Below are 55,641 nucleotides of genomic sequence, written 5' to 3'. Positions count from 1 at the left end.
TGTTGGTGATCACGCCCGGATCTTTGGACATGCCCTGGAAATACGGCGGATTCTGCACATAGGTCGAGGTCGCCGGCCAGTCGTAGGTCTCGCCGCCGTTCACCTCGACGGCCTGCCACTTCTCGTCGCCCTTGAAGACGTCGGCGTACTTGGACTGGAACGACTCGCGCGTCACGGTCTTCTCGACCAGTTCGGCGATCTCGGCGTTCGACGGCCAGATGTCCTTGAGGTAGACGTCGTTGCCGTCCTTGTCGGTGCCGATGGGATCGGTCGCGATGTTGACGTTCATGTCGCCGACCAGCGCGTAGGCCACCACCAGCGGCGGCGAGGCGAGGTAGTTTGCGCGCACATCCGGAGAGATCCGGCCCTCGAAGTTGCGGTTGCCCGAGAGCACCGCGGTGGCGATCAGGTCGTAGTCGTTGATCGCCTTCGAGATCGGCGCATCCAGCGGACCGGAGTTGCCGATGCAGGTGGTGCAGCCGTAGCCCACGAGGTTGAAGCCGATGGCGTCGAGATCCTTCTGCAGGTCGGCGGCCTCGAGATAGTCCGACACCACCTGCGAGCCCGGCGCCAGCGAGGTCTTCACCCACGGCTTGCGGTTGAGCCCCAGCTCGCGCGCCTTCCGGGCGACGAGGCCGGCGCCGATCATCACGTAGGGGTTCGAGGTGTTGGTGCAGGAGGTGATCGAGGCGATCACGATGGAGCCGTCGTGCAGCTGGTAGGCGCCGTCCTCGGTCTTGTACCAGCCCTTCTTGTGGTGGCCTTTGTCACCGGGCACGTCGACGGGCTCGGGGGCGCCGCCCTCGGCTTCCCAGCGCGCCTCGGAGCTTTCCGACGCATCCTTGCCCGAGCGCAGGCCCTCGACGAACTTGGAGAAGGCCGGGCCCGCGCCGTCGAGCGCGATGTAGTCCTGCGGCCGCTTGGGACCGGAGATCGCCGGCACGATGGTGCCCATGTCGAGCTCGAGCGTGTCGGTGTAGATCGGATCGTAGTCCGCTGTCCGCCACATGCCGTTTTCCTTGGCATAGGCCTCGACCAGCGCGATGCGGTCCTTGTCGCGGCCGGTCTGCTCGAGATACCGGATGGTCTCGGCGTCGATCGGGAAGAAGCCGCAGGTGGCGCCGTATTCGGGCGCCATGTTGGCGATGGTGGCGCGCTGTGCCAGCGGCAGGTTGTCGAGGCCGGAGCCGTAGAATTCCACGAACTTGCCGACCACGCCCTTCTCGCGCAGCATCTCGACGACCTTGAGCACAAGGTCGGTGCCGGTGGTGCCCTCGACCATCTCGCCGGTCAGCTTGAAGCCCACGACCTCGGGGATCAGCATCGAGATCGGCTGGCCCAGCATCGCGGCCTCGGCCTCGATGCCGCCCACGCCCCAGCCCAGCACGGCGGCGCCGTTGACCATGGTGGTGTGGCTGTCGGTGCCCACCAGCGTGTCGGGGTACGCCACTTCTGCGCCGTCCTGGTCAGTGTCGGTCCAGACGGTCTGCGCGAGGTACTCGAGGTTCACCTGGTGGCAGATGCCGGTGCCCGGCGGCACCACGCGGAAGTTGTTGAAGGCCGACTGGCCCCACTTCAGGAACTCGTAGCGTTCGATGTTGCGCTCGTACTCGCGGTCCACGTTCATCTGGAAGGCGCGCGGGTTGCCGAACTCGTCGATCATCACCGAGTGGTCGATCACCAGATCGACCGGGTTCAGCGGGTTGATCTTCTGCGCGTCGCCCCCCAGCGCCTTGATGCCGTCGCGCATGGCGGCGAGGTCGACCACTGCGGGGACGCCGGTGAAATCCTGCATCAGCACGCGGGCGGGGCGGTAGGCGAGCTCGCGGTCGCCCTTGCCGCCGTTCTTGCCCCAGTCCGAAAACGCCTTGACGTCATCGACCGAGACCGTCTTGCCGTCCTCGAAACGCAGCATGTTCTCGAGCACCACCTTTAGGGCGGCGGGAAGGTTCGAGAACGTGCCGAGGCCCGCGGCTTCGGCCGCCGGGATCGAGTAATAGGCATAGGTCTTGCCGTTTACCTCAAGCGTCTTGCGGGTGCTGGACGTGTCCTGTCCGACGATGATTGGCATGATGGGCTCCCTTGCGGCTGGCTGGAGATACGGTGTTCAGTTGCCACATTATCTGTATCGAAAGCAATGTGGTTCAAGGGGGTTTTCCGAATTTGTATACCACGGAATACCGCTGAAGCCGCACAATTTCCGTGCCCGGGCTGTCACCCGGCGGTCACCTTTGCAGCTTCCCGGCATCACCGGGTATCGCAAAACCTTGATTGGTTATTTCAACCCCGCTTGGGTACGCCCGGAGCAGGGGAAGTAAAGGGAATTCGGTCCAGATGAAGCGACTCACCCATTGGTTGGCAGCGGCAAGTCTCGCGATTTCCGCCAGCGTCGCACAGGCAGACGACGCTCCCGTGGTCGTGGAGCTCTTCACCTCGCAGGGCTGCGCCTCCTGTCCTGCCGCCGACGTGGTGCTGGCCGAGCTGGGCCAGATGGAGAACGTCATCCCTCTGGCGCTGCACGTGGATTACTGGGATTACATCGGCTGGAAGGACGACTTCGCCGATCCCGCCTTCACCAAGCGCCAGAAGGGCTATGCCCGCGCCGCCGGGCGCCGCTCGATCTACACGCCGCAGATGATGATCGGCGGCGTCTACGACGTGGTGGGCTCGCGGCCGATGAAGGTGGTGGACGCGATCCACCATCTCGCCGACAAGCCGGCACGGGCGCGGCTGAGCGTGACCCGCGGCGACGACGGGCAGATCGAGATTCACGCCGAGCCGCTGGGCACGCTGCCCGAAACCATCGTGCAGATGGTGCGCTACACGCCGGAATCGCGGGTCAGCATCCTCGAGGGCGAGAACGCCGGGCAGGCGATCACCTACACCCACATCGCCCATGGCTGGCAGGTGCTGGGCGTATGGGACGGGCAGGCGCCGCTCGAGATGGAGGTCTCGGTCGAGGGCGAGGACCCGATCGTGGTCCTGCTCCAGGAAAAGGATTACGGGCCCATATTCGCGGCGGCGCGCTTGCGCTGACGCCTGGCCTGCCGCTTGGGCTTCCAGCGGCGGTGGATCCAGAACCACTGCGTCGGGTCCTCGGCGATGCGCGCCTCGAGCCGCCGCGTCGCCTGGCGCATCATCTCCACCGGCTCGCCATGGGGAATGGGCGCCTCGAACACCGCCTCGAAGGACAGCCCGTCGGCCTTGCGGATGCCGAAGAACGGCACGAAAAGCGCGCCGGTCTTCACCGCGATTTCCGCAGCCGAGGTGAGCGTGGGCGCAGGCTGGCCGAGGAAGTCGATGGCCACCCCGTCGCTCGAGTAGACGTCGAAGAGCAGCACGCCCATGCCGCCCTCGCGGATGTGGCGCAGCAGCCCCATGGTGCCGCGCCGCCCCTGTTCGAAGACCGGATCGCTGAGCGCGTGCATGTTGGCGGCGTAATGCTCGTTGAAGAACGGGTTTGCCATCGGGCGGTAGAGCCCGCCGATGCGCCAGCCCCGGGCCACCAGCGCCGCGCGTGGGGCCTCGAAATTGCCGTAGTGCCCGGTGACGAAGAGCACCGGCCGGCCCTCGGCCCGGGCGCGCTCGATCTCGGGGAGACCATCGCCGGTGACCGGTGCATCGGCCATCCGCTGCAGCAGGCCCGGGACGTCGTAATTCTCGATCATCGTGCGCCCGGCATTGTCCGAGACCGCGTCGGCGATGCGCCGCCGCTCGGCCTCGGGCATCCCGGGCCAGACATGGGCGAGGTTCTCCATGCTGCGACGGCGGTAGCCTGCCAGCGGCGCGATGATCCGGCGCACGGTGCAGCCCATGAGCCGCACGCGGGTCTCATGCGGCAACGCCAGCGCCAGGGCGATCATCCCGCGCAGCGCACGGTCCGCCAGCCAGTCCACCCGGCCGCCCCGTGCCTTCTCCTCGCGCTTGCCCAAATGCCCGTTCCTTCCGTTCCGGCCGCAGAGATAGAGACCGCGACGCCCGCTCGCAAGCACCGGCTGCCCGCGCCGGTCCAACGGCCCCCCACGCGCTCCCCGTCACCGCACCGGACGCCCTCTCACCGGACGCCGCCGAAACCCCGCAGGAGCACCGCCCGAAGACGCCCCGCATCCCACGCTTCAACTTGCCCGGTAAACTCCCGCCGGAGGCATCCGACGCTCGCCAAGAGCACCGGCCAGGGACGCTCCGCGCCCCAAGCTTCATCTTGCCGGATAAACTCCCGCCGGAGGCATCGGTCCCGCTCCGCCCGCGTGGTGCCCGACAGGCAGACAGACGCTCCCGCTACTCCGCCGCCTTCAGTTTCGCCGCCGAAGTCGCGGGCAGGGGCGCGGCATCGGGCATGTCCTCCCAGAGAATCGTCGGCGCCTTCACCCGCCGTGCCGCCCGCGCGAGCGCCCAGTCCTGCGCCGCGCGGCTGCTCGCGCCCAGGGACAGTGCCGCCAGCGCCCGGGCGATCCAGCCGAGGTAGGTGCTGAACCACACCCGCAGGGCCAGCATCGCCGGGGTGAAGACCAGCGTGAGCACGGTCGCGATCGACAGCCCAAAGACCACAGCCGAGGCCAGCGGCTTCCACCACAGCGAGGTCGGGCTGTCGATGGCGTAGCCGCCGCCGAAGAAGTCGAGCGACAGGCCGATCATCATCGGGAACAGCCCCGCGATGGTGGTGATGGTGGTCAGCAGCACCGGCCGGATCCGGTCCTCGGCGGTGCGGATGATGGCCTCGATCCGCGGCATGTAGCGCGAGTAATCCTGATAGGTGTCGATGAGCACGATGTTGTTGTTGACCACGATACCCGCCAGCGCCACCACTCCGGTGCCCGACATGATGATCGAGAAGGTCTGGTCGAGCACGATCATCCCGAGGAACACCCCCGCGGTCGAGAGAACCACCGCGAGCAAAACCAGCACCGAGTTGTAGAAGCTGTTGAACTGCGCCAGCAGGATCACGAACATCAACGCCAGCGCCGCCGAGAAGGCCTGCCCGAGGAAGGCCTGGCTGTCGGCCTCTTCCTCCTGGTCGCCGGTCCATTCCCAGGTGACGCCCTGCGGCAGCGGGTTGGCTTCGAGCCATTCGGTGAGCGCCGCGATCCGCTCGTTCGGCGTCACCGGCACCACGTGCAGCGCGCCGTCCTGCGCCAGCTCCGCCAGATCGGACGCCGGGGCGCCGTCGATCACCGTGTAGCGCTTGCCGCGCAGCGTCAGCGCGCCCTCCGGATCCTCGCGGCCGAAGCCGGTCTGGCCGTCGTCGGTGGTGAATTTCACCAGCCCGTCCTCGACGCCCGCCTTGATGTCGAAGTGGCGCTTCTGGTCGACGCGGTTGATCTCGGCGAGCTTGGCCACGGGCTTGCGCGAGATGAAGTTCGAGAGCGGCACCAGCCCGTCGGCGGTGCGCACCTTGAGGTTGTCGAGCGTCGACAGCACCCGGTCCTTCTCGGGCAGGCGCACGCGGATGTCGATCTCCTCGTCCGAACTGTCCACCCGCATGGTGTCGAGCGTCAGCCCGCGGGTGACGAGCTGCACCATGGCGCCCACGGTGGCGACGTCGGCGCTGTAGCGGCCGGCTTCCTCGACATCGACGTCGATCTGCCAGTCGATGCCGGGCAGGGGACGGGTGTCCTCGATCTGGCGCAGCCCGGGCATGGCGTCGAACTGCGCGCGCGCCGTTTCGGTCGCGGCCAGCAGCGTGTCCCAGTCGTCGGCCTTGAGCCGCAGGTGCACGGGCTTGGCCGAGGCCGGCCCCATCGCAAGATCGATGATCTCGACCTGCATGCCGGGGATGTCGCCCATGGCCTCGGTCAGCTCGGCCAGCACGATGTCGCCGTCAAGCTCGGGGCGGTCGCGGCGCTGGTCCCACGGCACGATCTCGAGCTGGATCTGCCCGATGGTGTCCTTGGGCGGCTCCGAGCCGCCGGTGTTGGACGAAAGCCCGCCGTCGCCGGCAAAGGCGAAGGCGGTCGAGATGCCAGGGTGCGCCAGCACGATGCGCTCGGCCCGGCGCACCAGCGCGTCCTTCTCGGCAAGCGAGAGGTTGCCACGGGCGCGCACGTAGACGATGGCCTGCTCGGGCTCGCTCTCGGTGAAGAACTCGGTGCCGTTGTTGTTCTCGCCGTAGTAGCCGAACACCGAAATCACGAAGAACACCACCGCGCCGATGGTCACCAGCGGCATCACCGGGTTGCCGGTGACAAGCGCGATCAGCCGGCCGAAGAGGGTGCGGCGGTACTGGGCGCGGATGCGGCGGCGGGTGCGCTCGATGCGGGCGGCGTCGAGGGTGATCGAGGCCATGACCGCGAAGAGCAGGAACACCACGATGCCCGGCATCCGTGCCGTGTAGCCAGAGAAGGGCGAGAAGAAGAGGAAGTCGGGGTTCAGCACCATCATGGCGCCGACGAACATGCCGAGCAGCGCCACCGGCACCAGCGCCGCCCGGGCCCACCAGTTGGGCAGCCTGCGGCGCAGCCGGTCGGATTTGCGGTGCAGGATGCGCGAGAACCGCCCCGAGACGCCGCCCATCACCGGCAGGTAGATCAGCGCCACCACCAGCGAGGCCGAGAGCACGAAGATCAGCGTCACCGGCAGCATGCCCATGAACTGCCCCGCCACGCCCGGCCAGAACAGCATCGGCAGGAAGGCGCAGAGCGTGGTGGCAGTGGACGACACCACCGGCCAGAACATGCGCTTGGCGGCCTCGACATAGGCGTGCATCGGGCCGACCCCGTCCGAGATCCGCTTGTCGGCGTATTCCACCACCACGATGGCACCGTCGACCAGCATGCCCACGGCAAGGATCAGGCCGAACATCACGATGTTCGACACGGTGATGCCCATGCCCCAGAGCAGCAGGAAGCACAGCAGGAACGAGGTCGGGATGGCGAAGCCCACCAGCAGCGCGGCGCGGGTGCCGAGCGAGGCCAGCACCACGATCATCACCAGCGCGATGGCGGTCAGCACCGAGCCCTCGAGCTGCTTGACCATCGAATCGACGATCACGCTCTGGTCGTTGCTGGCGGCCACGGTCACCGCCGCGCGCAGCTCGGGCGGCCAGTCGGCCTCGGCCGCGGCCACCACGGCGCGGATCTCGGCCACGGTGTCGATGAGGTTGAAACCCTTGCGCTTGACCACCTGCAGGGCGACGGTGTTCTCGCCCTGGAAGCGGGCGGTGCCCTGGCGGTCCTCGAAGGTCAGGCTGATGGTGGCCAGATCGCCCAGCGTCACCACCCGGTCGCCGTTCACCTTGACGGGCAGGTCGTAGATATCGCGGGGCTCGTCGAAGCTCGACGGGATCTTCACCGAGAACGAGCCGCTGTCGGTCTCGACCTCGCCCGCCGCCACCAGCAGGTTGTTGTTCCGCACGACGTTGATGAGCTCGTTGGCGGTGACGTTGTAGGACTCGAGCCGCAGCGGGTCGATCACCACCTCGACCATCTCGTCGCGGTTGCCGGCGATGCCCGCCTCGAGCACCGAATCCAGCGCCTCGACCCGGTCCTGCAGGTCCTTCACCACCTGCGCCATGGTGCGCTCGGGCACCGGGCCCGTGAGCGACACGATCAGGATCGGAAACTCCGAGAAGTTGATCTCGTTGATCGAATAGTTCTCGGCCCCGTCGGGGAAATTGCCCTCGGCCTTGTTCATGGCGTCGCGCACGTCGGCCATGGTCTCGGTCTTGTTCCAGCCGAACTCGAACTCGAGCGCCACGCCGGCATAGCCCTCGGAGGCCACGCCCGAGAGCGTCTTGAGCCCGTCGAGATCGGCGAGCTCGGTCTCCATCGGCTTGACCAGCAGCTTCTCGGAATCCTCGGCCGAAATGCCGGGGAAGGGCACCGAGATGAAGAGCGCGGGGATCTCGATGTCGGGCTCACCCTCCTTTGGCAGCGTGACATAGGCGTAGCCGCCCGCCACCAGCGACAGGAAGATGAACGCCATCACCATGCGGGCGCGCTGAGCGGCCCAATCGACCAGTCCGGTCACTGGATGATCTCCTCGAAGCTCGGGGCGACGGGGACACCGTCGGTGACGTATTCCTGTCCCAGCGTGATCAGGTCGATCTCGGCCGGCAGGCCGCCGACCCAGATGCCGTCGCGGGTGTCGCGCAGCACGGTGACCGGCAGGAAGCGCGCGGTGCTGTCGGCGTCGACCGTACGCACCCCGAGCCGCCCGTCATCGTCGAGGGTCAGTGAGGACTGCGGCACCAGATGGGCCATGGCGCCCTCGGCCTCGATGGCGATCTCGGCGGTCTGGCCGGCGCGGATGGCAAGGTCGGGGTTGGCCAGCGTGATGTCGACGCGGAAGGTGCGGGTGGTCTCGTCGGCGCGGCGGGCGACGAAGCTCACCTGTCCGGTCACCGTGGCGCCGTCGATCAGCCGGGCGCCCGCGGGCGCGCCTTGCCGCACGCGCGAGACCTCGGCCTCGGGCACGTAGCCGACAATGCGCAGCGGATCGAGCTGCAGCACCGTGGCGCAGGTGGTGCCCACGCTCATCAGCGCGCCAAGCTCGGCGGTGTCGCTGTCGAGCACGCCGGAGAAGGGCGCGATGATGGTCAGGTTGTCGACCTCGGTGCGGGCGCGGGCGACGGCGGCGCGGGCGCTCTCGATCTGTGCCTCAAGGCTGTCGATCCCGGAGGTGGCGGATTTCACCCCGGCCTCGGCGCTGCGCACGGCGGCTTCGGCGGCGCGCTGCGAGGCGCGGGCAGAGGCCAGCGTGGTGCGCGAGCTGTAACCGTTCTCGGACAGGCGCTCGGCTGCGGTGAGGTTGATCTGCGCCTCTTCCAGCTGCGCCTCGGCCTGCGCCAGCGTGGCCTCGGCCTCGGGGATGCGGGCCTCGACCTGCGGGCGCTGCGCCTGCGCCTCGGCCAGCGCTGCCTCGGCCTCGGTCAGCGAGGCCCCGGTGGTGCCGGGCTCGAGCCGGCAGAGCTGATCGCCGGTCTCGATGGCGCGGCCCTTGCGCAGCGGCTCCGAGATCACGCGGCCGCTGGTCTCGGCCAGCACGTCGACCTCGCGCGAGGCCTGCGTCTCGCCCCGCAGCAGCACCGCGTCGTCGATCTCCTGCGCGACGGAGCGCATCGCCATCACCGCCACGGCGCCGCTGCGCGTCTCGGGCGCGGCGGGCTCTTCGGCCTCAGCCTCTGCCCCGGCGGTGTCGGCGGGCTCTTCGGCGGCGGGGGCGGCGCCCGCGGTCGGCGCAATGTCATTGGCCCAGCCCAGCAGGCGGTCGCGCTCCATCACCACGCCATAGAGCACGGCCATAACCACAAGCGCCGTGAGGATCGAGATGATACGCATCGTTCCGGTCTTTCCGTTCCTTGGCCGCGCGCGGCCAGCTTGTGCGACAACGGCCCAAGGCTGGCCGGATGCACCGGAAAGCGTTGCGCCGCGCGGGTGGCGGCGCCACCCTTCTTCCATCGGAGTGTAGACGGCTCGTTACGGATCGCTACTGAACTGTCTGGTTCAGTTTACGCGTGTTGCGTGTTTCGATCAAGCGTCCTCACGCGGGTGCGAGCGCTGGTGGCGGAACGGCGCCAGAGGATGCCTTGGCAGTCCCGGCGCGGGAGGGTAAGAGGGGGCGAACGACGACCAGCGAGGCCCCCGTGAGCGATACCGACAGTTTCATCGACGAAGTGACCGAAGAGGTCCGCCGCGACCGTCTTTTCGCCTTCATGAAACGCTGGGGCTGGGTGGCCGTGCTGCTGGTCCTGGTGCTGGTGGGGGGCGCCGCGTGGCGCGAATACACCTCCGTCCGGGATCAGGCCGCGGCGCAGGCGCTCGGGGACGAGATCCTTGCCGCGCTCGACGCCGACGAGGCCGGAGCCCGCGTTTCGGCGCTGTCCGAAATCTCTGCAGCTGGGCCGGGCGCGCAGGCGCTCATCGACATGCTGACCGCATCCGAGGCCGCCCGGGCGGGTGACGCAGACGCCGCCGAGCAGGCGCTCGAGGCCGTGGCGTCGAACGGCGACGTGCCCGAGATCTACCGCGAGATCGCCAGCTACAAGGCCTTCAGCCGCTCCGACAGCGGGCTCTCGGCCGAGGATCGCCGGGTCGGGCTCGAGGCGCTGGCCGTGCCGGGCAAGCCCTTGCGGCTGCTGGCAGAAGAGCAGCTCGCGCTTCTCGAGATCGAGCAGGGCGACACCGATGCCGCGAACGCACGGTTGCAGCGGATCATCGAGGATTCCGAGGCCACCGCGGGCTTGCGCCAGCGCGCGTCTCAGTTGATTGTAGCCATGGGCGGCAAGCCCGACGCCGGCTGAACGGCGATAATTCGGCAGGACTAAAGCAGGAAAGACGGGGGCAGGGGATTTGCGCATCACCACGATCACGGCTGGGCTCATCGGGCTGACGATGCTCTCGGCCTGCGAGGAGCCCGAGGTCATCCTTCCCGGGGAACGCTTCGGCACGCGGGAAATCCTGCAGGACGGCGAGACCGAGCCGGTCGCGGTCAACACCGCGCGCGCCATCGCGCTGCCGGCCAGCGTGAACAACGCCAACTGGGCGCAGAGCCCGGTGTCGCCCTTCGCGCGGGTGTCGCACCCGGCGCTCGGTGCCAGCCTGCGGCCGATCTTCTCGGTCAACATCGGTGCGGGCGACAGCCGGCGCGAGCGGCTGAACGTCGACCCGGTGGTCTCGGGCGGCCGCATCTTCACGATGGACGCCGAGCACATGGTCAGCGCGGTCAGCACCTCGGGCCAGATGCTGTGGCAGAAGAGCATGGTGCCGGCCCGCGACGCGGCCAAGCAGGCACAGGGCGGCGGGCTCGCGGCGGCGGATGGGCGACTCTATGTCGCGTCCGGCTTCGGCCAGCTCACCGCACTCGACGCCGCCACCGGCGCCGAGATCTGGACCCAGAAGCTCGGCAACACCGCCACCGGCGCGCCTGCCGTCTCGGGCGGGCTGGTCTATGTCACCTCGGGCGACAGTACCGGCTGGGCGATCGAGGCCGGCAACGGCCGCGTGCGCTGGACCTTGGACGCGATCGAGAACATCACCAACGTGGCCGGTGCGCCGACCCCCGCGCTCAGCGACGACGCGGTGATCTTCGCCTTCGGCAACGGCGGTGTGCAGGCGGCCTTCCGTCAGGGCGGGCTGCGGCTCTGGAGCGCCGACGTCGTCGGCCGCCGCATCGGTTCGGCGCTGGCTTCGGTCGGCGATATTACCGGCGGGCCGGTGATTTCGGGCAACCGCGTTTTCGTCGGCAACCACTCCGGTCGGGTCGTGGGCTTCAACCTCGGCAGCGGCGAGCGGCTCTGGACCGCGCGCATGGGCGCGCTCGGGCCGGTCTGGCCCGCGGGCGACTCGATCTTCCTCGTCTCGGACATGAACCAGCTGGTGCGGCTCGACGCCTCCACCGGCGAGCAGATCTGGGCGGTGCAGCTTCCCGGCTACGAGCCGGTGCGGCGCCCGCAGCGCAAGCGCGACAGCGCCTATGCGCATCACGGCCCGGTGCTGGCGGGCGGGCGCGTTGTCGTGGCCTCGTCCGATGGCTACCTGCGCAGCTTCAACCCCGAAACCGGCGCTCTGGTGGCAACCGCCGCCGTGCCGGGCGGCGCCACCACGGCGCCTGCGGTTGCGGGTTCGACGCTTTATGTTGTGTCCAAGGACGGACAGCTCATCGCCTATCGCTGAGCCAGCGGCCCCGGACCCGGATCGACCCTGCGCCGCGTCCTGAACGGCGCGGGCCAGAGTCCCCTTTCGCCAGCGGCGCAAATGCGCTATCGGGGCGGCTTGTGACCTTGAGGTGCATGAAATGACCTTTTCCCTCGCGATCGTGGGCCGTCCGAACGTCGGCAAATCCACGCTCTTCAACCGGCTTGTGGGCCGGCGGCTCGCGCTGGTCGACGACCAGCCCGGGGTGACGCGCGACCTGCGCGAGGGCGAGGGCAAGCTCGGCGACCTGCGCTTCACCGTGATCGACACGGCAGGCCTCGAAGAGGCCACCGACGACAGCCTGCAGGGCCGCATGCGGCGCCTGACCGAGCGCGCCGTCGACATGGCCGACGTCTGCCTCTTCATGATCGACGCCCGCGTCGGCGTGACGCCCACCGACGAGGTCTTCGCCGAGATCCTGCGCAAGCGCTCCAAGCACGTGATCCTCGCCGCCAACAAGGCCGAGGGTGCCGCTGCGGATGCGGGCGTGCTCGAAGCCTACGGGCTGGGGCTCGGCGAGCCGCTGCGCCTGTCGGCGGAGCATGGCGAGGGCATGCCGGAGCTCTACAGCGTGCTGATGCCGCTGTCCGACGGCTTTGCCGAGCGTGCCGCCGAGGAAGCGCCCGAGACCGAGGTCGAGCTGTCCGAGGAGGACGGCGACGACATCGACACGGCGCTGCCCGAGATCACCGACAAGAAGCCGCTGCAGATCGCCGTCGTGGGCCGCCCGAACGCGGGCAAGTCGACGCTGATCAACAAGATCCTCGGCGAGGACCGGCTGCTGACCGGCCCCGAGGCCGGCATCACCCGCGACGCCATCTCGGTCCGGCTGGACTGGGACGGCACGCCGATGCGGATCTTCGACACCGCCGGCATGCGCAAGCGCGCCAAAATCCAGGAAAAGCTCGAGAAACTCTCGGTCTCCGACGGCCTGCGCGCGGTTAAGTTCGCCGAGGTGGTGGTCGTTCTGCTGGACGCGGCGATCCCCTTCGAGCAGCAGGACCTGCGCATCGCAGACCTCGCCGAGCGCGAGGGCCGGGCCGTGGTCGTCGCCGTCAACAAGTGGGACGTCGAAGAGCACAAGCAGGAGAAGCTGCGCGATCTCAAGGAGGCCTTCGACCGGCTGCTGCCGCAGCTTCGCGGTGCGCCGCTGGTGACGGTCTCGGCGAAGACCGGGCGCGGGCTCGACCGGCTCAACGCCGCGATCCTGAAGGCCTGGGAGATCTGGAACCGCCGCGTCTCGACCGGCCAGCTCAACCGCTGGCTCGAGGGCATGGTCTCGTCGCACCCGCCGCCCGCACCGCAGGGCAAGCGCATCAAGCTGCGCTACATGACCCAGGCCAAGACCCGGCCGCCGGGGTTCGTGGTGATGTGCTCGCATCCCGACAAGATGCCCGACAGCTACACGCGCTACCTCGTCAACGGCCTGCGCGAGGCCTTCGACATGCCGGGCACGCCGATCCGGCTCTACATGCGCGGACAGGGCGACCGGAACCCCTACAAGGGCCGCCGCGAGAAGAACGCCGGCGCGCTGAAGAAACACCTCGGCAAGCGCAAGGGCTGAGCCTCGGGCCGGCGGTGCCGTTTTGCAGGCTTCTCCGGCGCATCGGCGACTTGGCTGGCCGACGCTGGACCGGTTCGACTCCGCGCGGGTCCGGGATCGCGGGCAAGGCCACGGGTTTCGGTATAGGTTTCTATGAATCCCGTCGCCCGGGGCGCGGGCGTTTGCCCTGCGTATGTTCGCGGTCTCCAGGCTCTTCCGTAGAGTATTATTTTTATCCAGTGGCTTAGGGGGCGTTTCTCAGGCGAAGCGTCAGATGGCCGCAGGGCAGGGTCGGGCAGGCGCAGGGGCGCTTCCTGAAGTACGCTCGGCCGTTTCACAGCCCCGGCACCGCCCGCGTCGAGCGGGCCGCACCTTGCACTCCGGGAGCGTTTCGCGGGATAGGACGGCGCAACAACCCGACAGACCCTCGAGAGCCGAAAGCCATCATGTCCCAGACCGATCTTCTCAAGACCGATTGCTCGAAATGCGCGGCGCTCTGCTGTCTCGTGCTGACCTTCGACAAGGGCCGGGATTTCGCCTTCGACAAGAACCCCGGTGAGCCCTGCCGGAACCTCGCGGGACACAGCTGCTCGATCCACGACCGGCTGACCGATGAGGGCATGGCGGGCTGCGTCGCCTATGATTGCCTCGGCGCCGGCAACCGCGTCGTGCAGGAGGTCTTCGCCGGCCAGAGCTGGCGCGACGAACCGCGGCTCACGCGGGTGATGATGGAAGCCTTCATGGCCATGTGCGAGGTCCACAAGCGCATCGACCTGCTGCGCGCCGCCGAGACCCTGCCGCTGGAGCCCCGCGACGAGCAGACCCGACGCGATTTCCTCGGCCGGCTCGAGCAGCATCGCTGGAGCGGGCCCGAGCTCAACGATATCGAGGTCGGACTGGCGCTCGAGATCGACATCTTCTTCCACGTGATCCGGCAATATGTTCCGGAAGAGGCTTTCGCCGGCTGGTGAGGTCGGACGGAGTTCCGGGGGACCGGGGCGTCGGGTCCGGGCTGCGTGGTGCGGGTTTCGTGGTGAGGACCGCGTAGGCAGATGGGGGGCGCTGCCCCCTCTTGGCCTGCGGCCAATTCACCCCCGGAGTTTATCTGGCAAGATGAAGGGCGGGGCCTCGTGACGGGGCGGTTGGCGCGTGCGTCTGTCGGGACGGGGTTTGTGGGCGTGCGGCGAAGGGCTCTGCCGGTGGTGCGCTCAGTCGCTCGTGGCGTTGCGGCGGAGCCAGCCGTGGGCGAAGGCGAGCTTGTCGCGGACGCCCTGGGTCAGCACGAAGGGGTAGAGGTCGGGCAGGTCCATGGCGCGGTTGACGTGGTTGATCGCGATGGCAAGGTCGATGGCCATGGTGATCTCGTGCTCGGTGTCGCCCGAAGCATAGGCGTCATGGCCGGACTCGGGGCCGTCGGGCAGCGCCAGTTGCGCGGCGGCGGCGCTGTCCACCAGGTCGATCAGGTGCAGCAGGTGGGCGATGGTCTCGGCCCAGTCCTCGTGTGGGTGCGCGGTGGCATAGCTGGTGATGTGGTCGTTATCCGCCGGTTTCGGCGCCTCGTAATGCCGTTGCAGCGCCGCGCCGTAATCCTCGCGTTCGTCGCCGAAGAGGGCGCGGAAGGCTTCGGCGAAGGCCGGGTCCTCGGAGAGGCGCAGGAACAGGAAATGCGCGGTCTCGTGGCGCATGTGGCCGAGCATGGTGCGGTAGAGCTCGCCCAGCTCTTCCTGCCGTTCGGCCAGCACCGCCTCGCTTGCCTCGGTGACGTTGATGGTGATCAGCCCGTCCGCGTGACCCATCACGATGTCGGCCTCGCCCGAGGCGGTGTTCTCGGAGAGCAGCCGGAACACCGGGCGCGCGCCGGGATCGTCGGGGGTGAACCAGCCCCAGCGGATCAGGTTCGCGAGCATCCAGCGCTTGGCCAGTTCCGAGGTCTCCCACAGCGGCCGGTTGCCGTCCTCGCGCAGGTCGGGGAGGGTCTCGGTCATGGCACAGGAGCGGCAGAGCCCGCCGGTTTCTGCGGTCCAGTTACAGCCGATCACCTCTCGGTTGGCACAGGGTTCAGCCTCGGCCTCGGCCAGCGGCAGCATCACCTGCGCGTCGGGGGCGAAGACGACCTGCTGTCCGCAGGTGCAGCCGGTGTTGTGGAAGTAGAGCGATGCGCCGCAGGCGGGGCAGCGGAAGATCTGCATTCTCGTGGGTCCTCGTCCGTGACACTGCAACCCAAACACCGGCCGGTGGCGGCGGGTTCCATCGGCGGGGCCGGGACCAGTTTGGCGGGAAACGCCGGCGGCGCAAGTCCGGGGTCGCGCAGGCGCTGCGTCTCGGGAGGGGATTACTCGGTGTCGGTGCCGCGCAGGGCGAGGATCGCGAAGATCCCGAGCACCGCCAGCCCGGCCACCGCGATGTTGAACGGCGAGGAGTTGGCGACGATCACACCCACCAGCGCCCAGATCACCGTGATGCCGTAGAGCGGCGCGCGGTGCAGGCGGTACTGGATCACCAGCGCGATGGCGAGGGCGATGGCGAGCCCTACCAGTGCGGCGGGCGTGGCGGGCAGCAGCCCGTAGCCCGCGAGCAGCAGCCCGATGGAGACCGAGGCCGCCGCCGTGAGCCAGCCCGCGTAGACCGCCAGCGGAGAGGTCTGCAGCCAGCGGTCCATGTCGCCCGCGAGAAAGAGCGCGATCAGCGCCGAGACCAGCATCACCCAGATCAGCACCGTGGCCGCGATCGGCGAGAGCTGTGCCACCGGCAGCCAGACCACACCCACGGCGAGGCTCAGCAGCAGTGGCTTGCGGTGAGGTTGCCAGTCCGGGTCCTCGGCGCGGCGGAACAGGCCGAAGCCGGTGCCCGCCACAAGCCAGAGGTAGATCAGCCCCCAGATCGCGAAAGTGTAGCCCGCCGGCTGCACCGGCGGGTTGTCCTGCGGCACGGGGAAGGCGTCAGGCGCGAACCCCGCGAAGCCGGGAAACAGCACCGGCCCGGCAGCGAAAATCACCGCGGCCACGAAGACCAGTGCTGCCCAGAGCTTGTTCATCCTCAGACCAGGTCCCCGTTGGCGGTGAGCGTGGTGCGGCCGCCGAGCCACGGCTGCAGCGCCTCGGGCAGCCTGACCGAGCCGTCCGCCTGCTGACCGTTCTCGAGCACGGCGATCAGGCAACGGCCGACCGCGAGTCCCGAGCCGTTCAGCGTGTGCACGAAGTCGGGCTTGCCGCCTGCCGTGGGCTTGAAGCGCGCGTTCATGCGCCGGGCCTGGAAATCGCCGCAGACCGAGACCGAGGAGATCTCGCGATAGGTGTTCTGGCCGGGCAGCCAGACCTCAAGGTCATGGGTGCGGCGCGCGCCGAAGCCGATGTCGCCGGTGCAGAGTGCCACCGTGCGGTAGGGCAGGCCGAGCTTCTCGAGGATGCCCTGCGCGCAGCCGGTCATCCGGTCGAGCTCGTCGCGGGATTTGTCCGGGTGCGTGATCGAGACCATCTCGACCTTCTCGAACTGGTGCTGTCGCAGCATGCCCGCGGTGTCGCGCCCGGCGCTGCCCGCCTCGGAGCGGAAGCACTGGGTGTGCGCCACATAGCGGCGGGGCAGGGTGTCCTCGTCCACGGTCAGGCCGTTGACGATGTTGGTCAGCGTCACCTCGGCGGTGGGCACCAGCCACCAGCCCTCGCGGGTCTGGTAGCTGTCATCGCCGAATTTCGGCAGCTGCCCGGTGCCGTACATCATCTCTTCGCGCACCAGCACCGGGGTCCAGGTCTCGGTGAGGCCGTTCTCCTCGACATGGGTGTCGAGCATGAACTGCGCCAGTGCCCGGTGGATGCGCGCGACGGCGCCGGAGAGCACCACGAAGCGGGCGCCCGAGAGCTTGGCGGCGGTCTCGAAATCCATGCCCTTGACCACGCCGGGAAGCTCGTAATGCTCCCTGGGCGTGAAATCGAGCGATGCGGGCGTGCCCCAGCGGTGGATCTCGACGTTGTCGGCCTCGTCGGCGCCATCGGGCGTGTCGTCGAAGGGCAGGTTGGGCAGGCCCATGAGCAGCTCGGCGAGCTGCGCGTCGAGCTCCTTGGCCCTGGTCTGCATCTCCGCGACCTCGGCCTTTTTCTCGCCCACCAGCGCGCGCAGGCGCTCGAACTCGGCCTCGTCGCCGCTGGCCTTGGCCTTGCCGACTTCCTTGCTGGCCTTGTTCTGCTCGGCCTGAGCGGTTTCGGCGGCGTGGATCGCGGCGCGGCGCTCTTCGTCCATCGCGAGGATGGCCGGCGATTGCGACGGCATCCCGCGGCGAGACAGCGCCGCGTCGAATGCGGCGGGGTTTTCTCGGATGGCGCGGATGTCGTGCATCGTCCCTAGTCCTTCTTTTCGGGTGCGAGTCGCGGCGGTTATGCCCTCTTTTCACTCGGAGGTGTAGGGGGCGCCCCGCAACAGGCGCTCGCGAAGCCATTCATCGACCGGCACCGCCAGCGTATCGCCCTGCGCGGCGGCAGCCACGACCCCCACGATGCGCCAGCCCGGACCGCCGGCCAGCACCGGCCCGCCGGAGTTGCCGGGCCGGACCGGGCAGGCGATGCGCAGCAGCCGGTGGTCGCGGGCGCCGGCGCAGTCGAAGCGCGCCGACAGCCGGTGCGGGCGGTGGTCGTGGTAGCCCACGAGGGCAAAGGGCGGGGACAGCGCGCTGCCGAGCGTCAGCGGCGTCACGTCGAGCGGCGTGGCCAGCGTCACCAGCGCGAGGTCGTGCTCGATATCGAGCGTCACGCGGGCGTAGGCGCGCGGGTGGATCTCGTAGGAGGCGACGGCGCTCTCGCCGGCGAACTCGCCGCCGAGCCAGCCCGCGACGAAATGCAGGGTCTCGGGGCGCACCGGGTTGCCGTCGGGCCCGGCGAGGCAATGCGCCGCGGTCAGCACGAGGTCGGGAGCGACGAGCGCGCCAGAGCACATGCCGCGACGGTTGTAGCCCTTGGTGTTGAGCCGTCCCACCGCCTGCCACGCGGTGTGATCCTCGAGCGGCAGGGCCGGCAGCTCCTGCGCGGCGGCGGCTCCGGTGCTCAACGCAAGGAGCGCCGCGGCCAGCAGCCGCGGAGGGCGGAGGCGCCGGGGCACGGGCTCACCAGTCGGGGTGATAGTACTTGCCGCCGCCCACGCTGAAATTGATCGGGCCGCACTGCTTGCCGACCGAGACGCCGGTGCCGATCCCGCCGGTACCGACATTGATGTTCACGTCGGCGGTCGGACGACCGGGCGTGCATTGCGCGCACCCCGCAAGGAAGCTGGCGGTGAGGCCTAGAGTGATCAAGAAGCGCATCGGATCCCGTCCCGTCTGGTTCGCATGGGGTAGGCGGTTCGCCCGTGGTTCTGGTCGGGGCATCGGTTGGCGGCCCCGTGCCGCGTCAGCACTGCGGCGACCCCGCCAGCCTAGGCGGAGGCCGGTCCCTGGCGCAATAGCGCAGGCACTCGCGGGCCGCAGGGGCAGGTGAGGCGGCAGGGGCCCCGGCGCTGGCGTCATCGGTGATCCTTGAGGCCGCGCGCTCCTTGTGCTGGTGGCAACGGGACCTCGCGAGGCCGTGCGTTCCCTGTGCTGACGCCATCAGTGACCCTCGGAGTCTAGCGCTCCATGCGGTTCCCGTGCCGTGATCCCTTCGCCGGCGTCGGCGTGCTGGCGCCGGCGTGAACGGGCGCACCCTCGTTCACGCGCCGATCTCCCGCCTCCGCCGCAACCGGAGCGGTTGCTGCCGATGCGTCAAGGCGCGTCTGGGGGCAGGGACGGCGCGGGGACCCCTGATGTGGCGCATTTCCGGGCGCTGGGACGCGGTGTTGACGCCTTGCATCCGCTAACGTTCGCACATAGGTTCCGCGCGACTTCACGGGGGGAGGCCCCCACCCATCACACACGAGGAGCCCGCCCATGGACACAAGCGCGATTGCCCAGTTTATCCCTCTCATCCTGATCTTCGCGATCATGTATTTCCTGCTGATCCGTCCCCAGCAGAAGAAGATGAAGGACCACCAGAAGATGGTTACCGCCCTGCGCCGCGGCGATCAGGTGGTCACCCAGGGGGGCATCATCGGCAAGGTCTCGAAGGTCAAGGAAAACAACGAGGTCGAGATCGAGATTGCTGACGGCGTCCGGGTGCGCGTGGTCCAGAACACCATCGCGCAGGTGCTCTCCAAGACCGAACCGGCCGAAAGCTGAGATCAAGACCCGAAGGGCGCCTAGATGCTGCAGATCGATACCTGGAAACGCGTCCTTATCTGGGCGCTCGTGGTGGCGGGGCTGGTGCTGGCGGCGCCCAACCTCTTCTACTCCCGCGTGGAATCCCACAATGACGCCGTGAAGGCGATCGAGAAGTCGGGGTCCACCGCCGAGCTTGAGGCGCAGGCCGGGCAATGGCCCGAGTGGCTGCCCTCGGATCTCGTCAACCTCGGTCTCGACCTGAGGGGCGGAGCCCACCTTCTGGCCGAGGTCCGCGTGGCGGACGTCTACCAGTCCCGGATGGAGGCGCTCTGGCCCGACGTGCGCGACGCCCTGCGCGGCGCCCGTGACGAGGTCGGCACCATCCGGCTGCAGAGCTCCGAGCCCGGCACGTTGCGGGTGCGGATCTCGAAGCCCGACGGCATGGCCCGCGCGCTCGAGCTGGTGCGGGCGCTGGCGCAGCCGGTGGTCTCGCTCACCGGCGCCGGTGCCACCGACCTCGAGGTCTCGGGCGAGGGCAGCGACATCGTCGTGCAGCTCTCCGAGGCCGAGCGCCAGGCCACCGACGAGCGCACCATGCGCCAGTCGCTCGAGATCATTCGCCGCCGCATCGACGAGGTCGGCACGCGCGAACCCACGATCCAGCGCCAGGGCTCTGACCGGATCCTGATCCAGGTGCCCGGCATCGGTTCGGCGACCGAGCTGAAGGACATCATCGGCACCACCGCGCAGCTGACCTTCCAGCCGGTGGTGAGCCGCACCACCAACCCCAACGAAAACGCAGGATCCGGCAACGAGGTGCTGCCGTCGCTCGACGAGGACGGCGTATACTACGTGCTCGAACAGGCGCCCGTGGTGACCGGCGAGGAACTGGTGGATTCCCAGCCCTCCTTCGACCAGAACGGCCGCCCCGCGGTGACCTTCCGCTTCAACCCGAGTGGCGCGCGCAAGTTCGGGGACTACACCGCCGAGAACATCGGCTCGCCCTTCGCCATCGTGCTCGACGACGAGGTCATCTCGGCCCCGGTCATCCAGAGCCACATCGCCGGCGGCTCGGGCATCATCACCGGCAATTTCAGCGTCGAGGAAAGCACCAACCTCGCGGTGCTGCTGCGCGCAGGCGCGCTGCCCGCCGGGCTCGACTTCCTCGAGGAACGCACCATCGGCCCCGAACTCGGGCAGGACAGCATCGACGCGGGCAAGCTCGCCACCGGCGTGGCCTTCGCCGCGGTGCTGATCTTCATGGCGCTGACCTATGGGCTCTTCGGACTCTTCGCCAACGTGGCGCTGATCCTGAACATCGGGCTCATCATGGGCATCCTCTCGGCCATCGGCGCCACGCTGACGCTGCCCGGCATCGCCGGCATCGTGCTCACCGTCGGTATGGCGGTGGACGCCAACGTGCTGATCTTCGAGCGCATCCGGGAGGAACTGAAATCCGCCCGCGGCCCGGCCCGCGCCATCGAGCTGGGCTACGAGCGGGCGCTGTCGGCAATCATCGACGCCAACCTCACCACCATCATCACCGCGGTGATCCTCTATGTCATCGGCTCGGGGCCGGTGCGGGGCTTCGCCATCACGCTGGGCCTCGGCATCGTCACCTCGGTGTTCACCGCGATCTGGGTGACGCGCCTGCTGATCGTGATCTGGTTCGAACGTCGCCGCCCCCGGACGCTGGAGATCTGACATGCGCCATCTTCGACTGGTCAAGGACGAGACCTCGTTCGACTTCTTCAAGCACTGGAAGCTCTGGCTCGGCATCTCGGGCGTGATGCTGATGCTCGCGATGGTGAGCTTCGGGGTCCGCGGCCTGAACTACGGCATCGACTTCATGGGCGGCACCACGATCCGCACCGAGAGCGCGCAGCCGGTGGACGTGGGCGCCTATCGCCAGGCCATCGACGCGCTGGGGATCGGCGACAGCACCATCTCCGAGGTCTTCGACCCGAGCTTCGGCCCCGAGCAGAACGTCGCCATGGTGCGCATCCAGGCGCAGGACGACGAGGAAGCCGTCACCCCCGAGACCATCGCCGCGGTCGAGGCGGCGCTGCAGCAGGTCGCACCGGACATCCGCTTCGTCTCGGTCGAGAGCGTCGGGCCCAAGGTGTCGGGCGAGCTCATCCAGACCGCCTTCCTCGCCGTGGCGCTCGCCATCGGCGCGGTGCTGGTCTACATCTGGCTGCGCTTCGAATGGCAGTTCGCCGCCGGGGCGGTTCTGGCGCTGGTGCATGACGTGCTGCTGACGATCGGGGTGTTCTCCGAGGTGGGCATCCGCTTCGACCTGTCGATCATCGCGGCGCTGCTGACCATCGTCGGCTACTCGCTGAACGACACGGTGGTGGTCTTCGACCGGGTGCGCGAGAACCTGATCAAGTACAAGAAGCGCCCGCTGAAGGAAGTGCTGAACATCTCGATCAACGAGACGCTGAGCCGGACCATCATGACCTCGCTCACCACGCTGCTGGCGCTTTTCGCGCTGTTCGCACTGGGCGGCGACGTGATCCGCGGCTTCGTCTTCGCGATGATCTGGGGCGTCTTCGTCGGCACTTACTCGTCGATCTTCGTGGCCTCGGCCCTCCTGCTGTGGCTGGGCGTCAAGCGTGACTGGTCGAAGCCGGACGCCGAGGCCGAGGCCAACGGCAAGTCCAAATCGAAGGGCCCGTCCGCAGGCGCGAGTGTCTGACGCCTTCGCCCAGGCCCTGGCAGTCCCCGGGCTCTGGGTGATGCTCGTCACGTGTTTCGTGGCGGGGCTGGTCTACGGCTTCGCCGGCTTCGGCTCGGCGCTGGTCTTCATGCCGGTGGGGGCGATCTTCCTGCCGGTGCAGACCTCGATCGCGGCCTTCAGCCTGTGCTCGCTGGCCTCGGTCTTCACCGTGCTGCCGCGCGCCGTCACCGAGGTGAACCGGCGCAACACGGTGCTCATGGTGGGCGCGGCGCTGCCCGCCGTCGCGGTCGGGCTCTGGGTGCTGAAACAGGCCGACATGACGTGGCTCCGCTGGGCGGTGGTGAGCGTGGCCGCGGTGACGCTGGCGGCGCTGGTGACCGGCTGGCGCTACCGCGCGGTGCCCGGGCCGGGGATGCGCATGGCGGTGGCCGGGGCTACCGGCTTCGTCGGCGGCGCGACCGGCCTTCTGGGACCGGTGCTCATCCTGTTCCAGCTCGCGGGGCAGGACACGGTGGCGCGGTCGCGGGCCACGATCCTCGTCTTCCTGACCCTTACCACGGTGCTGTTGCTGCCGCTCATGGCCCTTCAGGGCCTCCTGACCCAGGCGGCCATTCCTCTTGGACTTCTCATGCTTCTGCCGTATGGTCTGGGCACGAAAGTGGGCCAGGCGCTGTTCAGACCGGCACGGGAGGAGGGATACCGTGTTGTGGCCTACCTTATCATCGCAACGGCAATCGTGCTGGGATTGCCGGTATGGGACTAGGGGACTACCATGCAGATGAAGGAAATCAGCTTCGGGGCAGCGCAGCCCGTGGACGGTTATGGCCCGGGGTTTTTCCGGGTCGGTGGCCGTGCGGTCGAGGGTGCGCTGTGCCTGTCTGTGGAAGGCGCCCTCGCCTGGGGTGGGCTCGAGGACGCGGAAACGCTCGTCCGGCTCGCCGATGATGCCGACGTGATTTTCATCGGGACCGGCACCGCCATGGCGCCGTTGCCGAAGGAGCTCTCGGAGCGACTGGCAGAGGCCGGAGTCGGATTCGAGATCATGAACTCGCCCTCAGCCTGCCGTACCTACAACGTGCTGCTCGGCGAAGGCCGGCGCGTCGCGCTGGCGGTTCTGCCGGTCTGACGCGGCGCCTTCGGGCGGCGGTGGCAGGGTGCGTCGTTCCGGACTGACGAAACGGCGGGGCGACGCTCCGCCGCGCGCTTTTGCCGCTTTTCCCGGACGTGGGGCTGAGGTACTTCCGACCCCATGATGCTGACTGTGCGCGATCTTGCGGTCTCCCGGGGCGGGGTGCCGGTGCTTGAGGGGGTCTCGTTCGACCTCGCGCCCGGCCGTGCGCTGGTGCTGCGCGGCCCCAATGGCTGCGGCAAGACCACGACGCTGCGCACCGTGGCGGGGCTGCAGCCGCCCTTCGAGGGAACCATCGAGGGCGCCGGCGAGCGCATCGCCTATGCCGCCCATTCCGACGGTCTGAAATCCATGCTTTCGGTGACCGAGAACCTGCGCTTCTGGGCGCAGGTCTTCGGCACGACCGACATCGCCCCGGCGCTGCGGGACTTCGATCTAGAGGGGCTGGCGGACCGGCTCGCGGGCAATCTCTCGGCCGGGCAGAAGCGTCGGCTGGGGCTGGCGCGGCTGATGGTCACCGGGCGCCCGGTCTGGGTGCTGGACGAGCCCACGGTGTCGCTCGACACGGCCTCGGTGGCGCTCTTCGCCGCGGCGGTGCGCCGGCATCTCGCCGAGGGCGGCTCGGCGCTGATCGCCACCCACATCGACCTCGGCATCCCCGAGGCGGAGATCTTCGACATGACCCCCTACAAGGCCGCGCCCCGCGCGGCGGTGCAGGACGAGGCCTTCCTGTGATCGCGCTGCTGCTGAGGGACCTGCGGCTGGCGGTGCGCGCCGGGGGCGGCTTCGGCCTCGGGCTGGCGTTCTTCCTGATTGTCACGGTGCTGGTACCCTTCGGCGTCGGGCCCGAGACCGGCCTGCTGTCGCGCATCGCGCCCGGGGTGCTGTGGATCGGCGCGCTCCTGGCTTGTCTGCTGTCGCTCGACCGCATCCTCGCGCTCGACTGGGAGGACGGCTCGCTCGATCTGCTGGCCACCGCGCCGCTGCCGATGGAGGGCATCGTCACCGTCAAGGCGCTGGCGCACTGGCTGACCACGGGCCTGCCGCTGGTGCTGGCGGCGCCGCTGCTGGGCGTGCTGCTGAGCCTGCCGCCGGGGGGCTATCTCTGGGTCATGGTGTCGCTCGCAGTGGGCACGCCGGCGCTGTCGGTCATCGGCACCTTCGGCGCAGCGCTGACCGTGGGGCTGAAGCGCGGCGGGCTGCTGCTGTCGCTGCTGGTGCTGCCGCTTTACGTGCCGACGCTGATCTTCGGCGCCGAAGTGGCCCGGCGCGGGGCCGAAGGGCTGGCGGTCGAGACGCCGCTTCTGATGCTGGGCGGGGTCAGCGCAGGCGTCATCGCGCTGCTGCCCTTCGCGAGTGCCGCGGTGCTGCGCATCAACCTGCGGTGACGGGGGCGGCCTGTGCGCTCCGGGAGCCTCGGGCTGCGGCGCCACGTGCCCTTGCTCATGACGCAAAATTCAGGTGAAACCATCCAGCAGCTGCGCTAGGGGAGAGCCATGTCGATCTGGGAATACGCCAACCCCGTGAAATTCATCCGCACCACGGATGTGGTGCTGCCGTGGATCTCGGTGGCGGCGGTGCTGTGCCTCGCGACCGGACTGGTCTGGGGCTTCTTCTTCACTCCCGACGACTACCGGCAGGGCTCAACCGTCAAGATTTTCTACCTGCACGTGCCCGCCGCGATGATGGCCATCAACGCATGGGCGATGATGCTGGTGGCGTCGCTGGTCTGGATCGTACGCCGCCACCACGTCTCGGCGCTGGCCGCCCGCGCCGCAGCACCGGTGGGCGCCACCTTCACGGTGATCGCGCTTGCGACCGGGGCGCTCTGGGGGCAGCCGATGTGGGGCACCTGGTGGGCGTGGGATCCGCGCCTGACCTCGTTCCTGGTGCTGTTTCTCTTCTACCTCGGCTACATGGCGCTCTGGTCCGCGATCGAGAACGACGACACCGCCGCCGACCTGACCTCGATCCTCTGCCTCGTGGGATCGGTCTTCGCGATCCTGTCGCGCTACGCGGTGCTGTTCTGGAACCAGGGCCTCCATCAGGGCGCGTCGCTGTCGCTCGACAAGCAGGAGAACGTGTCAGACATCTTCTGGTACCCGGCGCTGGTCTGCATCGCGGGCTTCGTGCTGCTCTTCGTGGCGCTGGTCTTCCTGCGCACCCAGACCGAAATCCGCGCCCGCCGCTCGCGTGCGCTGCTGGCACGGGAGCGCCAGGCATGATGCCCGACCTCGGAAAATACGCCTTTGCCGTGCTCGCCTCCTACGGAGTCGGGCTCGGGCTGATCGTCATCCTCGTGGTGGCAAGCGTGCTGCGGGCCCGCAAGGTCCGGGCAGAGCTGGAACAGATCGAACAGCGGAGCAAACGACATGGCTGAGAGCAACGACGCACCGGCGCGGAAGATCTCACCGCTCATGATCCTGCCGCCGCTGATCTTCGCGGCCTTCGCGATCATGGCCTATTTGGGCATGCAGCGTGGCGACACCCACACGCTGCCCTCGACCTTCATCGGCCAGCAGGCGCCGGGGCTGCCGGCCGAGACGCTCGAGGGCTTTGGGGGCGTGACCGACGCCGACCTGCGCGACGGGCAGGTGACGGTGGTGAACTTCTGGGCCTCGTGGTGCCCGCCCTGCCGCGCCGAACACCCCCGGCTGCTGGAGCTGCAGCAGGAGGGCGTGCGCATCGTCGGCGTCAACTTCAAGGACAAGGCCGGGGCTGCGGGCAGCTACCTCACCGAGGAGAAGTCGCCCTTCATCGGCGTGCCCTTCGATCCGCAGGGCCGCGCCGCCATCGACTGGGGCGTGACCGGCCCGCCCGAGACCTTCATCGTGGCAGGCGACGGCACGGTGCTGCACAAGCACGTGGGGCCGCTCGCAGGGACGCTCTACACCGACGTGTTCCTGCCGGCACTGCACGAGGCGCTGGGGCGCTGAGACCCGCCGGGCGGAAGGCTACAGTCAAAGGAAAAGGGCGCGTGGGGAACGCGCCCTTCTTGTTTCCGGACTGGCGTCTTGAAATGCGTGCCGGTCCTTGCCGTGGGCCCGTGACGCGGCGGGCCGCCGCGGCTGCGGGCGAACGGGACGACCCCGTGTGCCCGAGCGGAACGGGCTCAGAGATCGCAGGTGTCGCTGGACTGCTGCGTGCAGACAGGGGCCGGGGGAGTGCTGGTCTGGCTTTGGGCTGCAAACGCGCCTGATATCGCCAGCACGGCCAAGGCCGCCGCCTGTATGATGGTAATGAGTTTCATTCAACTGCCTCGCAATGGTTCATCGAGGAACCGTCTTGTTTTTGCTCGGACCGACTCGCAGCCCGGCAGAAAATCTAGTCCCGCCTGCGTTCTTTTCAATCCGGTACGACGCGGGCAGCGCCGGGTGCGGCCGAGTTTGGGCGATAGCGCGCCGAAAGCGGCGCGCAAATCGGCACGGATTGTCAGAATTCGTGAACAGACGGCACCGTGAGGCGCGAAATCGCCGCTGACAGGGCCTGTAAGCGGGCAGGGCGCGCGTAGGTTTCTCGCGGCGAGGGGGGGCGCGAAGAGCGATCTGGTCAGGGCTCCGTGCGCGCAGGAGAGGCGCTCTCTGGCGATGCGCCAGAGGACAGGGTTGAGAGAAGCCCGTGCATTGGCGCAGGCCCCGTTCCGGTCGCTGTCTTTGACGGCCTGGTTCCGCGCGTCAGCCTGATGTGATGCCCGTGTCGGTCTTCGCCTCAGCGGACGACGATCTCGTCGGCGCGCATCAGGCCGAGCACGTCGCGGGCCTGCTGGTCGAGAAGGTCGAGGTCGAGGTAATCGTCCGAAAGCCGCAGCGTCAGGTTCTCCATCCGCGCTACGTCCTTCTCGAGCTGGACGAGCTCTTCGGCGAGATGCTCGCCCTCGATCTCGATTTCCGCCCGGCGGAACAGCCCGAAATCGCCCTGCACCGCGGCAAAGACGAAATAGGCCGAAAGGCTCAGGGTGATGGCCGCGTAGATCACGATGCCGAATGGGGGATTGCGCCGTGCGCTCATGAAGGTGCGCTCTTGCCTTGCCTCGAACCCGCATCTCTGGCGGATGCGTGAGGGCGACTATGCCACAGGTGATTCGCCTTGGGAATCCCCTGCATCGCGCGCCGTGCAAAAAATTTCGTGAGGCGCCAAGGGGCTGGCCGGCGACGGGACCGGCGAAAGGCAGGCCGGGACCCGTGGCCCCGGCCCGCGATCCGTCAGCCGAGCGCCGCGACGCCGGGCAGGACCTTGCCTTCCATCCACTCGAGGAAGGCGCCGCCGGCGGTCGAGATGTAGGTGAAGTCCTCAGCGGCGCCGGCCTTGTTCAGCGCCGCAACCGTGTCGCCGCCGCCGGCGACCGAGACCAGCTTGCCGTTGGCGGTGGCCTTGGCGGCATGGGCCGCGGCGGCGTTGGTGGCCTTGTCGAAGGGCGCGATCTCGAAGGCGCCGAGCGGGCCGTTCCAGATCAGCGTCTCGGCGCGGTCGATGGCCTGCTCGACATGGGCCACGCTCTCGGGGCCGGCGTCGAGGATCATGGCGTCGGCCGGGCAGGATTCGGCCGGCACGACCTCGGAGGGGGCGTTCTCGCGGAACTCTCGGGCGACGACCACGTCACGCGGCAGCAGGATCTCACAGCCGGTGGTTGCGGCCTTCTCGGCGATCTCCTTGGCGGTGCCGGTCATCTCGTGCTCGCAGAGCGACTTGCCGACATCGACGCCTTGGGCGGCGAGGAAGGTGTTGGCCATGCCGCCGCCGATCACGAGGATGTCGACCTTCTCGACGAGGTTGCCGAGCAGCTCGAGCTTGGTCGACACCTTGGCGCCGCCGACCACGGCCAGGACCGGGCGCTTGGGCTGGCCGAGGGCCGCGTCCAGCGCCTCGAGCTCGGCCTGCATCAGCCGGCCGGCACAGGAGGGCAGCAGGTGCGCCAGTCCCTCGGTCGAGGCATGGGCGCGGTGCGCGGCCGAGAAGGCGTCGTTGCAGTAGACGTCACCGAGTGCGGCGTAGGTCTTGGCCAGCGCGGAGTCGTTCTTTTCCTCGCCGGGCTCGAAACGGGTGTTCTCGAGCAGCACCACCTGACCGGGGTCGCAGGCGTCGATCACCGCCTCGGCCTCGTCCAGCGTTGTGAAATGCACCTTGGTGCCGAAGGCGGCCTCGAGCGCGGGCACCAGCATCTTCAGCGACATCTCGGGCACGACCTTGCCCTTGGGCCGGCCGAAGTGGGCGAGAAGGACCGGCTTGCCGCCGCGCGACAGGATGTCCTGCACGGTGGGGCCGACGCGCTCGATGCGGGTGGCATCCGTCACCTCGCCGTTTTCGACGGGCACGTTGATGTCGACACGGGTGAGCACGCGCTTACCGTTGAGGTCCATGTCGTCGAGGGTCTTCCAGGCCATTTTGTCCTCCTGTCTCTTCCTGCGCCAAGGTCTGCCCCGAAGGACCGGCCGCGTCAATGCGCGCTGCGCTTGGCAAAGTGGCGGGGGGGGATTAAGTCAGGGGCAACGTATTTCGAATGCATCAGGAGTGTAAGATGGCTGAAATCAAGGATCCGGAGAATACCATCATCATGGAGCTCAAGGACGGGACCGTCGTCATCGAGCTGCTGCCGGACGTCGCACCCAAGCACGTGGAGCGCATGAAGGAGCTGGCGCGCGCCGGCTCTTATGACAACGTCGCCTTCCATCGCGTCATCGACGGCTTCATGGCGCAGACCGGCGACGTGCAGCACGGCAACATGGAAGAGGGCTTCAACCTCGGCCGCGCCGGCACCGGCGGCTCGGACCTGCCCGACCTTCCGGCGGAATTCTCCAAGCTGCCGCACGACCGCGGCACGCTGGGCGCTGCCCGCTCGATGAACCCGAACTCGGCGAACTCGCAGTTCTTCATCAACTTCAAGGACAACCATTTCCTCAACGGCCAGTACACCGTCTACGGCCGGGTGATCGAGGGCATGGCCCACGTGGACGCGATCGTGCGCGGCGAGCCGCCCGCGAGCCCGGACCGCATGGTCAGCGTGAAGGTGGCCGCGGATGCGTAACCTTGTCGCAGCCGCGCTGTGCGTCCTGGCGGCGCCGCTGTCCGCGGCTGGTCTCGACGTCACGGTGAAGGGCGAGGGGGCCAACGGCACCTTTCACATCGAGCTGTTCGACGACGTGGCCCCGGGGCACGTGAAGCAGATCACCGCGCTGGCGGAGCAGGGCGCCTATGACGGCATTGTGTTCCACCGGGTGATCGACGGCTTCATGGCCCAGACCGGGGACGTGGAGTTCGGCAAGATCGGCTCTGACATGCGCATGGCGGGCATGGGCGGGTCGGACCTGCCGGACCTCAAGGCGGAGTTCTCGGACAAGAGCTTCGACCGCGGCGTCGTCGGCATGGCGCGCTCGCAGAACCCGAACTCGGCCAACTCGCAGTTCTTCATCATGTTCTCGCCAGCACCGCATCTGGACGGCCAGTACACGGTGGTGGGCGAGGTGACGCGCGGCATGGACGTTGTCGATGCCATCAAGCGCGGCACCGGTCGCAATGGCGCGGTGATCGGGCTGCCCGACCAGATGGTGTCGGTCAAGGTCACCGACTGAGGCCGTCCCCTGCCGGTGCGCGCCCTGCCGGGCGCGCGCTGGTTCGAGCCTCCCGCCGCCTTCGGCGCGGGATGCCGTTTCAGGAGGGCGTTGCCCTCCTCTTGCCCCGGCGGTGCCGGGGCAATTCACCTCCCCACCGGGAAATCTGGCAGGACGGGGCGCGCAGGTTCAGGCCGCGAGCGCCGTGGGCAGGTGGCGTGCGAAGGGGGCGAGCGTGCCCATGTGCAGCCATGTGCCGCCGAGCCGGTGCGGCGCGGCCCCGGTGCCGAGCTTGAAGCGGGTGAGGCCGGGCGCGTCGTCGGAATTCAGGATGCCGAGGTCGAGCCGGTCGTGGTGCTGGCGGGCGAGCCAGCGCATCGCCTCCCACAAGAGTGCGTTCATGGCGTTGAGCCGGCGGCCCTCGGGCAGGGTGACGCCCATCTGCCAGGTCGCGACGCGGCCGTGGCGAAGGACCGCGATGGCGGCCACCGGATCGCCGCCGTGGCGGGCTTCCCAGATCACCGCCTTGCCCGGGTTGCAGCGCGCGTAGGCCGCGACGAGCCCCGCGGGCAGGGCGCGGTAGCGGCGCTGACGGGCCTGCCGGGCCTCGGCATCGAGCAGCCAGTGGTCGCAGCCCAGCGTGTGGCGGGTGATCCGAAGCGGCGCCTCGGAGCTGCGGTTGAGGCGGTTGCGCCACTTCTGCTGCATGGCGGCGCGCATGCACGCCTCGTCACCCAGCAGCAGGATCGCCACCGTGGCAGGCGTCACCAACGGCCAGAAGCCCGCAGCGCGCAGGGCGACCGCGTCGGGGCCGTCGGCATTGAGCAGGAGCGGGGTGACACGGCGGTTGCGGCAGAGCGGCAGCCAGTCTTCGGGCAGGGCCGGCGTGCGGGTCACCGGGCCGCGGGACAGCAGGTCGACTTGGCCAATGAGGGGCAGGCGGCGGGACTGGATTTGCCAGCGCATCTCGGGCGCGAGGGAGGGGCCGGTGAAGCCGCAGCGCACCGGCACCCCAAGGGCGGAGAGGGTCGCCGCGAACTCGGGCGATTGCGGCAGGGGGAGCGGGAGCGATTCCATGATCCAGATTAAGGATTGCGAAAGTGAATCCGTGGTTAACTCTGCGCATGGCACAGATTCATCCCCCACGTCGTCAAGACGCCCTGCGCCGAGAGGCGCCCCGTTCCATCGCCGCAGTCGCTCCGCGGCCGAAACCCACCGCCGCGGCGGCGCTCCTGCTCGCCACGGCGCTGTCGCTGCCCTTCGCCGGTCTCGCGCTGCTGCAACTGCTGTTCTGAGCGATCGGCTGGGCCGGAGGGCTTTGGGAGCACCTCTGTTGGCGTTGCCCCTGCGGGTCGGTGGACCCGTTGAAATGGATCGGTCAGCGCCGGCGGATCGGCGTGGTGCAACGTTCGGGGCTGAGCGTGGTCTGTTGCGGCGCATCGGTTGTGTATTGCCGGCCTCGCTGCGCCCGACCGGTCGGAGTGTGCCGCGCACGATCCCCGACGCCGCCGTGATCGCTGCAAATGCGCCGCACGAGGCATGTCGTCGGAGGCGCAAGCAACACCTCCGCCGTCCGAAGCGCCCCGGAGACCCGGGGTGCCCGCCTTCAGACCATCAGGCCAGCTTCACCAGCGCGTGGCGCTTCTTGCCCGCCGAGAGCTTGACGTAATCCGTGAGGTCATCCGCCTTGATGAACGGGAAAGCGGCTTTGACCGGCACATCGTTCACCAGGGCGCCGTTCTCGGAAATCAGCCGCTTTGCGTCCTTCCCGGATTTCGCCAGCTTCGCACCGACGAAGATATTCGCCGCGGCGCAATACATGCCGGGCTCCTGCGCCTCGACCACGTCCGCCGGAAGCAGGGGGATGTCGCTGAGATCGAACCGGGGCAGGTCGTCACCGATGCCGCCCTTCTCGAAGACCTCGCGGGCGGTGGCCTCGGCTGCCGCCGCCGCATCGGCGCCGTGGCAGAGCGTCGTCACCTCGTTGGCGAGGATGATCTTCGCCGCGTTGATCTCGGATCCGCCAAGCGCCCCCAGCCGTTCGCATTCCTCGAGCGGCAGCTCGGTGTAGAGCTTCAGGAACCGGCCCACGTCGGCGTCGGTGGTGTTGCGCCAGAACTGCCAGAAATCGTAGGGGCTCAGCATGTCGGCGTTGAGCCACATGGCGCCGCCCTGGCTCTTGCCCATCTTGCGGCCATCCGAGGTGGTCAGCAGCGGCGATGTCAGGCCGTAGATCTCGTGATCGAGCACCCGGCGCGTGAGGTCGATGCCGTTGATGATGTTGCCCCACTGGTCCGAGCCGCCCATCTGCAGCAGGCAGCCGTAGCGGCGGTTCAGCTCGAGGAAGTCGTAGGCCTGCAGGATCATGTAGTTGAACTCGAGGAACGACAGCGACTGCTCACGGTCGAGGCGCGATTTCACGCTCTCGAAGGACAGCATCCGGTTCACCGAGAAATGCCGGCCGATGTAGCGCAGGAACTCGAGGTAGTTGAGCCCGTCGAGCCATTCCGCGTTGTTGAGCATCAGCGCCGGTGCCTCGGCCCGGTCGTAGTCGAGGTACTTGGCGAAGACCTGCTGCATGCCCCGAATGTTGGCGTCGATCTGCTCGGGTCCAAGCAGCGGGCGCTCGTCCGAGCGGAACGAGGGGTCGCCCACCTTGGTGGTGCCGCCGCCCATGAGCGTGATCGGCTGGTGGCCGGTCTTCTGCAGCCAGCGCAGCATCATGATGTTCAGCAGGTGGCCCACATGCAGCGACTTCGCCGTTGCGTCATAGCCGATATAGGCGGTGACCACGCCCTTGCTCAGCGCCTCGTCGAGGCCCTGGTAATCGGTGCAGTCGGCAAGATAGCCGCGCTCGATCATGACGCGCATGAAGTCCGATTTGGGATGGTAGGTCATCGCTCTTGCCTCTTATAGTCCGCAGGTTCCTATAAGCGCGGGGCGAGCAGAGGTGAAGGACAAGTTGAAGGGTGCGCCGCTGTGGGCGCTCGGGGCGATGTCGGGAACATCGCTCGACGGGGTCGACGCGGCAATGGTGCAGACCGACGGGCAGCGGATCCTGGCCTTCGGCGAAAGCGGCTACCGGCCCTACACGGCACCGGAGCGGACGGCGCTGAAGGCGGCGCTGGGGCGCTGGCCGGGCGAGGACACGAGGGCCGCACTCGAGGTGGTGCAGGGCGCACATGCAGAGCTGCTCGCGGGCTTTCCGCAGGCGGAGCTGGTCGGGTTCCACGGCCAGACGCTGGCGCATGAGCCGCGCGGCCGGGGCACGCACCAGCTGGGCGACGGCGACGCGCTGGCCAGAGCGCTCTGCCGCGACGTGGTCTGGGATTTCCGCTCGGCAGACGTGGCGCTCGGCGGTGAGGGCGCGCCGCTGGCGCCGTTCTTCCACTTCGCCTGCGCGAAATGGATCGGCGCCACGGCGCCCGTGGCCTTCCTGAACCTCGGCGGCGTCGGCAACCTGACCTGGATCGACCCTTCGAAATCCGCGCCCGAAGACGAAGGCGCGCTGCTCGCCTTCGACACCGGCCCCGCCAACGCCCCGCTCAACGACCTCGTGGCCGAGCGGCTGGGGCTCGACTGCGACCGCGACGGCGCGCTGGCAGCAAAGGGCGCGGTGGTCGACGGTGCGCTCGAACTCTTCCTCGAAGAGACCTACTTCCGCAAGATGCCTCCCAAGTCTCTGGACCGGGACGATTTCTCGCTGATGATGGAGCTGGTGCGCGAGCTCTCCGACGCGGATGCCGCCGCGACCATGACCGCCATGGCCGCCACCGCGGTGATGCTGGGCATGGAGCATTGCCCAGGCCCGCCCGAGCGGGTGCTGGTCACCGGTGGCGGGCGCCACAACCCGGTGATGATGGCAATGCTGGCGGCGGGGCTCGATTGCGAGGTCGCGCCGGTCGAGTCCGTGGGGCTCGATGGCGACATGCTCGAGGCGCAGGCCTTCGCCTATCTCGCGGTGCGGGTGCTGCGCGGCCTGCCGACCTCGGCGCCGGGCACCACCGGCGTCGCGGCGGCGGTGAGCGGCGGGCAGATCTCTCGGGTCTGAACCGCCGCACGTGATCGCCCCCGGTGCCCGCGCCCGGAGCGCCTCCTGCACATCTGCGCCCGACACCCCGCGAAACATCGGAAGACCGGCACCACGCCCCGTCTTCCAATGGCCAAAAATATCCCGGGGGAGGCCGCGTCAGCGGACGGGGGCAGCGCCCCCAACGGCGGTTGCCACTTGACGCCGCACGCCGCGCAAAATAGCGCATCGGCCATGGCACAGGCACCCCTTCTCCAGCTCACCGACATCTCGCTCACATTCGGGGGCGATCCCGTCTTCTCCGGCCTCTCGCTCAACGTTCAGCCCGGCGACCGCGTCGCGCTGGTGGGGCGCAACGGCTCGGGCAAATCGACGCTCATGAAGGTGATGGCGGGGCTGGTCGAGCCCGACACCGGCGCCCGCGTCGTGCCCTCGGGCACCTCGGTCGGCTACATGGAGCAGGAGCCCGACCTGACCGGCTTCGCCACGCTCGGCGACTACGCCGCCGAGGGCCTCGGTCCGGCCGAGATGTATCTCGTCGAGGCGGCCGGGCAGGGGCTCGGCTTCGACCCCGAGCGCGCGGTCGAGACCGCCTCGGGCGGCGAGCGCCGGCGCGCGGCGCTGGCCCGGCTGATGGCGCAGGATCCGGACGTGATGCTGCTCGACGAGCCGACCAACCACCTCGACATCGCCGCCATCCAGTGGCTCGAAACCGAACTCAAGGGCACCCGCAAGGCCTTCGTGCTGATCAGCCACGACCGCCGCTTCCTCGAGGAGCTCACCCGCGCCACGCTCTGGATCGACCGCGGCGCCGTGCGCCGGCAGGAACAGGGCTTCAGGGGCTTCGAGGACTGGCGCGACAAGATCTGGGCCGAGGAAGACGACGCCCGCCACAAGCTCGACCGCAAGATCAAGTCCGAGGCCAAGTGGGCGGTCGAGGGCATCTCGGCCCGCCGCACCCGCAACCAGGGCCGGCTCCGCGCGCTGAGGGCACTGCGGCAGGAACGCTCCGGCATGATCCGCCGGCAGGGCGCCGCCGCGATGGAGCTCGCCTCGGCGCCGACCTCGGGCAAGAAGGTCATCGAGGCGGTGAAGCTCTCCAAGAGCTTCGGCGACAAGCAGATCCTGCGCGACTTCAGCCTGACCGTGCAGCGCGGCGACCGGGTGGCGCTGGTGGGGCCGAACGGCACCGGCAAGACCACCCTCATCCGCATGCTGCTGGGGGAGATCGCCCCCGACGAGGGCACCGTGAAGCTCGGCACCAACCTGCAGGTCTCGGTCTTCGACCAGACCCGCGCCCAGCTCGATCCGGACATGAGCCTCTGGGAAAGCCTCACCGGCGACAAGGAGATGCGCGTCTCGGGCAAGGCCGACCAGGTGCTGGTCCGCGGCGAGCCCAAGCACGTGGTGGGCTACCTCAAGGAATTCCTCTTCGACGAGCGGCAGGCCCGTGCGCCGGTGCGCTCGCTCTCGGGCGGCGAGAAGGCGCGGCTGCTGCTGGCCAAACTGATGGCGCGGGAATCGAACCTGCTGGTGCTCGACGAACCGACCAACGATCTCGACGTCGAGACGCTCGACCTGCTGCAGGACCTGCTGGGCGAATACGACGGCACCGTGCTGATCGTCAGCCACGACCGCGACTTCCTCGACCGCATCGCCACCACCACCGTGGCGATGGAGGGTGACGGCCGCGCGCTGGTCTATGCCGGCGGCTGGAGCGACTACCAGGCGCAGCGCGCCGAGACCCAGCCCGCTGCGGCGCCCGAAGCGAAGTCCGCGAAACCCGCGCGCGAGGCCCCGAAACCCGAGGCGGCCGCCGCCAAACCCCGGGACGGGCTCAGCTTCACCGAGAAGCACCGGCTTGAGGAACTGCCGGGCGTCATCGAGCGGCTCGAGGCCGAGATCGGCAAGCTCGAGCAGCTGCTCGCGGACCCCGAGCTTTTCACCCGCGAGCCGGTGAAGTTCCGCAAGGCCACCGAGGCGCTGACCGAGCGGCAGGAGAAGCTCTCCGCCGCCGAGGAGGAATGGCTGGTGCTCGAAGAGAAGGCCGGGGGCTGACCCCGGGTCACCCTGCGGCGCGGGATCACTCTGCGTCGAGCTTCATGCCCTTTTCGGCAAGGCTCATGAACCCCACGGTGAGCAGGATCCGCACCACGTGGTGCAGGCTCACCAGCGCCGGGTTCATCGCGAGCCCGAGCGCGATCACCGACATCTCGGTGACGCCGCCCGGCGCGTAGGAGATCAGCAGGTGCAGGAACGGCAGCCCCGTGACCTGCGCCAGCGCCAGCGCGAAGCCCGCGCCCAGCAGCAGCATCCAGCCCCCCGACACCAGGCTCATGCCGAGCGAGCGGCGCAGCATCGCCGCCGACATGCCGGTGAAGCGCAGCCCCAGCGAGACGCCCACCACGACCTGCGCCACGGCGATCAGCCAGAACGGCAGGTGCAGGTCCACCGCGCCGGTCAGGGTGATCGCCGCCGAGAGCAGGAGCGGCCCGGTGATCTGCCCGGCGGGCAGGCGGATCAGCCCGGCGATCCCGAGACCGGCCAGCGCCGCCAGAACGATGAGCCCGAGCCCCAGCAGCGGCACCGGGGCTGCCGCGCCCGTGGTGATCCCGGCGGCGCTGCCGACCGGGTGGCCGAGCCAGAGCGACAGAGCCGTCGGCAGCACGGTGATCACGATGATGATGCGCAGGAACTGCTGGGCGGTGAGCAGCGCAAGGTCGGCACCGGCGCGCTCGCCCATCACGAGGCTCTCCATCAGCCCGCCGGGGGTGCCGGCGAAATAGGCGGTGGCCTTGCTATAGCCGCCGAGCCTGCGGAAGATCTGGTAGTTGCCCGCATGGGCCAGCGCCACGAACACCGACAGTGCCGCGAGCGAGATCGCCACGCCGCCAAGCTCGTTGATCATGTCGGGCCGCACTTGCGTGCCGATCATCACCCCGATGAGCCCGATGAAGAGCGTGCGGAACTTCAGCGGAAAGCGGTAGTCGCGCAGCGTGCCGTGCTGAAACAGCGCCACGGCCGCCGCCGCGCTGGCGAGGCTGCCGAGCATGAAGGGCATCGGCAGGTGCAGCGCCTGCGCGAGCAGCCCGCCAATCCCGCCGAGCACGAGCAGCGCCGTGGTGAGCCAGATCATCCGAAGGGTGAGGGTCGTTCCATACATGCGCGCGAGACAACATCAACCGCAGGGAATGTGCAACGGGCTCCCGTTGTTGCGCTTTTCGTCGGCGGCTTGGCGTCCTAGATAGGGCACATGCAGCGCGCGCTCTTCATTGGCTCCGAGATCTACCGTGGCTCGCGCTACGGCATTCGTCACCCGCTCTCGATCGAGCGCGTGCCCGCCGCCATCGACCTTGCCCGTGCGCTCGGCCTGCTGCCCTCGGCGCTCTACCGCACCAGCCCGCGCGCCCGTGCGGCGGCGCTGACCGCCTTTCACACGCCCGCCTATGTGGCGGCGCTCGAGGCGGCGGAGCGCGAGGGCGCGGTCTCGCCCGAGATCCGCGAGAGGCACGGGCTGGGGACGCTGTCTAACCCGGTCTTCCCCGAGATGTTCCGCCGCCCCGCCACCGCCGTGGGCGGCGGGCTGCTCGCGGCCGAGCTGGTGATGTCGGGGCAGGCGCGGGCGGTGCACAATCTCGGCGGGGGCACGCACCACGCCTTCGCCGACCGCGCCAGCGGCTTCTGCTTCCTGAACGAGCCGGTGCTGACCATCCTGCATCTGCTGCGGCTCGGCGCGCGCCGCGTCGTCTATGTCGACATCGACGCCCATCATGGCGACGGTGTCGAATACGCCTTCCACGGCTCCGAGCAGGTACGCACGATTTCGGTGCACGAGGACCGCCGCTGGCCCTTCACCGGTGCGGTTGCGGACGACGGCGATGGCGCGGCCTTCAACCTGCCGGTGCCGCGCGGCTTCAACGACAGCGAATTTGCGCTGGTGCTCGAGCGGCTGATCCTGCCTGCGGTCGGGCGTTTCGAGCCGGACGTAGTCTTCCTGCAATGCGGCTCGGACGCGCTGACCGAGGACCCGCTGTCGCGCCTCGCGCTGTCGAACAACAGCCATTTCCGCGCGGTCTCGGCGCTCTTCGACCTCGCGCCCCGGCTCATCGTTTCGGGCGGAGGCGGCTACAACCCGTGGACCGTGGCGCGCTGCTGGGCGGGGGTCTGGGGCACGCTCTCGGGGCAGGAGCTGCCCGACCAGCTGACCGAGGGCGCCGCGCGCCATCTGGCGGGGCTCACCTGGGCCCGCAAGGGGCGGCCGTCGCCCGAGCTCTTGACCTCTCTGCGCGACGCCCCGCGCGAGGGCCCGGTGCGGGACGAGATCCGCGGCGCCATCGGCATTCTGCGCCAGCGCCTCTGAGGCGACTTCGGGACCCCCCGAAATGCCTCAGAGGTATTTCGAGGCTTCCCGAAGCGCGAAGGGCTTCAGCCCCGCGCCATGGCTGTCGAGAAAGGCGCGGGCGCGGGCCGCGTCATGCTTTGAAAGGTCGCGGATCCACCAGCCGACGGCCTTCTGGATAAACCACTCTCTGTCCGGGACATAGCCCGCCGCCCAGCCGAGCACCCGGTCGCGGATCGCGAGATCGGCCTCGGAGGGGAAGTTCATCTTGGCCCAGGGCAGGGTGATGACCAGCGCCGCCCGCCGGGTCCAGAGATGCGGGCTCTCGGTCCAGCCCGCCACCTGCTCGATCCGCGCAGGGTCCGCCACGAGGCGCCGTTGCCCGGCGAGGCAGGCATGGTCGGCGATGGCCCAGCTGTCGAACTCGGGCACCCACGACGCGATCAGCGCCCAGACCCCGTCGTCGGGCCGGATCCGCGCCTGCGTCAGAAGCTTGGCGGCGGCGAGGCGTGCTTCGAAGACGTCGCTCTCCCACAGGCCCCGCGCCAGCTCGACCCGAGCATCCACCGGCAGCGCCTGCCGCCAGTCCCGCGCGAGGTCGTTCAGCACCGGGTTGGGCACGCCGAGATAGCGCCGCGCCACCTTGTGGTAGGCGCGCATCTCCTCGGCGCGGCCGGGTTCCGCATGGGACGCGATCTCGTCCAGCGCGGCCTTGGGCGTCACGCGCGGGCCCTTTCCTGCGTCGCCCAAGACGCGCGGCCCCTCACGGGCCAGAGCGCAGAGGTCATTCCACCGTCACCGATTTCGCGAGGTTGCGCGGCTGGTCGACGTCGGTGCCCTTGGCGACGGCGGCATGGTAGGCGATGAGCTGCGCCGGCAGCGCGTAGAGCAGCGGCGCCAGCCGTTCGTCCACCGCAGGCAGGGTGATGACCTGCGCCACGCCCTCGCCGGCCTCGGCGGCACCCGCCGCGTCGGTCACCAGACAGACCTTGCCGCCGCGCGCCATCACCTCCTGCATGTTCGACACGGTCTTGTCGAAGAGCGAGTCATGCGGCGCCATGACGATCACCGGCACGGTCTTGTCGATCAGGGCGATGGGCCCGTGCTTGAGCTCGCCGGACGCATAAGCTTCGGCATGGATATAGCTGATTTCTTTGAGTTTAAGCGCGCCTTCCAGCGCGAGAGGATACATCATGCCGCGGCCGAGGAACAACACGTCGCGGGCCTCGGAGATGCGCAGCGCCGCGCGCTCGATGGCCGGATCCCGGTCAAGCGCGGCATTGAAGAGCCCTGGCAACCCGCGCAGCTGCGACAGCAGCTCCTTGCGGTCGGCAGGCGCCATCTCTCCGCGCTGCGAGGCGGCCTCGATGGCCAGCAGCAGCAGCACGTTGAGCTGGCAGGTAAAGGCCTTGGTGGAGGCGACGCCCACCTCGACCCCGGCGTGGATCGGCAGGGCGAGGTCGCTCTCGCGGGCGATGGAGCTGGTGTCGACGTTGACCACCGAGACGATGCTGTCGGCCTTGTCGCGGCAGTAGCGCAGGGCCGCGAGCGTGTCTGCGGTCTCGCCGGACTGGCTCACGAAGATCGCCGTGGTGCCGGGCACCACCGGCGGCTCGCGGTAGCGGAACTCGGAGGCGATATCGACCTCCACGGGCAGACGGGCGAGCTTCTCGAACCAGTATTTCGCCGTGAGACAGGCGTAGAACGCGGTTCCGCAGGCGACCATGGTCAGCCGGTCGATCTTGGTGAAATCAATGCCTTGCGAGGGGAACCTGATGTTATCCCCGTCGAGATAGGCGGACAGGGCATCGGCCAGAACCGTGGGCTGCTCGGCGATTTCCTTGGCCATGAAGTGCTTGTAGCCGGCCTTGTCGATGCGCGCCGCGTCCATGCGGATCTTGCGGGCATCTCGGTTCACCCGGCGGTTCTCCATGTCGAAGATCTCGGCGCCCTTGCGGGTAATGACCGCCCAGTCGCCTTCCTCGAGATAGGTGATGGTGTCGGTCATAGGCGCCAGCGCGATGGCGTCCGAGCCCACGAACATCTCGCCGTCCCCGTGGCCGATGGCCAGCGGCGAGCCCTTGCGGGCGGCGATGATCAGGTCCTCTTCGCCGTCGAAGAGGAAGGCCAGCGCGAAGGCACCCTCGAGCCGGGCCAGCGTGGCGCGCGCGGCCTCGACCGGGGTCTTGCCCTCTTCGAGATAGAGCCGGGCCAACATCGACACGGTCTCGCTGTCGGTGTCGGTCTCGGGCTGGTGGCCCTTCTTGGCGAGCTCGCAGCGCAGCTCGCGAAAGTTCTCGATGATGCCATTGTGCACCACCGCCACGGGCCCCGAGCGGTGCGGGTGGGCGTTCTTCTCGTTGGGCTCGCCATGGGTCGCCCAGCGGGTGTGGCCGATGCCCGACTTGCCGGGGAGCGGCTCGTGCACGAGCCGGTCCGAGAGGTTCACCAGCTTGCCCACGGCGCGGCGCCGGTCGAGCTTGCCGCCGTTGATCGTGGCGATCCCGGCGCTGTCATAGCCACGGTACTCGAGCCGCCGCAGCGCCTCGACCAGAATGGGGGACGCCTCGTGGTTGCCCAGCACGCCTACAATTCCGCACATGCCTGTCAGTCCTTCTTCTGGGTGGCTTTCTTCGCCCGCAGCATCTCGAAGAGCTTGGTGGCGAAGCCTGGCTTGTCGACCTGTTTGGCCCGACCCAGCGCCAGCGCGCCGGGGGCGACATCGGAGGTGATGACCGAGCCCGAGCCGGTCATGGCGCCGTCGCCGATGGTCACCGGGGCCACCAGCATCGTGTCGGAGCCGATGAAGGCATTCTTCCCGATGGTGGTGCGGTGCTTGAACACGCCATCGTAGTTACAGGTGATGGTGCCCGCGCCGATGTTGGTGCCCTCGCCGATGTCGGCATCGCCGAGATAGGTCAGGTGGTTGGCCTTGGCGCCTTCGCCGAGATAGGCGTTCTTGATCTCGACGAAATTGCCGACATGGGTGTCCTCGGCCAGCTCGGCGCCGGGCCGCAGCCGGGCGAAGGGGCCGACGATGGCGCCGCGGCTGACGTGGCAGCCCTCGAGATGGCTGAAGGCGCGGATGCGGGCGCCGCTCTCGATGGTGACGCCGGATCCGAAGATGACGTTGGGCTCGACCTCGGCGTCGCGGCCGATCACCGTGTCCCAGGCGAGGTAGACCGTCTCGGGGGCGTGGAAGGTCACGCCGTCCTCCATCATCCGCGCCCGTGCGGAGCGCTGGAACGAGGCCTCGGCGCCCGCAAGCTCGGCGCGCGAGTTGACGCCCAGGGTCTCGGCCTCGGCGCAATGCACCACGCCCGCAGACAGCCCGCGCTCGCGGGCGATGGCGACGATGTCGGGGAGGTAGTATTCGCCCGCCGCGTTGTCGTTGCCCACCGCCTCGATCAGCGAGAAGAGCGTGCGCGCGTCGGCGGCCACCACCCCGGAGTTGCAGAGCGTGATGGCCCGCTCCTCGTCGGTGGCATCCTTGAACTCGACGATGCGCAGGAGCGCGTCGCCCTCGGTCACCAGCCGGCCGTAGCGGCCCGGATCGGCGGCCTCGAAGCCCAGCACCACCACGTCATGGCTGGCGCGCGCCCGGGCCATGGCCTCGAGCGTGTCCTGGCTGATGAAGGGCGTGTCGCCGTAGAGCACGATGGCGTCGCCGTCGAACTCCGCCAGCTCGGGCGCCGCCTGCGCCACCGCGTGGGCGGTGCCGAGCTGTTCGCCCTGCAGCACGACGCGGGCCTCGGGGTCGTAATCCTGCGCCGAGGCGGTGACCATTTCGGCCTCATGCCCGGCGACGACGACGACGCGCGCCGGTTCCAGCGCCTGTCCCGCGCGCATGGCGTGCCAGAGCATCGGGGCGTGGGCGATGCGGTGCAGGACCTTGGGAAGGTCGGACTCCATGCGGGTGCCCTTTCCCGCTGCAAGGATGATGAGGGCGATGCTCATGCCGGTTTCTCGTTTGTTTTCTGCCTTGGCCCGTTTTATCCGGTCAGGGAAAAGGGGCAAGGTCGCAGGCTTCACGTTGGATTTCGCCGTGTGACAGGAAAACGGGCAAGACAAAAGGGGCAGGGCATGAAGACGGTGATCTTCGATCTCGACGGAACGCTGGCGGACACCAGCGCAGATCTCATCGCATCGGCGAACTGGTGCTTCGAGCGCATGGGGCTGGCCGAGCGGCTGGATCCGGTGACCGACGCCGCCACGGCGTTTCGCGGGGCGCGGGCGATGCTGACGCTGGGCATGCAGCGGGCGGGTGCCTTCGACGCAGAGCGGGTCGAGGAATGGTATCCGCGGCTGCTCACCGCCTATGGCGACGCGATCTGCGAGGAGACGGCGCTCTATCCCGGCGCGGTCGAGGCGATTGAGGCGCTGCGCGGGCAGGGCATCCGTGTCGGCATCTGCACCAACAAGCCCGAAGGGCTGGCCGAAGAGCTGCTGCGCCGGCTGGGCGTGCGCGACATGTTCGCGGCCCTGGTGGGCGCCGACACGCTGCCCGTGCGCAAGCCCGACGCGCGGCCCTATGTCGAGACCGTGGCCCGTGTCGGCGGCGCGCTGCGGCAGAGCCTGCTGGTGGGCGACACCGACACCGACCGCAAGACCGCAGCGGCGGCGGGGGTGCCCTGCATCCTCGTCACCTTCGGACCGACCGGCGAGGCGGTGCGCGCGCTGGCCCCCGAGGGGCTCATCGGCCATTTCGACGGGCTCGGGCCCGAGGTCGCGCGGTTGCTCGGCTGAGCACCCGTCGGGCAGGCGTCGCGCGCTGACCCTGCCTGCCCGACTCTGCCTGCCCGAGTGCGCTTGCCTGCCCCCTCGGGGCATTGACGCCGCCCGCGGCGCGGCGCAAGAAAGACCCATGACAGAGCGGTTCACCGGCAATTTCACCCAGCAGGAGCCTATCCCCGACGCGGGGATCGAGGCCGCACTTTCGGTTCTGCGTCACGGGCGGCTGCACCGCTACAACGTGGCGGCCGGAGAGCTGTCGGAGACGGCGCTTCTCGAGCAGGAATTCGCCGCCGCCACCGGCGCACGCTTCGCGCTGGCGGTGGCCTCGGGCGGCTATGCGCTTGGCTGCGCGCTGCGGGCAGTGGGCGTGGGGCCCGGCGACCGGGTGCTGACCAACGCCTTCACGCTGGCGCCCGTGCCCGGCGCCATCGCCTCGGTGGGGGCGGTGCCGGTCTTCGTCGAGGTCACCGAGTCGCTGGTCATCGACCTCGACGATCTCGCGGCCAAGCTCGACGGCGCCAAGGCGCTGATGCTGAGCCACATGCGCGGCCACCTCTGCGACATGGACCGGCTGATGGCGCTTTGCGATGCGGGGGGGGTCGTGGTGATCGAGGATTGCGCCCACACCATGGGCGCCGCCTGGGACGGCGTGCCCTCGGGGCGGCACGGCGCGGTGGGGTGCTACTCGACGCAGACCTACAAGCACATGAACTCGGGCGAGGGCGGTCTCCTCGTCACCGATGACGAGGAGATCGCGGCGCGTGCGGTGATCCTCTCGGGCTCCTACATGCTTTACGAACGCCATCTCGCGGCGCCTGGTCCCGAGGTCTTTGAGCGGGTGAAATACCACACGCCCAACGTCTCGGGCCGCATGGACAACCTGCGCGCGGCGATCCTGCGCCCGCAGCTTGCGCTGCTCGACGACCAGGTGCGCCGCTGGAATGAGCGCTACCGCGTGGTCGAGGACGGGCTGCGCGACACGCCCGGGCTGACCGTGGTCGAGCGTCACGAGAAGGAGACCTACGTGGGCTCCTCGCTGCAGTTCCTGCTGCTCGACTGGGCGCCAGACCTGGTGCAGGAGGCGCTTGCCCGCTGCGCCGACCGTGGCGTCGAGCTCAAGTGGTTCGGCGGCGCCGAGCCGGTGGCCTTCACCTCGCGCTACGATTCCTGGCGCTACGCCGAAAGCGTGCCGATGCCGGCGTCGGACCGGATCCTTGCGGGCATCGTCGACATGCGCCTGCCGCTGACCTTCAGCCTCGAGGACTGCGCCCAGATCGCGCGTATCGTGCGGGCCGAGGTCTCGGCGGTGTGGCAGCAGGGCTGACGCCCCCCCCGACCTTGACACGGCTGGAAGCGCGCGCGCCGCGTGATAGGTTACGCGGGACAGGGCCGGCAGGCCGGCCCGCCTTGGCATCTTTGCAAATGGGCCAGATCCCGGCGCCGCGCCGGCCGGGCCCGGGGGGAGACCGCACCATGACTGCCAGCTTCGACACGATCCCGGAAACCGCCCTCGCATGGCATCGCGAGGGCAAGGGGGCGGTGCTCGCCACCGTCATCCAGACCTGGGGCTCGGCGCCCCGGCGGGTGGGCGCTCAGCTTGCAATTTCGGGTCAGGCCGAAATCGAGGGCTCGGTCTCGGGCGGCTGCGTCGAGGGCGCGGTGATCGTCGAGGCCCTGGAGGCGCTCGAGAGCGGCGAGGCCCGCGAGCTCGAGTTCGGGGTGTCGGACAACGACGCTTTTGCCGTGGGGCTGGCCTGCGGCGGCACCATCCGCGTGCTGGTCGAGCCGGTGGGCAAGGTGCTGCCCGAAGAGCTGCTGACGGCGCTCTGCGAGGCGCGCGCGGCGCGGCGCCCGGTGGCCTATGTGGCGGATCTCGATACCGGAGCGCGACGGCTGGACGAAAGCGGCCACGAGATGCGCTTCCGCATGGACCGCTCGGGCTTCGAGGAGGACGGGCGCACCTTCGTGGCCATCCACAACCCGCCGCTGCGCTTGGTGATCGTGGGCGCCGTGCACATCGCGCAGGCGCTGGTTCCTATGGCGAAGATCGCCGGCTACGATCCGGCCATCGTCGACCCGCGCGAGACCTTTGGCGCCAGCGCGCGCTTTCCCGGCGAGACGCTGCTCAACGACTGGCCCGACGAGGCGGTGGCGAAGCTCGGCCTTGACGGCCGCACTGCGCTGGTGCTGCTGACCCACGACCCCAAACTCGACGACCCGGCGCTGGAGCTGGCGCTGCGCTCGGGCTGCTTCTACATCGGGGCGCTGGGATCGACGCGCACGCAGGCCAAGCGGGTGGAGCGGATGACGGCGGCGGGCTTCTCCGAGGCCGAGATCGGGCGCATCCACGGGCCGATCGGGCTCGACATCGGCGCCTCGGGGCCGGCCGAGATCGCGGTGTCGATCCTCGCCGAGATGACCCGGGTGCTGAGGACCGGCGCGTGAGATTCGGATCCGTCCCGCTGGCCGAGGCCGAGGGCGGTGTGCTGGCGCATTCCGTCGCGCTGCCCGGAACCCGGCTGCGCAAGGGGCGGGTGATCTCGGCCGGGGACATCGCGGCACTGGCCGCGGCGGGCCATGACGCGCTGGTGGTGGCCAGACTCGACCCCGGCGACGTGGGCGAGGATGCGGCCGCGGCTCAACTCGCGGCGGCGCTGGTGCCCGATCCCGCGGCTGCAAGGCTGAAGATCGGCCGCGCGACGACGGGACGGGTGAATCTGCACGTGGCGCAGATCGGGGTGCTCGAGGTCGACGCCGCGCGCATCGACGCGGTGAACGCGGTGCACCCGATGATCACTGTGGCGACGGTGCGGCAATGGCAGAGCCTGCCCGAGAAGGGCATGGCGGCGACGATCAAGATCATCTCCTACGCGGTGCCGGGCGACGCCCTGGCCGAGGCCTGCGCCGAGGCGGGCCAGGCCATGCGCCTGCATCCGCTGCGGCACCGCAGCGCGCAGCTCATCGAGACCGTGATCGGCAACGAGCCTCCGCCGCCGAAGGGCCGGCGATCGATCCGCAACCGGCTCACCCGTATGGGGGCAGAGCTCGGTCCGGCAGTGACGGTCCCGCACGAGACCGCGCCGCTGGCTGCGGCCATCGCCGCGAGCGAGGCGGAGGTGATCCTGATCCTGACGGGCTCGGCCACGTCGGACCTGCACGACACCGCGCCCGAGGCGCTGCGGGCAGCGGGCGGCACGGTGCACCATTTCGGCATGCCGGTGGATCCGGGCAACCTGCTGTTCTTCGGCCAGCTCGGGGAGAAACCGGTCATCGGCCTGCCGGGCTGCGCCCGCTCGCCCGCGCTGAACGGGGCCGACTGGGTGCTGGAGCGTATCCTCTGCGGTGTCGAGGTGACGCCTCGGGACGTGATGGGGATGGGTGTGGGTGGTCTGCTGAAGGAGCCCCCCTCGCGCCCACGCCCGCGCGAGGGCTGAGCTGACGGCAAGGGCCGTTGGCCGTGCGGGGGATATGTCGGCGGGGATTGTGGGTCGTGTGAGTGCTGAGTTGCCGGAGCGGGTTTGTCGCCGGTGCGAGGGCTGGCCTGCGGGTGCGGGCCTGTTGCCCGTCCCGGGACCGATCCGTCAGGACGCGTGGTCATCCGGGCGAGGCGCGATCTGGCGGAGCGGGCTGTCGCCCGCGCAGGTCTTGTCGCCCTTCTGCCTGCGGCATCGGGCTCCGCGGCCGTGGCCTGCGTGACGCGACAGGCCAGTGTTCTGGAGGTGGAGAGGCCGGTCTTTCGGGAGGTCCCGGAGAGGCGAAGGTTTCGGTGCCCCTGGATCCTTTTCGATGCCCCGGGATATTCGGTGAGACTGGCTCGGGGTATCGGGGCCGTGTTGCCTCCGTGCATTGGGAGACCCGGGCCCGGGTAGGCCGTCCCGCAAAAGCACCCCCATAAAAGACGAAACCCGCCGGCGGAGCGGCGGGTCGGTCGGTGGCGATACGGAGATCGCCGCAAGGCGTGCCAAAGCGGTGCTTACTTGAGGACCGGTCCGATCATCATGATCATCTGGCGGCCTTCCATCTTGGGCATGTTCTCGACCTTGCCCAATTCCTTGACGTCCTCGGCCACCCGTTCCAGCAGCTCGCGGCCGAGGTTCTGGTGCGCCATCTCGCGGCCACGGAAGCGCAGGGTGATCTTCACCTTGTCGCCGTTCTCGAGGAATTTCAGGACGTTGCGCATCTTCACGTCGTAGTCGTGAGTATCGGTCCCCGGACGGAACTTGATCTCCTTGACCTCGATGATCTTCTGCTTCTTGCGCGCCTCGGATTCACGCTTCTGCTGTTCGTACTTGAACTTGCCGAAGTCCATGATCTTGCAGACCGGCGGATTGGCGTTGGGCGAGATCTCGACGAGGTCGAGACCGGCTTGCTCGGCCAGCTCCATTGCGCGGCGCGGCGGTTGCACGCCCAGGTTTTCACCCTCGGCGCCGATGAGCCGGATTTCGGGGGCCCGGATACGGTCGTTGACGCGGGGGCCGGTGTCGCGCGTTGGCGGCGCGTTGTGAGGTCTGCGGGCTATGGTATCGGTCCTTTTACCGTGAAGACTTTGGAGGCGCAAAATAGTCCCGGGACGGCAGTGTTTCAAGCGCCAAATCCGTGGATCATCTCCTGAACGCCGAACACCCCCCTGCAGGTTCCGGCATCGTACCCCGTGCGGGCGTCCCGAGGCGGGGTCAGCCTTGCTTCGGGGCGGATCCTCCGGGAAGGCGGGGGGTGGGCGTCAGCGCCGTCGCGCGCGAGGCGCGAATCGCGGAACGGGCGCTCGCGCGCCCGCCGCGGAAGGTCGGGTCAGTCGAGGAAGGCTTTCTCGACCACGTAGTGCTTGGGGTCGGAGTTGGCGCCTTCTTCGAGGCCGTATTCCTCGAGCATCGCCTTGAGCTCGAGGTTGAAGGCGAGGTTGCCGCAGATCATCGCGCGGTCGATCTCGGGGGTCAGGGGCGCGACCCCGAGATCGGCGAAGGCCTCGCCCGAGCGCATCAGGTCGGTGATGCGGCCCATCTTGGCGCTCTGTTCGCGCGTGGTGGTGGGGTAGTACTTGATCTTCTTCCAGAAGCCCTCGCCGATCACCTCGTTCAGAAGCTCGTCGGTCTTCAGGCTCTCGATCAGCTCGGCGCCGTAGGTCAGCTCGCCCGCCTCGCGGCAGGTGTGGGTGATGATGACCTCGTCGTAATCCTCGTAGGTCTGCGGCTCGCGCAGCAGCGACGCGAAGGGCGCGAAGCCGGTGCCGGTGGCGAAGAACCAGATCCGCTTGCCGGGCAGCAGCGCGTCATGCACCAGCGTGCCGACGGGCTTGGGTCGCAGAATGATCTCGTCGCCGGGCTGGATGTGCTGCAGCTTCGAGGTCAGCGGGCCGTCCTGCACCTTGATCGAGTAGAACTCCATCTCCTCGTCCCAGGCGGGGGAGGCGATGGAATAGGCGCGCAGCAGCGGCTTTTGCTTGCCGGTCTTGGGGTCGGGATCCCCCATGAGGCCGATCATGACGAACTCACCCGAGCGGAACCGCAGCGACGCCGGGCGCGTCACGCGGAACGAGAACAGGCGGTCGGTCCAGTGCTTCACCTCGGTGACGGTCTGGGCGTCGGGCAGCACCATCTTCTTGGGCGCAGAGGCTTCGGTTGCGGATGCTTCGGTCACGGGGCTCATCTCGGTCATGGAATTTTCACTACGAAATTCGTTTGTAGACAAACGAAAGTCGAGTCCTTTTTAGAGCGTCATAGGTGTAAATGGAAGATGACTTAACCGCGCAGGCGGTTCTGGTAGTCGTGCTGCTGCCAATTTGAGCGGAACAGCCAGTCGGTTTCCGGCTGGCGGGCGGCGAGCTCGTCCGAGATCTCGACCTCGTCGAACCCCGAGCGGCGTGCCATGGCGTACTGGTCCGAGATCACGTGCCCCTTGGCACGCAGCCGGCCGCGGTAGCCGCGCAGGCGCAGCAGGCGGGCGAGCGTGAAGCCGCGCCCGTCCGCGAAGGAGGGGAAGTCGATGCGGACCATCTCGATGCCGTCCGCCGCCGCAAGGCTGGCGGGATCGGTGTCGGAGGGCAGGTCGAGCACGCTCTCGTGCTCGAAGCCGCGGGTCCAGTCGTCGGGGCCGAAGCCCGTGTCGGTCACGATGACAGTCATTGGCCTTGTCCTTGTCTCACCATGCGGCCATTCGCGAAATGGATGCCGCATTCAATCTTCTCTTCGCCGCGCCAGCGTCCGGAGCGGGGGTCTTCGCCCTCGGCCACCGGAGAGGTGCAGGGCGCGCAGCCGATCGAGGGGTAGCCCCGTGCCACCAGCGGGTGCTTGGGCAGGCGGTTCTCGACCATGTAGGCGCGCACGTCCTCTGGGGCCCAGTGCGCCAGCGGGTTCACCTTGATGCGGCCGGTCTCTTCCTCGAGCTCGAAGAACTCGAGCGTCGCGCGGGTGGAGCTCTGGAAGCGCTTGCGCCCGGTGATCCAACCGTCGAAGCCGGCCAGCGCCTGCTCGAGCGGGATGGTCTTGCGCAGCGCGCAGCAGGCGTCGGTGCTGGCCTGCCGCAGGTCGTCGTTCGGGTCGCGGTCGCGCAGCAGCGCCTCGTCGGTGCGGATCACCCGCACGTCCGACAGGTGCAGCCGCTCGGCCACGTCCTGCTGGTAGGCCAGCGTCTCGGCAAAGAGCAGGCGCGTGTCGATGAACAGCACCGGCGTCTTGCGGTCGATCAGCGCCACCAGATGCAGCAACGCAACAGACTCGGCCCCGAAGGACGAGACCATGGCGATTTCGCCCGCGTCCGGATCGCGCAGCGCGCCCTCGAGCACCGAGACCGCGCCGTGGTGACGGTAGCGCGCGTTCAGCGCGTCCACCCGGCGGCGCAGGTCGGCAAGCTCGTCCGAGCTGCGCGCCGGGGAGACCCCGGCGGGGGTGCTTGGAGACAGATGAAAGGTCATCCGCCTCAGGCCGCCCTTGCCTTCTTGGCCGTTTCCTCGCCGTAGAGCGCCAGCTTGAACGGCGCCATGCCGAGACGGCGGTAGGTCTCGAGGAAGCTCTCCTCGCGGCCGCTGCGGTGCTCGAGATAGGCCTCCACGATGCGCTCGATGGCGGGCACGATGTCGTCCGCCGAGAAGCCCGGCCCGGTGCGCTCGCCAAGGGCTGCGGTCTCGGTGGCATCGCCGCCGAGGGTGATCTGGTAGTTTTCGACACCGGCGCGGTCGAGCCCGAGGATACCGATGTGACCCACGTGGTGGTGGCCGCAGGCGTTGATGCAGCCCGAGATCTTGATCTTCAGCTCGCCAATGTCGTTCTCGATCTTGAGTTCGTCGAAGCGGGTGGCGATCTCCTGCGCGATCGGGATCGAGCGGGCGGTGGCCAGCGCGCAATAATCCATGCCGGGGCAGGCGATGATGTCGCTGATGCGCCCGATGTTGGCGGTGGCAAGACCGTTCGCCTTGAGGATCTTGTGGATCGCCGGCAGGTCGGACTTGTGCACGTGCGGCAGCACCACGTTCTGCTCGTGGCTGATGCGCAGCTCGTCATGACCGTAGCGGCGGGCGATATCGGCCATCACGCGCATCTGGTCGGCGCTGGCGTCACCGGGGGTCTCGCCATGGGCCTTGAGGCTGATCTGCGCGATGGCGTAGCCGTCGATGCGGTGCGCCGAGAGGTTGGTGTCGGCCCAGGCGCGGAACACCGGGTCGGTGGCGTAGGCGGCGTCGTAGACCTCGGTCGGTGCGTTGCGGAAGGCGGGCGGCGCGAACTGCGCGGCGATCTCCTCGAAGAGCGCGACGTCGTGGCCGCCGAAGGCCGCCCTGGTCTCGGCGAAGCGGCTCTCTACCAGCGCGCGGATCTCGTCCAGCCCGTGCTCGTGCACGGTGATCTTGATGCGGGCCTTGTACTTGTTGTCGCGACGGCCGAGCAGGTTCCACACCGAGACCACGGCCTCGACGTAGGGCAGCAGATCCGCCTGCGGAACGAAGTCCGCAAGCTCCTTGCCGATCATCGGGGTGCGGCCGAGACCGCCGCCCACCAGCACGCGGTAGCCGATCTGGCCGTCGCGCTCGACGACCTGGATGCCGATGTCATGCGCCTTGATCACTGCGCGGTCGTTGGCCGAGCCGGTGACGGCGATCTTGAACTTGCGCGGCAGGAACTGGAACTCGGGGTGATCTGTCGACCACTGGCGCAACAGCTCGGCCACCGGGCGCGGGTCGGCGATCTCGTCCGCGGCGCCGCCGGCGAAGTGGTCGGCGGTCACGTTGCGAATGGTGTTGCCCGAGGTCTGGATGGCGTGCAGCCCGACCTCGGCCAGCGCGTCGAGCATGTCCGGAACGTCGCCGAGCTTGGGCCAGTTGTACTGGATGTTCTGACGGGTGGTGAAGTGGCCGTAGCCCTTGTCCCACGTCTCGGCCAGCAGCGCGAGCTGGTCCATCTGCGCGCTGTTTAGCGTGCCGTAGGGGATCGCGACGCGCAGCATGTAGGCGTGCAGCTGCAGGTAGAGACCGTTCATCAGCCGCAGCGGCTTGAACTCGTCCTCGGTCAGCGCACCGGAGATGCGGCGCCGCACCTGTTGACGGAACTGGCGGTTGCGCTCGGCAACGAAGGCTGTGTCGAAGTCTGTGTAGCGGTACATCTGTCTGTCTCCCGCAGGGTGTCTCGGACCCCGCAAATCTCGTCGCGTTGGGTGGCGGTTCGGGCCTCAGCCCTCGGCCTGCTTGCCGTGTGCGTAGTTCGAGGGGCCGGTGGCGCGGAACGCCTCGCGGAAGTGGGTCGGCTGCGGGCCGTCGAGGCCGTCTGCGACCTCGGCGAGGTAGACACCGACCGCTTCCGCGGAGCGGGCCGACGCGTCTAGCAGACGCAGCTGCGCCACGGCCTCGTCGGTCAGCACTTCGGCCTCGGTGAGCGAGCGCACCCAGCGGTCATCGGCGGCAAGGTAGATCACGTCGCCCTCGATCAGGGCATTGGCGGTGACGACCTTGGGGGAAAAGGGCTTGGACATCAGGAGACCTCCTGTCTGGTCAATTTGGCGGAGGCCACCGCGGCGGCGTCGCGCGGGGCGAGCCCCAGCAGCAGCACGGCGGGGCCGTCGAGCTCGGCCGCGTCAAGATCGGCGGCCAGCGTGGCAAGGGTTGCGGGCAGGCGACGCTCGTCGGCGCGCGAGACGTTCTCGACCACGGTCACCGGGGTCGCGGGATCGGCGCCGTGCATCATCAGCCGGCCCTGCAGGAAGCGCGCGGCGCGCTTGCCCATGTAGATCGCGGCAACGGCGCCGGGCCGGGCGAGGCTGCGCCAGTCCTGCTCGGCGAAGCCACGCACGTCGTGGCCGGTGAGCAGCCTCAGGTCGCTGTTGCGGCCGCGGCGGGTCATCGAGACGCCCATGCCTGCGGCCGCGGCGGTGGCGGCGGTGAGGCCCGGGGTCACGAAATGCGGCACGCCGGCCGCCTCGAGCGCTTCGGTCTCCTCGTCGAGCCGGCCGAAGATGCCGGGATCCCCGGCCTTCAGTCGCACCACGCGGGCGCCGGCCCGGGCGAATTCGATGAGGCGGGTGTTGATCTCTTCCTGGCGCACCGAGGGGCCGAAGCCCTTCTTGCCCACGGAGACCAGCTCTGCCTCCGGCGCAGCCAGCGCAAGGATCTCCGCTGGCACGAGCTGGTCGTGCAGGATGACCTCGGCGGCCTCGATCAGGCGCAGCGCGCGGATCGTCAGCAGCTCGGGATCGCCGGGGCCTGCGCCGACAAAGGCCACGTGGCCTTGGGGAAGAAGGGTCTTGCTGGGTGCCATGAAGCGGATCCGGGTTGGTGCCTGAAGTTCTGCCAAATATAGGACATTGTTCCGGTTTCGCGCTAGATAGGGGTGTTCACTAAGAACTTTTTCTCGCATCTCTGCCATGATATGAAAATGTGTCCCACAATGGTGCAGAAAGAGGAAAACCCATGCAGCTCGATGCGACCGACCGGAAAATCCTCCGCGAACTGCAGGAAGACGCGGGCCGCTCACTGGACGAGATCGCCCGGGCGGTGGGCTCGTCCAAGACGCCGGTGTGGAACCGGATTCGGAAGCTGCGCGAGGCTGGCGTCATCGGTCCGCAGGTGGTCGTGGCCGATCCCGACAAGCTGGGCTTCGAGGCCTGTTTCTTCGTGCTGATCCGCACCTCCGAGCACGATGCCGACTGGCAGGGCCGCTTCCTGCACGCGGTTCGCTCGCGCCCCGAGGTGATGGAGGCGCACCGGCTGGCGGGCGACATCGACTACATTCTCAAGGTCCGGGTGCAGAACGCGCGCGCCTATGACGTGTTCTACCAGGCGCTCATTTCCGAGGTGAAGGTTCACAACGTGACGGCGCTGCTGTCGATGGAAGAGATCAAGAACACCACCGCGCTCCCGCTCTGAGCGCTTACGCGGGCGCGACGTTCAGGTCTCGACCGTGAGCCGCTCGAGCCCGTGGAAATGGTAAAGGTCGGCGTAGCGCGGGGTCTCGGCCAAGCGGAGCGTCGGACAGCGCTCGAAAAGAATGGGCAGGGCGGTCTGCAGCTCGAGCCGGGCCAGCGGCGCACCCACGCAGAAATGCGGCCCGCCGCCGAAGGCATGGTGGGCCGGAGCCTCGCGCGCGGGGTCGAACCGCGCGGGGTCGGCATAGACCTCCGGGTCGCGCCCCGCCGCGCCGAGCAGCAGTGCCACGCGCTCGCCACGCTGGAAGACATGGCCGAAGACCTCCGCCTCCTCATAGGCATAGCGGGTGAAGAGATGCAGCGGCGGGTCGTGGCGCAGGAGCTCCTCGGCGACCGGTGCCGCATTGTCCGCGGTGATGCCGTGGCCGGTCTCGAGCAGCGTCTTGATGCCGTTGCCGAAGGTGTGCACCGTCGCCTCGTGACCGGCGTTCAGCAGCAGGATGCAGGTCGCGATGAGCTCGTCGGTGGAAAGCCGGTCGCCCGACTCTTCGGCGGCGATCAGCTGCGACAGCAGGTCGTCGCGCGGCGCCTTGCGACGGTCGCCGATGTAGTCGCGGAGGAAAGACGAGAACTCGGCCGCGGCCGCGGCGGCGGCGTCCTCGATGGCCCGGGTGCGGCGCGCCTGGTACATCGCGACCATGGCGTTCGACCAGTCGAGAAGCTGCGGCGCGAGGCTGTCCGGCACCCCGAGCAGCCGCGCGATGACGATCACCGGGATCGGCTGGCAGAAGGCGGGGAGCAGGTCGAACGGCCCCTCCGGAAAGGCGTCGATGAGCCCATGCGCCAGCGTCGCGATCTCGGGGCCGAGACCGGCGATGCGCCGCGAGGTGAAGGCGCGCAGCACCAGACCGCGCAGGCGGGTATGGCGCGGCGGCTCCAGCTCGAGCATGGAATGCGCCTCGATGGCATAGAAGGGCGCGAGGTGTTCGGGCACCGGCTGCGCCATCTCGGCCGGGATCTCGCGCCCGAAGCGGCGGTCGCGCAGCAGCGCCTGCACGGCGCGGTGCGAACTGGCGCAGATCAGCCCGTAGTCGTTCCAGTGGGCAAGATCGCCAGCGGCCCTGAGCCGGTCGTAGAACGGGTAGGGGTCCTGCACGAAAGCGGGGTCGGTCGGGGACTGGCTGAGGCGCATCATGGCGGCGACCCTGCCTCTGAGCCGCTTCCCGTGCAAGGCGCGGATTGTTATGTCTCTGTCATGAAGCCCGGATTTTCCGCCCACCGCGCCCTGATCGTGGCGCTCGCGCTGCTCGTCACCGCCGTGTTGTCGGCGGTGGTCTGGCGCTCGGCCTATCTGCAGGCGCTCGATCCGGTGGCGGCGCGCGGCGAGAGCGACCTCGAGCTCGCCTCTGACCGCCTCGTCACCCAGCTTCAGCGGTTCCGGGAATTCGCGGTGCTGACCGCCGATCACCCGGCGCTGGTGGCACTGCATTACGGTGGCTCGCGGGCGGCGGCCGAGAAGATGCTGCTGCGCGCCGCCGACCGATCCGGCGCGGCACTCGCGGTCTATGCCGATGCCGAGGGCCGGGTCATGGCGCAATCGGCGCCGGGCCTGCCCGAACGTTTGCTCGCGGGCGACCCGTTCCGGCGCGCGCTCCACGGGGCGCTCGGCATCGCGCACGGTGCGGGTCCCGAGGACATCGAGCGCGCCTTCTGGTTCGCCGCGCCCTCCTTCGGCCCCGACGGGACCGTGCGTGGGGCGCTGATCGTGGCGGTGGACCTCGCGCGGCTGGAACAGGTCTGGCGCGGCTCGCTGCCGGCGGTGTTCTTCACCGATGCGGCGGGCGAGGTCATCGCCACCAACCGCTCGGAACTGCTGCACTGGCGGCGCGAGGGTGACAAGGTGGTCACCAGCGACGGCACCGAGAAGCCGCTGCTGCTGCGCTATCCCGGCGGACACACGGTCTGGGTGCAGCGCTTCTCGTCCTATGTCCCGCACCGCGCCCTGCGGCTGCAGGCGGATCTGCCGGTGATCGGCATGACTGGGGTGCTGCTGGTGGACGTGGCCCCAGCGATCCGGCTGGCGGGGCTCCAGGCGGCGGTGGTGGCGGCGATGATGCTGTTCTTCGGCTCGCTGCTGTGGCTGGCGCTTGAACGGCGCCGGGCGCTGGCCGAGGCCAACGCCGTGCTCGAGGAACGCGTCTCGGCCCGCACCCGGGCGTTGCAGCAGAGCAACCTCGCGCTGCGCCGCGAGGTCTCGGAGCGTGAAGAGGCCGAGGCGGCGCTCAAGCGCGCGCAGGCGGAGCTGGTGCAGGCCTCCAAGCTCTCGGCGCTCGGTAAGATGAGCGCGGGCATCAGCCACGAGCTGAACCAGCCGCTGATGGCGATCCGCAGCTTTGCCGAGAATGGTACCGCCTTCCTCGAGCGCGGGCGGCAGGACCGGGCGGCCGAGAACCTCGGGCGGATCTCGGACATGGCGAACCGCATGGGGCGCATCATCAAGAACCTGCGCG

General features: G+C 68.9%; 53 protein-coding genes (2 of these 53 only partly in view). 27 read left to right on the top strand and 26 right to left on the bottom strand.

What is annotated here, in order from left to right; all coding sequences use genetic code 11:
• Positions 1-2,071, bottom strand: the 5' portion of a protein-coding gene (acnA, locus tag BLQ77_RS16080) for an aconitate hydratase AcnA (protein ID WP_089961037.1). It extends 701 nt beyond the left edge of the window; 2,071 of the gene's 2,772 nt are visible here — the first part of the coding sequence; it begins with the start codon at positions 2,069-2,071; its stop codon lies beyond the left edge, outside the window.
• Between the two features lie 263 nt (positions 2,072-2,334).
• Between acnA and BLQ77_RS16075 the strand changes: the two genes are divergently transcribed.
• Positions 2,335-3,036, top strand: coding sequence for a DUF1223 domain-containing protein (locus tag BLQ77_RS16075; protein ID WP_089961035.1), 702 nt, complete (start codon positions 2,335-2,337; stop codon positions 3,034-3,036).
• Here the strand turns inward: BLQ77_RS16075 and BLQ77_RS16070 are convergent.
• The 3 genes from BLQ77_RS16070 to BLQ77_RS16060 all read right to left on the bottom strand — a co-directional run bounded on the left by BLQ77_RS16070 (position 3,000) and on the right by BLQ77_RS16060 (position 9,275).
• Complete coding sequence (locus BLQ77_RS16070; protein ID WP_089961032.1) at positions 3,000-3,932, bottom strand: lysophospholipid acyltransferase family protein; 933 nt, start codon at positions 3,930-3,932, stop codon at positions 3,000-3,002. The genes BLQ77_RS16075 and BLQ77_RS16070 overlap by 37 nt on opposite strands.
• 346 nt (positions 3,933-4,278) lie before the next feature.
• Positions 4,279-7,965: an efflux RND transporter permease subunit gene (locus BLQ77_RS16065; protein ID WP_089961031.1), complete on the bottom strand. Its 3,687-nt coding sequence runs from the start codon at positions 7,963-7,965 to the stop codon at positions 4,279-4,281.
• Complete coding sequence (locus tag BLQ77_RS16060; RefSeq protein WP_089961028.1) at positions 7,962-9,275, bottom strand: efflux RND transporter periplasmic adaptor subunit; 1,314 nt, start codon at positions 9,273-9,275, stop codon at positions 7,962-7,964. The genes BLQ77_RS16065 and BLQ77_RS16060 overlap by 4 nt, the downstream gene beginning before the upstream one ends.
• A gap of 305 nt (positions 9,276-9,580) precedes the next feature.
• Here BLQ77_RS16060 and BLQ77_RS16055 point away from each other — a divergent pair, with 305 nt between their 5' ends.
• The 4 genes from BLQ77_RS16055 (at position 9,581) to BLQ77_RS16040 (ending at position 14,144) form a co-directional block, all read left to right on the top strand.
• The gene (locus BLQ77_RS16055; RefSeq protein ID WP_089961023.1) at positions 9,581-10,237 is read left to right on the top strand and encodes a tetratricopeptide repeat protein; all 657 of its coding nucleotides are present in this window, start codon (positions 9,581-9,583) and stop codon (positions 10,235-10,237) included.
• 49 nt (positions 10,238-10,286) lie between these two features.
• Positions 10,287-11,609: a BamB-related PQQ repeat family beta-propellar protein gene (locus BLQ77_RS16050; protein ID WP_089961021.1), complete on the top strand. Its 1,323-nt coding sequence runs from the start codon at positions 10,287-10,289 to the stop codon at positions 11,607-11,609.
• A 121-nt stretch (positions 11,610-11,730) separates the two neighbouring features.
• Positions 11,731-13,194, top strand: a complete 1,464-nt coding sequence (gene der / locus BLQ77_RS16045) for a ribosome biogenesis GTPase Der (RefSeq protein WP_089961018.1) — start codon at positions 11,731-11,733, stop codon at positions 13,192-13,194.
• A 425-nt stretch (positions 13,195-13,619) separates the two neighbouring features.
• Complete coding sequence (locus BLQ77_RS16040; RefSeq protein WP_089961017.1) at positions 13,620-14,144, top strand: hypothetical protein; 525 nt, start codon at positions 13,620-13,622, stop codon at positions 14,142-14,144.
• 237 nt (positions 14,145-14,381) lie between these two features.
• Here BLQ77_RS16040 and BLQ77_RS16035 read toward each other — a convergent pair whose 3' ends face one another.
• The 5 genes from BLQ77_RS16035 to BLQ77_RS16015 all read right to left on the bottom strand — a co-directional run bounded on the left by BLQ77_RS16035 (position 14,382) and on the right by BLQ77_RS16015 (position 18,460).
• Positions 14,382-15,362, bottom strand: a complete 981-nt coding sequence (locus BLQ77_RS16035; RefSeq protein ID WP_089961015.1) for a zinc-binding metallopeptidase family protein — start codon at positions 15,360-15,362, stop codon at positions 14,382-14,384.
• Between the two features lie 143 nt (positions 15,363-15,505).
• Positions 15,506-16,207 carry a TspO-related membrane protein gene (locus tag BLQ77_RS16030; protein WP_089961011.1) on the bottom strand — a complete coding sequence of 234 codons (702 nt, stop codon included), beginning with the start codon at positions 16,205-16,207 and terminating at the stop codon, positions 15,506-15,508.
• Between the two features lie 2 nt (positions 16,208-16,209).
• Complete coding sequence (gene serS / locus BLQ77_RS16025; protein WP_089961009.1) at positions 16,210-17,502, bottom strand: serine--tRNA ligase; 1,293 nt, start codon at positions 17,500-17,502, stop codon at positions 16,210-16,212.
• Between the two features lie 51 nt (positions 17,503-17,553).
• Entirely contained in the window at positions 17,554-18,258 is a 705-nt protein-coding gene (locus BLQ77_RS16020) for a trypsin-like serine peptidase (protein ID WP_089961007.1), read from the bottom strand.
• A 4-nt stretch (positions 18,259-18,262) separates the two neighbouring features.
• Entirely contained in the window at positions 18,263-18,460 is a 198-nt protein-coding gene (locus tag BLQ77_RS16015) for a hypothetical protein (RefSeq protein ID WP_040383966.1), read from the bottom strand.
• Between the two features lie 600 nt (positions 18,461-19,060).
• On the opposite strand from BLQ77_RS16015, the gene yajC reads away from it, so the two are divergent.
• The 10 genes from yajC to BLQ77_RS15965 all read left to right on the top strand — a co-directional run bounded on the left by yajC (position 19,061) and on the right by BLQ77_RS15965 (position 26,078).
• Complete coding sequence (gene yajC / locus BLQ77_RS16010) at positions 19,061-19,348, top strand: preprotein translocase subunit YajC (RefSeq protein WP_008885212.1); 288 nt, start codon at positions 19,061-19,063, stop codon at positions 19,346-19,348.
• Between the two features lie 24 nt (positions 19,349-19,372).
• A complete protein-coding gene (gene secD, locus BLQ77_RS16005) occupies positions 19,373-21,034 on the top strand; it encodes a protein translocase subunit SecD (RefSeq protein WP_008884280.1) in 1,662 nt (553 codons plus the stop codon).
• A 1-nt stretch (position 21,035) separates the two neighbouring features.
• Positions 21,036-22,031 (top strand): protein translocase subunit SecF, encoded by a 996-nt coding sequence (gene secF, locus BLQ77_RS16000; RefSeq protein ID WP_008883663.1) that lies wholly within the window; start codon positions 21,036-21,038, stop codon positions 22,029-22,031.
• Positions 22,024-22,776, top strand: a complete 753-nt coding sequence (locus tag BLQ77_RS15995; protein ID WP_242661741.1) for a sulfite exporter TauE/SafE family protein — start codon at positions 22,024-22,026, stop codon at positions 22,774-22,776. The genes secF and BLQ77_RS15995 overlap by 8 nt, the downstream gene beginning before the upstream one ends.
• 9 nt (positions 22,777-22,785) lie before the next feature.
• Positions 22,786-23,139, top strand: a complete 354-nt coding sequence (locus BLQ77_RS15990; protein WP_089961006.1) for an Mth938-like domain-containing protein — start codon at positions 22,786-22,788, stop codon at positions 23,137-23,139.
• Between the two features lie 123 nt (positions 23,140-23,262).
• Complete coding sequence (gene ccmA / locus BLQ77_RS15985; protein ID WP_008885398.1) at positions 23,263-23,877, top strand: heme ABC exporter ATP-binding protein CcmA; 615 nt, start codon at positions 23,263-23,265, stop codon at positions 23,875-23,877.
• Positions 23,874-24,530: a heme exporter protein CcmB gene (ccmB, locus tag BLQ77_RS15980; RefSeq protein ID WP_008885957.1), complete on the top strand. Its 657-nt coding sequence runs from the start codon at positions 23,874-23,876 to the stop codon at positions 24,528-24,530. Before ccmA ends, ccmB begins: the two co-directional genes overlap by 4 nt.
• A 108-nt stretch (positions 24,531-24,638) precedes the next feature.
• Positions 24,639-25,367, top strand: coding sequence for a heme ABC transporter permease (locus BLQ77_RS15975; RefSeq protein WP_008884204.1), 729 nt, complete (start codon positions 24,639-24,641; stop codon positions 25,365-25,367).
• Complete coding sequence (ccmD, locus tag BLQ77_RS15970) at positions 25,364-25,522, top strand: heme exporter protein CcmD (protein WP_008884827.1); 159 nt, start codon at positions 25,364-25,366, stop codon at positions 25,520-25,522. Before BLQ77_RS15975 ends, ccmD begins: the two co-directional genes overlap by 4 nt.
• Before the next feature lie 37 nt (positions 25,523-25,559).
• On the top strand, positions 25,560-26,078 hold the full coding sequence (locus BLQ77_RS15965) for a DsbE family thiol:disulfide interchange protein (protein ID WP_089961264.1): 519 nt from the start codon (positions 25,560-25,562) through the stop codon (positions 26,076-26,078).
• A gap of 176 nt (positions 26,079-26,254) precedes the next feature.
• Here BLQ77_RS15965 and BLQ77_RS28795 read toward each other — a convergent pair whose 3' ends face one another.
• The 3 genes from BLQ77_RS28795 to BLQ77_RS15955 form a co-directional block, all read right to left on the bottom strand.
• A complete protein-coding gene (locus BLQ77_RS28795) occupies positions 26,255-26,392 on the bottom strand; it encodes a hypothetical protein (protein ID WP_165617135.1) in 138 nt (45 codons plus the stop codon).
• A 458-nt stretch (positions 26,393-26,850) separates the two neighbouring features.
• Positions 26,851-27,150 (bottom strand): FtsB family cell division protein, encoded by a 300-nt coding sequence (locus tag BLQ77_RS15960; protein WP_008884956.1) that lies wholly within the window; start codon positions 27,148-27,150, stop codon positions 26,851-26,853.
• A gap of 194 nt (positions 27,151-27,344) precedes the next feature.
• Positions 27,345-28,523: a phosphoglycerate kinase gene (locus BLQ77_RS15955; protein WP_089961003.1), complete on the bottom strand. Its 1,179-nt coding sequence runs from the start codon at positions 28,521-28,523 to the stop codon at positions 27,345-27,347.
• Between the two features lie 134 nt (positions 28,524-28,657).
• On the opposite strand from BLQ77_RS15955, the gene BLQ77_RS15950 reads away from it, so the two are divergent.
• Entirely contained in the window at positions 28,658-29,164 is a 507-nt protein-coding gene (locus BLQ77_RS15950) for a peptidylprolyl isomerase (protein WP_008884874.1), read from the top strand.
• Positions 29,157-29,708, top strand: a complete 552-nt coding sequence (locus BLQ77_RS15945; RefSeq protein WP_089961002.1) for a peptidylprolyl isomerase — start codon at positions 29,157-29,159, stop codon at positions 29,706-29,708. The genes BLQ77_RS15950 and BLQ77_RS15945 overlap by 8 nt, the downstream gene beginning before the upstream one ends.
• A gap of 168 nt (positions 29,709-29,876) precedes the next feature.
• Here BLQ77_RS15945 and BLQ77_RS15940 read toward each other — a convergent pair whose 3' ends face one another.
• Positions 29,877-30,764: a GNAT family N-acetyltransferase gene (locus tag BLQ77_RS15940; protein ID WP_242661739.1), complete on the bottom strand. Its 888-nt coding sequence runs from the start codon at positions 30,762-30,764 to the stop codon at positions 29,877-29,879.
• Between the two features lie 47 nt (positions 30,765-30,811).
• On the opposite strand from BLQ77_RS15940, the gene BLQ77_RS28790 reads away from it, so the two are divergent.
• Entirely contained in the window at positions 30,812-30,982 is a 171-nt protein-coding gene (locus tag BLQ77_RS28790) for a hypothetical protein (protein WP_165617134.1), read from the top strand.
• A 319-nt stretch (positions 30,983-31,301) separates the two neighbouring features.
• Here the strand turns inward: BLQ77_RS28790 and tyrS are convergent, their stop codons facing one another.
• Positions 31,302-32,585 (bottom strand): tyrosine--tRNA ligase, encoded by a 1,284-nt coding sequence (gene tyrS, locus BLQ77_RS15935; protein ID WP_089960999.1) that lies wholly within the window; start codon positions 32,583-32,585, stop codon positions 31,302-31,304.
• A gap of 97 nt (positions 32,586-32,682) precedes the next feature.
• Here tyrS and BLQ77_RS15930 point away from each other — a divergent pair, with 97 nt between their 5' ends.
• Both BLQ77_RS15930 and BLQ77_RS15925 read left to right on the top strand, forming a co-directional pair.
• Positions 32,683-33,738 carry an anhydro-N-acetylmuramic acid kinase gene (locus tag BLQ77_RS15930; protein ID WP_242661750.1) on the top strand — a complete coding sequence of 352 codons (1,056 nt, stop codon included), beginning with the start codon at positions 32,683-32,685 and terminating at the stop codon, positions 33,736-33,738.
• A 213-nt stretch (positions 33,739-33,951) separates the two neighbouring features.
• The gene (locus tag BLQ77_RS15925) at positions 33,952-35,775 is read left to right on the top strand and encodes an ABC-F family ATP-binding cassette domain-containing protein (RefSeq protein WP_089960994.1); all 1,824 of its coding nucleotides are present in this window, start codon (positions 33,952-33,954) and stop codon (positions 35,773-35,775) included.
• Between the two features lie 25 nt (positions 35,776-35,800).
• Here the strand turns inward: BLQ77_RS15925 and BLQ77_RS15920 are convergent, their stop codons facing one another.
• Complete coding sequence (locus tag BLQ77_RS15920; RefSeq protein ID WP_242661738.1) at positions 35,801-36,880, bottom strand: AbrB family protein; 1,080 nt, start codon at positions 36,878-36,880, stop codon at positions 35,801-35,803.
• Positions 36,881-36,970: 90 nt separating this feature from the next.
• Here BLQ77_RS15920 and BLQ77_RS15915 point away from each other — a divergent pair, with 90 nt between their 5' ends.
• Positions 36,971-38,077: an acetoin utilization protein AcuC gene (locus BLQ77_RS15915; protein WP_089960988.1), complete on the top strand. Its 1,107-nt coding sequence runs from the start codon at positions 36,971-36,973 to the stop codon at positions 38,075-38,077.
• Positions 38,078-38,104: 27 nt separating this feature from the next.
• Here the strand turns inward: BLQ77_RS15915 and BLQ77_RS15910 are convergent, their stop codons facing one another.
• From BLQ77_RS15910 to glmU, 3 genes are all read right to left on the bottom strand, one after another.
• The gene (locus BLQ77_RS15910; RefSeq protein WP_089960985.1) at positions 38,105-38,779 is read right to left on the bottom strand and encodes a DNA alkylation repair protein; all 675 of its coding nucleotides are present in this window, start codon (positions 38,777-38,779) and stop codon (positions 38,105-38,107) included.
• Between the two features lie 61 nt (positions 38,780-38,840).
• The gene (glmS, locus tag BLQ77_RS15905) at positions 38,841-40,658 is read right to left on the bottom strand and encodes a glutamine--fructose-6-phosphate transaminase (isomerizing) (protein ID WP_089960983.1); all 1,818 of its coding nucleotides are present in this window, start codon (positions 40,656-40,658) and stop codon (positions 38,841-38,843) included.
• 5 nt (positions 40,659-40,663) lie between these two features.
• Positions 40,664-42,013, bottom strand: coding sequence for a bifunctional UDP-N-acetylglucosamine diphosphorylase/glucosamine-1-phosphate N-acetyltransferase GlmU (glmU, locus tag BLQ77_RS15900; RefSeq protein WP_089960981.1), 1,350 nt, complete (start codon positions 42,011-42,013; stop codon positions 40,664-40,666).
• Positions 42,014-42,139: 126 nt separating this feature from the next.
• Here glmU and BLQ77_RS15895 point away from each other — a divergent pair, with 126 nt between their 5' ends.
• From BLQ77_RS15895 to BLQ77_RS15880, 4 genes are all read left to right on the top strand, one after another.
• Positions 42,140-42,802, top strand: coding sequence for an HAD-IA family hydrolase (locus BLQ77_RS15895; protein ID WP_089960979.1), 663 nt, complete (start codon positions 42,140-42,142; stop codon positions 42,800-42,802).
• A 118-nt stretch (positions 42,803-42,920) separates the two neighbouring features.
• Positions 42,921-44,114 carry a DegT/DnrJ/EryC1/StrS family aminotransferase gene (locus BLQ77_RS15890; RefSeq protein WP_089960976.1) on the top strand — a complete coding sequence of 398 codons (1,194 nt, stop codon included), beginning with the start codon at positions 42,921-42,923 and terminating at the stop codon, positions 44,112-44,114.
• Between the two features lie 149 nt (positions 44,115-44,263).
• Complete coding sequence (locus tag BLQ77_RS15885; RefSeq protein WP_089961256.1) at positions 44,264-45,235, top strand: XdhC family protein; 972 nt, start codon at positions 44,264-44,266, stop codon at positions 45,233-45,235.
• Entirely contained in the window at positions 45,232-46,224 is a 993-nt protein-coding gene (locus tag BLQ77_RS15880) for a molybdopterin-binding protein (protein WP_089960973.1), read from the top strand. Before BLQ77_RS15885 ends, BLQ77_RS15880 begins: the two co-directional genes overlap by 4 nt.
• A 539-nt stretch (positions 46,225-46,763) precedes the next feature.
• Here the strand turns inward: BLQ77_RS15880 and infC are convergent.
• From infC to cobA, 7 genes are all read right to left on the bottom strand, one after another.
• Positions 46,764-47,348: a translation initiation factor IF-3 gene (infC, locus tag BLQ77_RS15875; RefSeq protein ID WP_446000278.1), complete on the bottom strand. Its 585-nt coding sequence runs from the start codon at positions 47,346-47,348 to the stop codon at positions 46,764-46,766.
• A 230-nt stretch (positions 47,349-47,578) separates the two neighbouring features.
• Complete coding sequence (locus BLQ77_RS15870; protein WP_008883879.1) at positions 47,579-48,442, bottom strand: ferredoxin--NADP reductase; 864 nt, start codon at positions 48,440-48,442, stop codon at positions 47,579-47,581.
• 83 nt (positions 48,443-48,525) lie between these two features.
• On the bottom strand, positions 48,526-48,909 hold the full coding sequence (locus tag BLQ77_RS15865) for a DUF934 domain-containing protein (RefSeq protein ID WP_089960971.1): 384 nt from the start codon (positions 48,907-48,909) through the stop codon (positions 48,526-48,528).
• Entirely contained in the window at positions 48,906-49,697 is a 792-nt protein-coding gene (locus tag BLQ77_RS15860; RefSeq protein ID WP_207545850.1) for a phosphoadenylyl-sulfate reductase, read from the bottom strand. The genes BLQ77_RS15865 and BLQ77_RS15860 overlap by 4 nt, the downstream gene beginning before the upstream one ends.
• A 5-nt stretch (positions 49,698-49,702) precedes the next feature.
• Positions 49,703-51,376, bottom strand: a complete 1,674-nt coding sequence (locus tag BLQ77_RS15855; protein ID WP_089960968.1) for a nitrite/sulfite reductase — start codon at positions 51,374-51,376, stop codon at positions 49,703-49,705.
• A 66-nt stretch (positions 51,377-51,442) separates the two neighbouring features.
• The gene (locus tag BLQ77_RS15850; protein ID WP_089960966.1) at positions 51,443-51,742 is read right to left on the bottom strand and encodes a DUF2849 domain-containing protein; all 300 of its coding nucleotides are present in this window, start codon (positions 51,740-51,742) and stop codon (positions 51,443-51,445) included.
• Positions 51,742-52,524, bottom strand: coding sequence for a uroporphyrinogen-III C-methyltransferase (gene cobA / locus BLQ77_RS15845; protein ID WP_165617133.1), 783 nt, complete (start codon positions 52,522-52,524; stop codon positions 51,742-51,744). Before cobA ends, BLQ77_RS15850 begins: the two co-directional genes overlap by 1 nt.
• Before the next feature lie 152 nt (positions 52,525-52,676).
• Here cobA and BLQ77_RS15840 point away from each other — a divergent pair, with 152 nt between their 5' ends.
• Positions 52,677-53,132: an Lrp/AsnC family transcriptional regulator gene (locus BLQ77_RS15840; RefSeq protein WP_008885206.1), complete on the top strand. Its 456-nt coding sequence runs from the start codon at positions 52,677-52,679 to the stop codon at positions 53,130-53,132.
• Positions 53,133-53,153: 21 nt separating this feature from the next.
• Here BLQ77_RS15840 and BLQ77_RS15835 read toward each other — a convergent pair whose 3' ends face one another.
• Positions 53,154-54,326 (bottom strand): cytochrome P450, encoded by a 1,173-nt coding sequence (locus BLQ77_RS15835; RefSeq protein WP_089960962.1) that lies wholly within the window; start codon positions 54,324-54,326, stop codon positions 53,154-53,156.
• Between the two features lie 60 nt (positions 54,327-54,386).
• Here BLQ77_RS15835 and BLQ77_RS15830 point away from each other — a divergent pair, with 60 nt between their 5' ends.
• Positions 54,387-55,641 carry the 5' portion of a sensor histidine kinase gene (locus BLQ77_RS15830; RefSeq protein ID WP_165617132.1) on the top strand. Its footprint extends 494 nt past the window's final position, so the window shows 1,255 of its 1,749 coding nt (coding positions 1-1,255); the start codon lies at positions 54,387-54,389; the stop codon falls past the right edge of the window.

Source organism: Salipiger thiooxidans (assembly GCF_900102075.1).
GTDB classification, from domain to species: Bacteria; Pseudomonadota; Alphaproteobacteria; order Rhodobacterales; family Rhodobacteraceae; genus Salipiger; species Salipiger thiooxidans.
The sequence above is the reverse complement of the archived record's forward strand: the minus strand, read 5'-3'. Positions and strand labels throughout refer to the sequence as shown.

Excerpts from the sequence above, each read along its gene's own strand:
- BLQ77_RS15835 (WP_089960962.1), bottom strand. The coding sequence starts at position 54,326 with ATGATGCGCCTCAGCCAGTCCCCGACCGACCCCGCTTTCGTGCAGGAC.
- BLQ77_RS28795 (WP_165617135.1), bottom strand. The coding sequence starts at position 26,392 with ATGAAACTCATTACCATCATACAGGCGGCGGCCTTGGCCGTGCTGGCG.
- BLQ77_RS15915 (WP_089960988.1), top strand. The coding sequence starts at position 36,971 with ATGCAGCGCGCGCTCTTCATTGGCTCCGAGATCTACCGTGGCTCGCGC.
- BLQ77_RS15930 (WP_242661750.1), top strand. The coding sequence starts at position 32,683 with ATGTCGGGAACATCGCTCGACGGGGTCGACGCGGCAATGGTGCAGACC.
- BLQ77_RS16060 (WP_089961028.1), bottom strand. The coding sequence starts at position 9,275 with ATGCGTATCATCTCGATCCTCACGGCGCTTGTGGTTATGGCCGTGCTC.
- BLQ77_RS15965 (WP_089961264.1), top strand. The coding sequence starts at position 25,560 with ATGATCCTGCCGCCGCTGATCTTCGCGGCCTTCGCGATCATGGCCTAT.
- cobA (WP_165617133.1), bottom strand. The coding sequence starts at position 52,524 with ATGGCACCCAGCAAGACCCTTCTTCCCCAAGGCCACGTGGCCTTTGTC.
- ccmD (WP_008884827.1), top strand. The coding sequence starts at position 25,364 with ATGATGCCCGACCTCGGAAAATACGCCTTTGCCGTGCTCGCCTCCTAC.
- BLQ77_RS15840 (WP_008885206.1), top strand. The coding sequence starts at position 52,677 with ATGCAGCTCGATGCGACCGACCGGAAAATCCTCCGCGAACTGCAGGAA.
- BLQ77_RS15870 (WP_008883879.1), bottom strand. The coding sequence starts at position 48,442 with ATGACCGAGATGAGCCCCGTGACCGAAGCATCCGCAACCGAAGCCTCT.
- glmU (WP_089960981.1), bottom strand. The coding sequence starts at position 42,013 with ATGAGCATCGCCCTCATCATCCTTGCAGCGGGAAAGGGCACCCGCATG.
- der (WP_089961018.1), top strand. The coding sequence starts at position 11,731 with ATGACCTTTTCCCTCGCGATCGTGGGCCGTCCGAACGTCGGCAAATCC.
- BLQ77_RS15860 (WP_207545850.1), bottom strand. The coding sequence starts at position 49,697 with ATGACCTTTCATCTGTCTCCAAGCACCCCCGCCGGGGTCTCCCCGGCG.
- BLQ77_RS28790 (WP_165617134.1), top strand. The coding sequence starts at position 30,812 with ATGGCACAGATTCATCCCCCACGTCGTCAAGACGCCCTGCGCCGAGAG.
- secF (WP_008883663.1), top strand. The coding sequence starts at position 21,036 with ATGCGCCATCTTCGACTGGTCAAGGACGAGACCTCGTTCGACTTCTTC.
- BLQ77_RS15960 (WP_008884956.1), bottom strand. The coding sequence starts at position 27,150 with ATGAGCGCACGGCGCAATCCCCCATTCGGCATCGTGATCTACGCGGCC.
- glmS (WP_089960983.1), bottom strand. The coding sequence starts at position 40,658 with ATGTGCGGAATTGTAGGCGTGCTGGGCAACCACGAGGCGTCCCCCATT.
- yajC (WP_008885212.1), top strand. The coding sequence starts at position 19,061 with ATGGACACAAGCGCGATTGCCCAGTTTATCCCTCTCATCCTGATCTTC.
- BLQ77_RS15990 (WP_089961006.1), top strand. The coding sequence starts at position 22,786 with ATGCAGATGAAGGAAATCAGCTTCGGGGCAGCGCAGCCCGTGGACGGT.
- BLQ77_RS15925 (WP_089960994.1), top strand. The coding sequence starts at position 33,952 with ATGGCACAGGCACCCCTTCTCCAGCTCACCGACATCTCGCTCACATTC.
- BLQ77_RS15850 (WP_089960966.1), bottom strand. The coding sequence starts at position 51,742 with ATGTCCAAGCCCTTTTCCCCCAAGGTCGTCACCGCCAATGCCCTGATC.
- BLQ77_RS16075 (WP_089961035.1), top strand. The coding sequence starts at position 2,335 with ATGAAGCGACTCACCCATTGGTTGGCAGCGGCAAGTCTCGCGATTTCC.
- BLQ77_RS15895 (WP_089960979.1), top strand. The coding sequence starts at position 42,140 with ATGAAGACGGTGATCTTCGATCTCGACGGAACGCTGGCGGACACCAGC.
- BLQ77_RS15890 (WP_089960976.1), top strand. The coding sequence starts at position 42,921 with ATGACAGAGCGGTTCACCGGCAATTTCACCCAGCAGGAGCCTATCCCC.
- BLQ77_RS16040 (WP_089961017.1), top strand. The coding sequence starts at position 13,620 with ATGTCCCAGACCGATCTTCTCAAGACCGATTGCTCGAAATGCGCGGCG.
- BLQ77_RS15955 (WP_089961003.1), bottom strand. The coding sequence starts at position 28,523 with ATGGCCTGGAAGACCCTCGACGACATGGACCTCAACGGTAAGCGCGTG.
- BLQ77_RS15975 (WP_008884204.1), top strand. The coding sequence starts at position 24,639 with ATGTCGATCTGGGAATACGCCAACCCCGTGAAATTCATCCGCACCACG.
- BLQ77_RS15950 (WP_008884874.1), top strand. The coding sequence starts at position 28,658 with ATGGCTGAAATCAAGGATCCGGAGAATACCATCATCATGGAGCTCAAG.
- BLQ77_RS16030 (WP_089961011.1), bottom strand. The coding sequence starts at position 16,207 with ATGAACAAGCTCTGGGCAGCACTGGTCTTCGTGGCCGCGGTGATTTTC.
- serS (WP_089961009.1), bottom strand. The coding sequence starts at position 17,502 with ATGCACGACATCCGCGCCATCCGAGAAAACCCCGCCGCATTCGACGCG.
- secD (WP_008884280.1), top strand. The coding sequence starts at position 19,373 with ATGCTGCAGATCGATACCTGGAAACGCGTCCTTATCTGGGCGCTCGTG.
- BLQ77_RS16015 (WP_040383966.1), bottom strand. The coding sequence starts at position 18,460 with ATGCGCTTCTTGATCACTCTAGGCCTCACCGCCAGCTTCCTTGCGGGG.
- BLQ77_RS15865 (WP_089960971.1), bottom strand. The coding sequence starts at position 48,909 with ATGACTGTCATCGTGACCGACACGGGCTTCGGCCCCGACGACTGGACC.
- BLQ77_RS15945 (WP_089961002.1), top strand. The coding sequence starts at position 29,157 with ATGCGTAACCTTGTCGCAGCCGCGCTGTGCGTCCTGGCGGCGCCGCTG.
- BLQ77_RS16035 (WP_089961015.1), bottom strand. The coding sequence starts at position 15,362 with ATGCAGATCTTCCGCTGCCCCGCCTGCGGCGCATCGCTCTACTTCCAC.
- BLQ77_RS15940 (WP_242661739.1), bottom strand. The coding sequence starts at position 30,764 with ATGGAATCGCTCCCGCTCCCCCTGCCGCAATCGCCCGAGTTCGCGGCG.
- tyrS (WP_089960999.1), bottom strand. The coding sequence starts at position 32,585 with ATGACCTACCATCCCAAATCGGACTTCATGCGCGTCATGATCGAGCGC.
- ccmA (WP_008885398.1), top strand. The coding sequence starts at position 23,263 with ATGATGCTGACTGTGCGCGATCTTGCGGTCTCCCGGGGCGGGGTGCCG.
- BLQ77_RS15885 (WP_089961256.1), top strand. The coding sequence starts at position 44,264 with ATGACTGCCAGCTTCGACACGATCCCGGAAACCGCCCTCGCATGGCAT.
- BLQ77_RS15920 (WP_242661738.1), bottom strand. The coding sequence starts at position 36,880 with ATGTATGGAACGACCCTCACCCTTCGGATGATCTGGCTCACCACGGCG.
- BLQ77_RS15855 (WP_089960968.1), bottom strand. The coding sequence starts at position 51,376 with ATGTACCGCTACACAGACTTCGACACAGCCTTCGTTGCCGAGCGCAAC.